Origin of the sequence: Paracnuella aquatica (genome assembly GCF_003332885.2) — a bacterium.
In the GTDB taxonomy this organism is placed as follows: domain Bacteria; phylum Bacteroidota; class Bacteroidia; order Chitinophagales; family Chitinophagaceae; genus Flavisolibacter; species Flavisolibacter aquaticus.
Genome location: NZ_QOWJ01000010.1, coordinates 115,157 through 156,889, shown reverse-complemented (window position 1 = coordinate 156,889; position 41,733 = coordinate 115,157). Strand labels below are relative to the sequence as shown.

Here is a 41,733-nt window from a genome sequence, read left to right as displayed (position 1 = left end):
GCGTAGCTTCGGTAGTGACTAAGGGCCGGAAGTATGAAGAAAAACGACCCGCTGCAGCTTAAAAAATTTTTGGATAAATCATGACAATCATGCCGAACTTGTTTCGGCATCTCCTGACCCCCTGAGTTTGCGCATTATAAAGGGGATGCCGAAACAAGTTCGGCATGACAGATCAAAGGTTCAATGCGTTGCGGCGGCGTTCGGTTTGTATTTAGAACCTTTTATTTGACCCAAAGATTTCCTTTAGCTTTTTGAAGATTCATATTAATCTTTCCCAATCACACAAATCACCGGTCAAAGAAAAACCCCCTGCTTGCGCAGAGGGCTTCTCAATATTCAGGTGACGTTTCTAAGAAACTTATTCTTCAGCAACTACGAAAGTGATGGGCTGCTTACGGTAAGCGTTTACGTTGCGTCCGTTCTGGATGGCAGGCACCCATTTAGGACCACGTTTAATCACCTTAACGGCTTCATCTTCCATGCCGTAACCGTGTTTGGTCAGGGCTTTTACGTCGCTTACGCTACCGGTTTTGTCCACGATAAACTGAACCACAACCTGGTAAGATCCCGGAGGCGCTCCGTTATCTACAGGGGTGCTTGCGTTCAGGTTACGTTCCAAGAAACGGCGCCAGGCGCTTTCACCACCGGTAAAGGAGGCATCCACTTCCACCTTTTCAAAAACTTTGTTTTCGTCTTCTACTTTGGGGGCTTCCACAACCTGCTTACCGGCATCGACAACCGGCGGTGCAGCAAAACCTTCATCCTTCACACCTTCCTGGCTGATGATGTCGATCTTGGTGTCTTCCAGCTTCTCTACTTCAGGTGGAATGTCCTCTTTCTTCACCTCTTCATCTTTTACGATTTTAGGCGGGGTAAATTTGGTCATTTCCACTTTAGGTGGTTCCTGCTTGGGTGGCGGCGGTGGCGGAGGCGGCTCCGGTTTTTTCTCTTCTTCCTGCTTTATTTCTTCCAGTACCACCTCGTTGGAAATTTCCAGTTTAGCGGTATCGTCTTTCAACGAAGCGGAGATAAAAGCATACAGGAAGAGTGCGGCAGCGATCCCCGCAGTAATCGCCAACGCCACCCAAATGCGGCGGTTGTACGTTTTTCGGAGTTCGTAAGCACCGTAAGACTTGTTCCTGTTCTCGAACAGGATGTCCAGGATGTCGGCACTTAGAATTTTATTTGCTTCCATGCTCTTTGTTTAAAATAGGTTTCTTTTTTCTTGAACTACTATTGTGCCGGGGCCGGCGCTGGAGCTCCACCACCTTCGGTAGCGGTTACCAGCTGCTGCTCTACGTCAGAAATATCAACCAGTGCAAAGCGTTTTACTTCGTTGATCGCCATTTCATCGAGCATGTCCACCGTGTTTTTGTAGTTCGCTTCCGGACTGGGCTTGATCACAATCACCAAATCTTCGATGTTGGTGCTGCGCTTTTTGTCCATGATCACTTTACGAATGCCAGTTTCAGGATCAAAGTTTGTCGACTTGAAGTTAGAGGCATCAGGTGCCAGCTGTCCTTCGTAGTAATAAACGTTGTTTTCCTTGCCCAGCATTACAGTAAGTGCTCCCGACTCTTTCGCTTTGTTTTGCTCTTCAGGCTTTTCGGTATCCTTTGGCATGAACAGGTCCATTGTTGCAGGCGTGCTCATGGTGGAGGTAAAGATGAAAAACGTGATGAGCAGAAAACCCAGGTCCACCATCGGGGTCATATCCACACGGGTCGACTGACGCTTCTGCTTTTTGACGCCAGGCCCTTTCTTGTGGCCACTATCGCCACCACCAGTATCTAATGAAGCCATACCGTTTGGTTTGTTTGTTTAAAAAATCGGGTTTACTTAACTGCGTTACGGCTCTTAAACAAATCGGTACCCATAGGCACGTCTTCCGGATTGGTTACGAGCTGGAACTTGTAAATGTCGTTCTTTTTAAAGGCTGCCAGTACGTTCTTGAAATCGGGATACTTAGCGTTGTTATCGCCTTTGATCAGGTAGTTGAGTTTACGGCCTGAAAGAGCGGTAATCGCGTCGCGGATCCAGATGGTCAGTTCGTTGTTGGCGCTATCACGCACCGGGATGCCCGGTTGCTTGATATCTTTTTGCCTGTCGGCCGGGGTACCCAGCAGTTGCTTGAGCCCGGTAAACGGAACGCCTACGGAATAGGTTTTTACAAAATTCTGCATCTCCGCATCGGTCAGGCCCAGGTTACGGGTCGTGTTGAGGTTGCGGATTACAGAGAGCTTCGACTGCGGATCGTTTTCCACCAGCATGGTAAAGAACACCCGGCCGGTGCCATCCATTTCCACCAGGATGGCGTCATTCGCCGGCAACTCCTTTGTCGACACCGAGTTGGGCGTGGTAATTTCCACGGGCTCCGGTGGCTTCATCTTTGTTGCCATAATGAAAAAGGTCAGAATCAGGAACGCGATGTCCACGAAGGGCGTCATGTCCGTTTCTGCACTTTTCTTTGCAATTTTTACTGCAGGCATGTTTAGAAAAATTTAGAATGAGATGCACAGGTTTCTACTATTCCACAAACTTTTTGCAGCTTATTTGTACAGCGATGCAAAAGATTGGGTCAGGGTGAAACCAGACTCATCGATACCGTAGGTGATGGCGTCAATTTTAGTAGTAAACACGTTGTACATTACCAGGGCAATAGCCGAGGTACCGATACCCAGGGCAGTGTTATACAGGGCTTCAGAGATACCTACCGCCAGGTTGGAGGCTGCACCAGCACCACCTTCTTCACCAAGGGCAGCAAACGAACGGATCATACCCATTACCGTACCCAGCAGGGCTACCAGGGTACCCAGCGATACGATTGTAGACAGGAACACCAGGTTCTTTTGCAGCATAGGCAGCTCAAGGGCAGTTGCTTCTTCTACTTCTTTCTGGATCGACAGTACTTTTTGATCAGTGTCCAGCTCGGTGTTGCCAATCATTTCTTTGTAACGACGCAGGCCAGCTTTCATTACGTTGGCTACAGAGCCGCGTTGCTTATCGCACTCAGCCAGGGCAGCATCTACGTTGCGGTTGGCCAGGTGGTACTGCACTTTGCGGATGAAGTCAGCAATGTTGCCTTTACCCAGCGCTTTTTGAATGGTCAGGAAACGCTCAATAGAAAACGCAATTACGATCAGCAATAAACCAATCAGCAGGGGTACGATGATACCACCTTCATAAATGGCGTGGAACGCATCTTTCGGTCCGAGGTGGTGGGGCCAGAAACCACCGGCTGCATCAGGCTGCTTGAATCCATCGGGGTTGCCCATCAGAAATCTCCAAATGCTGTAACCAGCTACGATACAAAGTACGGGAGCTATCCATGAAATGGCATTGCTGCTTTTCTTCGGTTGCACAGAAGTGGACTTCACATTTGCGGTTGTTGTGGTTGCAGTCGGTCTAGACTCTGCTGCCATGGTCATTAATTTTTAGTGATGTGAAAAAGGGTTTTTGTTTGCTTTTGTTTTTTCAAGTGCACAATTCTAAGGAAAAAAAGTGTGAAATGTGATGAAAGGTTTAAAATTTTCAACTGTAGTTGCTCAGTTCATAATTATTCTAAATGCAATGATTGGCGCGGCCGTTTAAATGCAGGCAAGCTACATGTTTAAATATTGTTATTCGTAGCGCAAAGCTTCGATGGGATTTAGTTTACCGGCTTTCCAAGCAGGATACAAACCGGCGCCAAGGCCTACCAGTGTGCAGATGATGATGCCATACCCGATCCAGTCCCAGGGCACCACAAAACCCGTGGAGAGCACTGCTGAAAACAAATTGCCCACACCCACGCCCAATACAATGCCAAAGAAGGCACCGAGTATAGAAATAATAATGGCTTCAAATAAAAACTGCATCCGCACCATTTTGCTCTTGCCACCAATAGCCTTTACCAGCCCCACTTCCTTGGTGCGTTCGGTAACAGAAACCAGCATAATATTCATCAACCCGATCGCTGCGCCAACAAGTGTGATGAGGCCAATAACTGTAGCTGATATGGTTAAAAAACCAAGGCTGTTCATCATTTTTTCTGCAACGGCATCGGCACGGTCCATAGCAAAATTGCTGGCCTCGGTCGTGTTCAATTTGCGCACAGCGCGGAACAATCCTTCGGCTTCGCCCATGGCATCTTCTACCGTCGAATGATCAGTAGCCATTACGCCAATCACGTACGAACTGGTGATGCTGAAATTGCGTTGAATATTCCGGTACGGTGCAACCACCACATTATCGCGGCTAAAGCCAAATGAAGACCCGCGGCTCGACAATACACCAATGACCCTGTATGGAATGCTATTGATCCGTACAACGGCATTTACGCCCCTTTCCGGGCGGTTTTGAAACAGTTTTTTGGCAACGTCGTAGCCCAGCAGGCAAAAGTTGCCACCCGACCGTATATCCTGCCGGCTGAAATTGCGGCCGCCAATGAGGTTAAAACCATTCAGGGCAAGGTAGTTATCGTCGGCACCAAACACAAAGACGTTGGGCGATGTTTTCCTTGAATTAAAATTGATGATGGCATTGCGTGTGGCCAGCACCGACAAGCCTACCGTTGCAGGAAATTTATACCGGCTGGCAAATGCAGCGGCCTCCTCGTCGGTGATGGGTTTGCCCAGGTTTGATTTCTTTTCTTTACGGGCGCCTTTTTTGCTCAGCGTCGACTCGGAGCCACCGCCGCCAAAGCGGATGTTGCGTTCCTTAAAGCGTATGCTGAAGCCGGTAGCACCCATGGTGGAGAAGCTTTCCGTCAGCTTTTGGTTCATGGCTTTAATGGCCGTGATAATGCCCACCAGCGCCATGATGCCAAACGCAATAATGGCTACGGTAATGCCGGTGCGCAGCTTGGTACTGCGCACAGTGCGCCACGAGAGGGAAAATGTATCGGAAAGGTTCATGTAGGCTAATTGGCTCTAAGTTAGTGAGAAGACGGGAAAGACCGGATAGTCGGTAAAGACGGTAAAGACTTTTTGCTGTTAATAAAAAATGTCCTGCGTGTTTTGAGGTTAAATTCTCAAACCACGCAGGACATTTATAAGCAAGTAAATTCTTTTCCGACTTTCCGGTCTTTCCCGTCTTTACTGTTCCTAAAAGTAGAGCCAATACGTCAGCACATTCGGGAACACGCCCAGGATGATGGTAACAGCGGCCACGCCAACCAGCGTGTACCGGAACCCGGGTGTAATATCAAGGGCCAGGGTTTGATTGCTTTCGCGGAAATACATGGCCTGTATCAAACGGAAATAATAGTACACCGACACTGCAGCCATCAACACAGCAAATACCACCAGCCAGATGTTCCCTTCGACAATGGTTGCCCGCAACATCATGAACTTGGAAAGGAAACCAGCCGTTAACGGAATGCCTGCCAGCGACAGCAGGAATATGACCAGTGTGGCCGCCACCAGCGGTTGCTGGCGTGCAAAGCCGTTGAAGCCATCAAAGGTTTGGTCTTTCATTTTTACCAGCACGGCAAAAATGCCGATAGTGGCCAGTGAATAAGCCGCAGCATACAGCAACAAACCTTCTTTCGCATCGGAGTTGAGTGCATAAATGGCCATCATCATAAAGCCGGCTTGCGCAATGGACGAATACGCCAGCATGCGCTTAACGCTTTGCTGAAACACCGCAGTGATATTGCCAATAAACAGGGTAGCCGCGGTAATGATGCCCACCAACACTTTCCATTCGGTTTTAATGGCGCCAAAGCTTTCGGCAAACAACCGCATGAATGCAATGAACGCAGCCGCTTTTACCACCGTAGCCATGTACGAAGTGAACACGCTGGGCGAGCCATCATACACATCGGGCGTCCAGAAATGGAAGGGCGCCGCCGATACTTTGAACGACATGGCAAACAACAAGAGCATGAGGCCTGCAATGAGCAACACGGGAATATTGGCCAGGTCATACACATAACCCTGCAGGTTAAATGTGCCGGTAGCACCATACAGCAAGGCAATGCCCATCAGCATCAGGCCCGTTGAAAAAGAGCCCATCAAAAAGTACTTCAGCGACGCTTCGTTGCTTTTCAAGTTACGCTTGTCGGCGCCGGCCAAAATGTACAGCGGAATGGACATGATTTCGATGCCCAAAAAAAGGAGCAAGAGCGATTGAAACGCTGCCGAAATAGCAACACCAGCCAGTATAAAAAAGATCAGTGCGAAATAATCGGGATAGTTGCGGCCCACCTTTTCCATATCGCGTGACGACAACAGGAAAAACACCAGCGTGGACACCTGCGCAATGAGGATAAAAAGGAGTGCAAAGGAATCAAAAGCCAGCATGCCGGCCGTATTTACCTGCACAATGTGCACGCCACGCAGCTCCAAAAACGTAACCACAATATTTACCAACGACAGTAAAATTGCAAGACTGCGAATGCTGTTGTTGGTGCGCAGCCAGATGCCTGCAAACATCATCGCAACACCGCTCAGCGCCGAAAAAATTAAAGCGTTCATAATTATTTTACTATCAGGTGAGCAACATTTGCTTTATTCAAAATCACGTCTACAAAACCACCGGTCAAGTTGAGCAGCGGTTGCGGGTAAATACCAAACACCAGTATCAGGAGCACTACCACACCCAACGCCAGCTTTTCGTTGAAACGGATGTCGGTGGCATTTGCCGTCAGGTTATTTACCGGTCCAAAAAACACTTTTTGGATCATGTTTAGCGTGTAAACCGCAGCCAGTATGATGCTGAGCATGGCCAGCACGGCAAACAGCTCGTTGTACTTGGTAATGGTAGATGTAAAAATGCCGTTGAACATCATGAACTCGCCAACAAACGCATTGGTGAGCGGCAACGAAATATTGGCAAACGCAACGATCACCAACAGTATGGCCAGTGCCGGCGCTTTTTGTGCCAGGCCGCCCAGCTCAGACAGTTTGCGGGTACCCATCTGGCGTTCGATCAGTTCCACCACAATCCACAACCCGATGATGTTGACACCGTGGTTAAACATCTGCATCATCACGCCCTGCCAACCGCTTTCTGTTTCGGCAAAAAGCGTTGCAGCCATCAGGCCGATGTGTGCAATAGAAGAATAGGCAATCAGGCGCTTCAGGTCGTTTTGCTGAATGGCAATAAGCGAAGCGTAAATAATGCCGATGATGGACATGCTCATCACCACATCGCCCCAGCTATAAGCCGCTGCAGGCACTACCGGGATGACCCAACGGATGACCCCAAACACACCCATTTTTACCATGATGCCACTCAGCACCATTGTAGCCGCCGTTGGCGATTGCTCGTAGGTATCGGGCTGCCATGTGTGGAATGGGAAAATGGGCATTTTAACTGCAAAGGCAATAAACAGCAGCCAAAACACAACGCTTTGCTGCGACACCGGAAGCTCAATGGCATAAAACGACTGCAGCGCAAAAGAGCGGTCGGGTGTTTGAAAATAGAGGTACAACAACCCGATCAGCATCAGCACCGAAGCGGCGAAGGTGTAGATGAAGAATTTGAAAGTAACGGCAATGCGGCGTTCGCCACCCCACTGCGAGCACAGGAAATACATGGGGATCAGCGCCAGCTCCCAAAAGAAGTAAAACAGCAGCGCATCGGTGGCAGTGAACACGCCAATCATACCGGCCTGGGTCAGCAGCATCAGGGCAAAAAAGTTGCCTGGGCGCTTGTAGGTGCTGTTCCATGTGGCCAGCAGAATAATTGGATAAGCTACGGCTGCCAGCAAGGTTAAAATGCCGGAAAGACCATCAAGCTGTAGCGAGAAAGAAGAACCCAGCGATCCCATCCAGGCACCCTGGAAAGCACGGCCCGCATCGGTGCCGGCCACGCTGTTGCCCCAAATGGCCAGCGCCAGCGTAACAAAGGAAACCAGCAGGGCCCAGCCTTTTGCGGTGCGGTCATCCTTCAGCGCAAAGCTTACCAGACCTCCGATCAGCGGAACCAAAAACAGTAGTAAAACGATCATTTCTTATAAATACGATTAGCGTTAGTATGTTTCGTGAAACGTGAAACGTCAATCGTGAAAAAATTCACGCTTCACGTTTCACGTTTGACGTATCTATTTTCTCAAAAAGAACTGCAGTACAAAGAACACTACCATGCTCACCACCATCAGCAGCACGTACGAACCAATCTGTCCGCTTTGCAGCCAGCGCATCTGTCGGCCGCCGTAGTTGACCAGTTTACCTACACCATTTACCAGCGCATCAATACCGCTGCGCTCAATAAAAGTGTTGGCAAAAGCACCCAGCGCATTCAGCGGCTTTACAATGGCGCTGTTGTACAGTTCATCCACGTACCATTTGTTTTCAAACAGGCGGCCGATGGCTGAAGGCTGTTCTTCTTTATAAGTGCGGTAGCGGAAAAATGCAATAAGGATAGCTGCAACGGCAATACCGGTGGTAAGTGCAATCAGGATCCACTCGGTGCTGTGTTCCACATGCAGGCCGTCGGCGGGCTTGATTACCGGCGACAGGAACGCGGTAAGTTTTTCACCACCCTGTACAAACAGTTCGGGCACGCCTACAAAGCCGCCCACAACCGACAGGATTGCCAGAACGATCAAGGGAAGCGTCATTGCAATGGGGCTTTCGTGCAGGTGATGGCGCTGTTCTTCGGTGCCGCGGAAACTGCCATTGAAGGTGATGAACAAGAGGCGGAACATATAAAATGCAGTAAGCCCCGCAGTGATCAGCCCAATGGCATACAAGAACTTATCGTACACAAAGGCATTGAGCAAAATGGCGTCTTTGGAGAAAAAACCCGACAAGGGCGGAATACCGGCAATGGCCAAACAGCCAATAAAAAAAGTAAGGTAAGTTACCGGCAACGCTTTGCGCAGCCCGCCCATATAGCGGATGTCCTGCTGTCCGCTCACTGCGTGGATCACGGAGCCGGAACCAAGGAACAGGAGGGCTTTGAAAAAGGCATGCGTCATTACATGGAATACAGCGGCCACGTAAGCACCGGTGCCCAGCGCCAGGAACATGTAACCCAACTGGCTTACAGTAGAATAGGCCAGTACTTTTTTAATGTCGTTTTGCCGCAGGGCAATGGTTGCTGCCAGTAAAGCAGTGGCCGCACCAATAATAGCAATGATGGTATTGGTGGTTGCTGCCATAGAAAACAGCGCATTGCTGCGAGCAATCATATAAATACCGGCGGTAACCATCGTAGCGGCATGGATGAGGGCTGATACAGGTGTGGGACCCGCCATCGCATCGGGCAGCCAAGTGTACAGCGGGATCTGTGCGCTTTTGCCGGTAGCACCTAAAAACAGGAGCAGCGTGATGCCGGTGATATCGGTGGCGGTAAGCTTGGCCAGGTTGGCAGCGGTAAATACTTCGTTGTACGATACGGTGCCCAGTTTGGCAATGATCCAGAACACGGCCAGCAGAAAGCCAAGGTCGCCGATGCGGTTCATGACAAAAGCTTTCTTTGCGGCCTTTGTATAATCTACATTTTCAAACCAGTATCCAATGAGCAGGTACGAGCACAAACCCACACCTTCCCAACCAATGAACATGATTACGAAGTTGGCGCCCATTACCAGCAGCAGCATCGAAAACACAAAGAGGTTGAGGTAGGCAAAATAGCGGGCAAAATGATCCTGCCGCTCCTCGTGCATGTATGCCGTGGAATACACGTGAATGAGAAAACCCACACCGGTGATGATGAGCAGGAACAGCGTAGTGAGTTGGTCTACCTGGAAAGCAAACGGAATTTGCAGGCTGCCTGCCGAAATAAAGGTGAAGTATTGCAGCGGGGTGGCGGAATAAGTGCCTTGCAAAAAGATGGTGAGGGAAATAACAAAAGAAGCCAGCACGGTGCCGCTGCCAATAAAGCCGGCGACGCCCTTGGGCAAGCTTTTACGAAACAGGCCATTGATCAGAAATCCGATAAAAGGCAGCAGTGGAATCAGTGCAATTAAGTTCTTCATATAGATGCGCTACAAGTTGCAAGCTGCAAGCTGCAAGTTCTTGAGGCTTGCGGCTCGTTGCTTGCGGCTATTAATGTTTCAGTCTGTTCAAAAAGTTGATATCAACGGACCGCGTATTGCGGTACAGCATCACAATAATGGCCAGGCCCACACTTACTTCGGCTGCCGCCACCACCATAATGAAGAATACAAACAATTGCCCTTCGATGCCCGCAGTGCTGTTGGCTGCGCCGGCGGCCAGGTGGTGCATTTTGGAAAAAGCCACCAGCAGCAGGTTTACGGCATTCAGCATCAGCTCGATGCACATAAAAACAATGATCACGTTGCGGCGGGTAAGCACGCCAATGATGCCGATGGTAAACAGCGCCAGTGAAAGAAAGATATAGTAATTGATAGGCATTGCCTTGCTATTTTAAATGTGTTGATAAGCGATCGGAACGAGGAACGGAGCGTCGCAACAGGCGCATCACCGGAGCGATGCGGCCAGCTTACACCGAAGCCGCTTCTGGCTCGGGTTGTTGCTGTGCAATAGGTACCGCTTGCTTTTTGCTCTTTTCGCTTTTACCGATGATCACCGCGCCAACCATGGCACTCAAAAACAAGATCGATGCAATTTCGAAAGGCACTACGTAATCGGTAAACAGCGCCCGGCCCAGGTTTTCAATAAGGCCAATGTTTCCTTCGTTGAGTTGCGCCATGCGCTGATCGGCAGTGCGCAGGCCTGCTACCAGCACCAGCAACAGCGAGCCGCCAGCTACGGCACCGGCCAGTTTCAGCCATTTGTTCTTGGCAGGCTCCGATTCTTTACGCAGGTCCATCAACATCAGCACGTACAGGAACAACACCATGATGGCGCCGGCATACACAATAATGTTTACCACCGCCAAAAACTGCGCATTGAGCAACAGGTAGTGGCCTGAGATTGAGAAAAAGGTTACGATCAGCCACAGCACGCTGTACACCGGGTGCTTGCTGGTAATAACCAGCAGCGCACTGCCTATGGCTACCACCGAAAGAATGTAGAAGAGTATTTCTGTAATGCTCATGATGTATGTAAGTCAAAATTCAAAAGTAAAAAGTCAAAAAAGGGCTCAGCCTATTGTGGGTCTTTTCCCGTTTTGAATTTTGCCTTTTTACTTTTTATTTATTTCGCTTGCGGAATGCTGCCTTTTGCCTTTGCAAATCCTTCCGGATCGGTTACCGGGTTGGGGATCAGCAGGTCTTCTTTTTTATAGATAAAACCCTGGCGGCCGAAGTTCGCTGGGGCAAATGTTTGCGACAGGTACACGGCATCTTTGGGACAGGCTTCCTCGCACAAGCCGCAGAAAATGCAGCGCAGCATGTTCACTTCATATTTCGCCGCATATTTTTCCTCGCGGTACAGGTGCTCCTCGCCGGTCTGGCGTTCGGCAGCCTCCATGGTAATGGCTTCGGCGGGGCAGGCCACAGCGCACAGGCCACAGGCAGTGCAGCGTTCGCGGCCTTCTTCATCGCGGTTTAAAATATGCAGCCCACGAAACACCGACGAGAACGGACGCACCTGCTCGGGGTAGTTGATGGTGGGGTTTTTCTTGAACATGTGGCTGAACGTGATGCCCATGCCTTTGATGATGGCGGGGAGATACAGTTTCTCCATCGCCGTCATTGGCTTGCGTTCTACCTGTGTTTTTCTATTCGTTAATGATGTCATATCTATACAGCTTTTAAGGGTTGCCTGTTAGCTGTTGGTTTTATTTAGGTTTCGGCAAAATTATCCGCAATACGGTATCGCCCCAAGTTATTCGGGCAGATACTCCTCTTTCTATTTCTGCAGCAACAGTACTACCACGGCAGTGATCAGCATATTTACCAGGGCCAGCGGCATCAGCTTTTTCCAGCCCAGGTTCATCAGCTGGTCGTAGCGGAAACGCGGAACGGTCCAGCGGATCCACATGAACAGGAAGATGAAAAAGAACGCTTTCAACATCAGCGTGGCAAAGCCTACAAGGCCTACCCACCAGGCATCGCCCCAAGCTGCTTCGTTTACAAACGGTATATCGTAGCCGCCAAAAAACAGCGTGGCCATCAGTACCGACGAAATAAACATGTTGATGTATTCGGCAAAAAGGTAAAAGCCCAGTTTCATGGAAGAGTACTCCTGGTGGTAACCAAAGTTCAGTTCGTTCTCTGCTTCGGGCAGGTCGAATGGGGTGCGGTTACACTCGGCCAGGGCGCAAATGAAAAAGATAAGAAAGCCCAGTGGCTGGTAAATGATGTTCCAACCGTTTTCGATCTGGTGGCTCACAATGCCGCTCATGCGCAAAGTGCCGGTTACCATCAACACGGCAATAAGTGCCAGGCCCATGGCCAGCTCGTAGGAGATCATTTGCGAAGCGCCGCGGATGGCGGCGATGAGGGAAAACTTGTTGTTGGATGCCCAGCCACCAATCATGATGCCGTACACACCCAGGCTCACTACGCCAAAAATGTACAGCACGCCGATATTTACATCGGCTATTTGCAGCGGCACCTGCCGGCCGGCTATATCGATGGTGCTACCCCACGGAATAACCGCGGAGGTCATCATGGCCACAATCATGGCCAGCATGGGGCCCAGTACAAACAGGAATTTGTTAGACACCAGGGGAATTACTTCTTCCTTCATGAACAGCTTTACGCCATCGGCCAGGGGTTGCAAAATACCAAAGGGACCCGCACGGCTGGGGCCGCGGCGGTCTTGCAAAAAGGCCGCGATCTTACGCTCTGCGTATGTGCTGTACATGGCCACCACCAATGCCGTGGTTACAATTGCGGCAATGAGGATGAATTTTTCCAGAATGAACCACCCGTCGATTTGTAATAAATACATAGCTATTAGCTGTTAGCCGCCAGTCTTTGCTTTTGGCATTTTATGTTCAACTTTTGCGATCCTGCCCCCTATCGGCAGCGTCTTTTTTCTTTTGTAACAAGGGCTTTAGTAATTCAACAGCCAGCCCTGCCGCTCCTGCCGCCACACCAGTTATCAGTGCCAGGCTGTACTCCATTTGCATGATCCAGTAGGAAAAGGCAAATGCCAGAAATCCTACGAAAACAGCAGTTATGATCAGTGCCGGCAGCCTGGTCATGTTACGGCGTATTAGGGTTGGTACTGTCGGTGCCTGCCAGGTTTTTACCGGCGCCCTTTTTTACATCCGTTGTGTTGTTGCCTGTGGCCTGCGGGTTGCCGTTGAATGTGGCCCCGGTTGCGGGTCCGGGCAGCAGGTTCAGGTCCACTTTATTTACATCACTTACCGTATGAATGTCGAGCAGCAGCTTGGGCTTGCGGCCGTCCAGTACTTTGGTAAAAAACTCGTTTGGTTTTACCGCGTTGGTGTAATGCCCGGCGTTGATCACCGAGTGACGGTCTACTTGTGTAGGCCCTTCAATCACCCAATCCGATACTTTTTTCTTTTCAAAACGGCACTCGTTGCAGATCCATTCTTCCACTTCGCCCCACTGGTCCTTGCGGGCCGTTACACGCAGCACATGGTCGCCACGCATCCACAATCTTGTTTTGCCTTTGCAATGCGGGCAATCGCGGTGCGCATCAACAGGTTTGGTAAACCAAACGCGGTTTTTGAACCGGAAAGTTCTATCGGTAAGGGCGCCCACGGGGCAAACGTCGATCACGTTGCCGATCATGGGGCTTTCCAGCGATTTTTGAATGTACGTAGCGATCTGCGCATGGTCGCCGCGGTCGAGCACACCGTGTTCGCGTTGCCCGGCCACCTGGTCGGCGGTGTACACGCAGCGGTAGCAAAGAATGCAACGCGTCATGTGCAGCTGGATGTAAGGGCCGATATCAATGCGCTCAAATGTGCGGCGCTTGAACTCGTAGCGGGTGCCGGCATCACCGTGGCCATAGCTCAGGTCCTGCAGGTCGCATTCGCCGGCCTGGTCGCAAACGGGGCAATCGAGCGGGTGGTTGAGCAGCAGAAACTCCACCACACCCTTGCGGGCTTCGAGCACCGCGGGGTTGGTGATGTTTTCCACCACCATGCCGTCCATTACCGCCGTGCGGCAGGATGCCACCAGCTTAGGCATGGGTCGGGGGTCGGCAGTGGAGCCGGCCGCAACCCGCACCAGGCAGGTACGGCATTTACCGCCGCTGCCCTGCAGCTTGCTGTAGAAGCACATAGCGGGGGGCACCACATCGCCGCCTATTTTACGGGCAGCCATCAATATGGTTGTTCCCGGTTCTACATCTACCGAGATATTGTCGATCGTTACTTTAAAGAGTTTCTTTTCTTCAGCCATAAAAGAAAGTTTCACGCAAAGCGGCAAAGAACCGCAAAGGCGCAAAGTTTTATAAGTTGTTTACAACGCGATGGATGCCATCTTTTACAAGCGCCACATTAAAATTGACCAGTAACCCCAGCTTGATACCGGTAAGTTTAAGGTAAGTGAGCACTTGTTTATAATGCACATCTGCTAAAGCTTCTACTGATTTTAGTTCGATCAGTAGCTTATTTTCAATGATCACGTCGGCCCTAAATCCAGCATCCAGTTTCACCGCCTCATGAATCAACGGAATTCTTTTTTGCCGCTCATACGGAATGCCAAGCTTGCTCCATTCGTAACAAAACAGTTCTTCATACACACTTTCAAACAACCCCGGCCCATATTGCTTGTGCAACCGAAAACAAAGATCAACATCCAGCTTAGATAATTCATTTTCTCTTATCATGATGCCTTAAGTTCCTTTGCTTTCGCCGCGCCTTTGCGTGAAAACCTTACCCTACTGCCACTTCCAACGGATCGGCATAATGAGCCAGACCGAAGTTGCGTTTCTGTGCTTCTTCGGGGTTGTTCACGTGCCATTCAAATTCATCGCGGAAATGACGGATAGCAGCCGCAACGGGCCAGGCTGCCGCATCGCCCAGCGGGCAAATGGTGTTGCCTTCAATTTTGCGCTGAATATCCCACAGCAGGTCGATATCGCTGAGGGCACCTTTGCCGTATTCCAGTTTGGTCAGCACTTTTTCCATCCAGCCGGTGCCTTCGCGGCACGGACTGCACTGACCGCAGCTTTCGTGGCGGTAGAACCGAGCCAGCGAAAGGGTGTGGCGCACCACGCACTGGTCTTCGTCCAGCACAATAAAACCACCCGAACCCATCATAGAGCCCGTAGCAAAGCCGCCATCAGCCAGGCTTTCGTAAGTCATCAGGCGCTGTTCGCCCTTGGCTGTTTTCAACAGCAGGTTGGCCGGCAAAATGGGCACCGACGAACCACCGGGGATACAGGCTTTCAGGCGTTTGCCATTGGCGATGCCGCCGCAATATTCGTCGCTGAAAATAAATTCTTCAACCGACTGCGTCATGTCTATTTCGTACACACCCGGCTTGTTGATATTGCCGCAGGCCGAGATCAGCTTGGTGCCGGTTGATTTACCCACACCAATTTTTGCATACTCCTCGCCACCCATATTGATGATGGGCACTACAGCCGCCAGCGTTTCCACGTTGTTTACCACTGTTGGGCAATCCCACAAACCTTTGATGGCCGGGAACGGCGGTTTGATGCGTGGGTTACCCCTTTTGCCTTCCAGCGATTCGATTAGGGCAGTTTCTTCGCCGCATATATAAGCACCGGCGCCGCGCTGCACATAAATCTGGCAGTCGAAGCCCGAGCCCAAAATATTTTTACCTAAAAAGCCTGCGTTGTTGGCTTCGGCAATGGCTTGTTCCAAAATATCAACGATCCAGGCATACTCGCCGCGGATGTAGATATAGGTGCGGTTGGAGCCCAGCGCAAAAGAGGAAATGATCAGGCCCTCGATGAGCAGGTGCGGCAGAAACTCCATCAGGTAGCGGTCTTTAAAAGTGCCCGGCTCCGATTCGTCGGCGTTGCACACCAGGTAGCGCGGCACGCCTTCGGGTTTGGCCAGAAAGCTCCATTTCATACCGGTAGGAAAACCGGCACCGCCACGGCCACGCAAACCGCTTTTTTTAACCTCTTCCACCACATCGGCAGGCGCCATTTTAAACGCCTTTTCAACGGCAGCATAGCCTCCGTTTTTGCGCCAGGTATCGTAGTACCGGATACCTTCGATGTGGGCTTTATCCAATAAAACTTTTCTTGCCATGATGTATAGCTGTTTGCTGTTTGCGCTTGCCTGCTAGGGAAACTAACAGTAATGCATAACAGCATTTTTATTTAAAAACTTTCGCCGCTGGCAAAAACAATTTCCAACGGCTACTTGCTTTATTATTGTTGATCGTAACAGAACAACCAGTAGAAGCCTTAAGGCATCGTGCTAATTGTTTTGTGCTGCTGTGCGGCGGCACTCTTCAATGATCTCGTCTACTTTTTCGCGGGTCAGGTGTTCTTTATAATATTTACCCAACTGCATCATGGGCGCATAACCGCAGGCACCCAGGCACTCCACGGTTTTCAGGGTAAACATGCCATCAGCCGTGGTTTCGCCCACACCAATGTTCAGCTTTTCCTTGATGTAGGCAATGATGTCGTCGCTGCCCCGCACCATGCACGGCCCGGTTTGGCATACCTCAAACAGGTATTTGCCCACGGGCTTCAGGTTGTACATGCTGTAGAACGTGGCTACTTCATACACTTCCACTGGCTTTATCTGCAACAGTCCGGCCACATAATCCATCACTTCTGCGCTCAGCCAGCCGCCGTTTGCATCCTGTGCCAGGTGCAGCACCGGTATCAATGCGCTTTTCCCTTTTCCTTCCGGATAGCGGGCAATGATCTCCTGTACCTTATCTAGTTTTTCTTTAGAAAATTCCATTGTATTGTAAAGTCAAAAGTCAACATTCAAAAGTCAAAAGTTTAAAGTCAATGTGTGCTTTTGAAACCGGTACACCCTTTTGACTTTTTACTTTTCCCTTTTACTTAACCGTCCATTTCACCAGCAATCAAATTCAGCGACGACATCACCATGATGGCATCACTGATCATGCTGCCTTTGATCAATTCTTCAAACGCCTGATAGTAAATAAAGCAGGGCCGGCGCAGGTGCAACCGGTAAGGGCTGCGTCCGCCATCGGAAATCAAGTAAAAACCAAGCTCTCCGTTTCCGCCTTCCACACTGTGGTATACTTCGCCGGGCGGAATATCCACCTCACCCATCACTATTTTAAAGTGGTAAATAAGGGCTTCCATTTTGGTATACACATCGGCTTTCTCGGGCAGGTAATACTCGGGTACATCGGCATGGAAAACGGTTGCTTCCGCACCTTTGAACTCCTGTATTTTGCGATAAGCCTGCTCAATGATCCGTAGCGATTGCCACATTTCACCATTGCGCACCAAAAAGCGATCGTAGCAGTCGCCGGTAGTGCCGGTGGGAATGTCGAATTCAAAATCCTGGTACGAGCAATAAGGTGAGTGTACCCGCACATCGTAATCAACGCCGGCAGCACGCAGGTTGGGGCCGGTAAAGCCGTAGTTGAGTGCCCTTTCGCCACTGATGCCGCCCACACCAATGGTGCGGTCCATAAAAATGCGGTTGCGGGTCAGCAGGCTTTCAAATTCTTTCAGCGCTGCGGGGTATTCTTTTAAAAACTTCTCGAGTTTGGTAAATGCAACGTCGTTGAAGTCGCGTTCAAAACCGCCGATGCGGCCAATATTGGTAGTGAGGCGGGCACCGCAGATTTCTTCCCAAATTTCATAAATCAACTCGCGGTACTGCATCAGGTACAGGAAACCGGTAAAGGCGCCAGCATCCACACCCATTACACCATTGCAAATAAGGTGGTCGGCAATACGGGCCAGCTCCATAATGATCACCCGCAGGTAATCAACACGCTTGGGCGTTTGAATGCCCAACAGCTTTTCGCAGGTGGTGTGCCAGCCCATGTTGTTGATGGGCGACGAGCAATAGTTGAGCCGGTCGGTAAGCGGCGTAATTTGATACAGTGGGCGGCGTTCGGCAATTTTTTCAATGGCCCGGTGCACGTACCCGATCGTTATTTCGGTAGAAATGATTTTTTCGCCATCCAGCTCCAGAATGTTCTGAAACACACCATGCGTGGCAGGGTGCGTAGGCCCCAGGTTCAACCGGGTGGTCTTTGTTTCAATGCTTCCTTCCGGAAGGCTTGTATTTTTCTCTGAAGTAACCATTAGTATATAAAATGCATCCCGCCAAAGTGGTGGGATCAATTTTTAAATGTTAACGACTGCCGCCGGCGCTTTCGCCCAGACGCTCCACATTTTCCTCGCCTGCCTGCGGCGTAAGGCGCGGTGAGCCGTCGTCGTTGCGGTTGCCAAAATCAAACGAGCCGCCGCGGCCAAACATTTCATCGTCTTTATCGAGGCGGGTCTGGTCTTCAACCGGGTATTCTTTGCGCAGCGGGAAATAGTCCATTTCGTCTACGTTCTGGATGCGCCGCAGGTCGGGATGTCCCACAAAATTGACTCCGAAAAAGTCGTAGGCTTCCCGCTCCAGCCAGTTGGCGGTAGCAAACACCTTGGTGGCGGAGGCTACATCGGGCTGCGCAATGGGGGCAAACACTTTAAAGCGGATGCGGCAGTTGGCGACCAGGTTGTGCAGGTGGTACACCACGGCTATTTCCCGTCCTGCATAAGAAGGGTAATGTACCGCCGTAAGGTCGGTCAGGAACTGAAAAGACAGTTCCGGATCGTTGTATAAAAATTCAAGTACTTCGATGTTAAGCTCTTTAGGCACTTCAAAAGTGAGCATGCCGTATGGCTCCTCGATATTGGTTACCTGTTCTCCAAATTTCTGGATCAGCCGCTGCCTGATAAGATCGTTGCTTAATGCCATTTTTAAAAGCTTTGCGCTGCGAGCTTCGAGCTTTGAGTATTGAAACCAGTTTATTTCATCACTCGCCACTCACAGCTCGCCGCTGCTTATTGTATTCCGTAGCTCTCCAACAAGTTTTTATAATGGTCGCTGTTTCTGCGCCGCAGGCTTTCTTTGCCCACCAGGTCCTGCACTTTCATAAAGCCGTCGAGGATAGCCTCGGGCCGCGGTGGACAGCCAGGCACGTACACATCTACCGGGATCACCTGGTCCACACCCTGCAACACGCTGTAGCTGTCGAAAATACCGCCGCTCGATGCGCAGGCACCAATGGCCATTACCCAGCGGGGCTCGGCCATTTGCAGGTACACCTGCCTAATCACCGGCGCCATTTTTTTAGAAATCAACCCAATCACCATCAGCAGGTCGCACTGGCGGGGCGAAAAGCCAAGGCGCTCACTGCCAAAACGTGCCAGGTCGTAGTGCGAAGCCATGGTAGCCATGAACTCAATGCCGCAACATTTAGTAGCAAAAGGCAGGGGCCACAGCGAGTTTTTGCGGGCCAGGCCCACTACATCGCTCAGTTTGGATGCAAAAAAACCTTCACCCTCGTAGCCATCGGGCATATCCACGATGCTGATATCCCGCACCAGCGGCTTTTCGGTAATATTATATGAAACAGGACGTGCCATAGTATTTTCAGATTTTAAGGGTTAACCGCAGTAAACATTGCAAGCCGGGAGGCGGCCGCCACTGCAATTATGTATTCTTAGTCCTCCCACTCCAGTGCGCCTTTTTTCAGGATGTAGTAAAACCCACACAGGAAAAAGGACACGAACATAAACACTGCCCAAAAGCCGTTCCAACCAAGCTCCCGGAAGTTAACAGCGTAGGGATAAAAAAAGATCACTTCCACATCGAACAACACAAACAGGATGGCCACCAGGAAATATTTTACGGCCGTTGGCTGCCGGGCCTCGCCATGCGAAGCAATACCGCTGGTAAAGTTAGCCAGTTTGTCGGCCGTTTTGCGCTTGGGGCCCAACAGGTGGGTAACAATGGTTAAAAACCCAATGAGGCCCAGGGCAAACACCAGTTGCAGGGCAACGGGCAAATAGCTTTCAGCATTATTGGCCGAGGTAACCGCCTGGGTAATATTTGTCTGAAGCAGATGTATCATGGTAGTGTAAAATGGCAAGCAAAAATACAGGGGTTTGGATAAAAGTCGGCAGTTAAACTTTAATGATTCTAAACCGGAGCAATATTGATTCTCAACAAAAAAATAAGTCCCCCCGAAACCGGGGGGACTCCTATATACACATTTGAAGAATCAGCTAAGTATTATCCTTTGTTGCCCGAGCTCTTAGCGGCGGCCGCCGGCTTCGAAAGGATTTCGATATTACGCTTGAAGGTGGTGTTCTCAGGATCAAACTCCAGGCCTTTACGCAGGTACTCAACGCCTTTATCCTTGTCTTTCTTCACGTTTACGTAATACTGCGCCAGGTTGCCCACTGCTTCCAGGCCGTAGCTTTTGAAGCGTACTTTGTCGGTTTCCGATACACGCAGCAGCTGCTCGTATTGCGGAATGGCAATGCCCTGCTCCATGGTGCTATCAATGCGGCCCAGCGAACGGGCACTCCACAGGTAGCCATAAACGCTATCGGGGAAGGCAGTGCTGTATGCTTTGAAAATCGAATCGGCACGCTCAAACGAACCGGCCTGGTAGTAAGGCACACCAATCTGGAACAACTCGGCGGGGTTGGCCTTGTCGCCACGCAGTTGGTACGACAGCAGGCGCAGGTCACCTTCAAACAGCTTGTTGCCCGATTTGCGGAAACGCTCAATGCCTTCGTTCAGCAGGTTTACCTGCTTGCTCAGCACGCTGTCCATAGTAGCTGCTTTGTAATAGCTTGCCCTAACAATGTCCGGATTGTCTTTACCGCAGGCATCGGCTTGGAGGATGTAGTCATTACCAACCACTTCTTCTTCTTTTGCCTTGGCAAAAAACTGTCCTACATACTGGCAGGCAGCAGTAGAGTCGCCTTTACCTACATAGCTATAACCCAACAGGCGGTATACGCGGGGATTTACCTTGTCTCCAGCAACCGACACTATGTTTTTACCTACAGAAATAGCTTCATCAAACTTATTCTGTACAAACGCGGTTTGCGCTTTGATGTAGTCGTTCTCTACGGTTTTATCTGCTACGGCCAGGTATTTATTGGCAAAATCTTCAGCCTTTGCAAAATCCTTTGGATACAGCAGGTAATAGTAGTACAGCTCCAAGAAAGCAGGGCCAAACTTAGGATCGGCAGCTACTGCGTTGTTCAGGTGCTCCAGTACAATATCCCAGTTTTGCTGTGTTTTATACAACATTGCCATGCGGTAGCTGGGCATTGCAAACGACGGATTGAGGGTGCGGGCCTTTGCGTAGTTTACTACGGCCTGTCCGCCGTTGTGTGCCTTGCGGTAAGCGTTACCCAACACCAGGAAAGTTTCGGCATTGTTGGCATTGATGCCACCAGCTTCGTTCAGTTTAGCAATAGCGTATTCCAGATCGCCTTTCTTATCCTTATCGGAATAGGCATCGGCGTTGGCGCGGCCAACAGCGGTTAAAATATTAGCGTCGTTGGCCTTTTTGCCCTTGCTCAGGGAAATGGCTGTTTCAAAACGCTGGCGGGCTTCATTGGCCTTACCTTCCAGCAACTCCACGTGGCCCATGCCTACCAATGCCCAAGGAGCATTGCCATTGGCAGCCAGTGCTTTTTCGTAAATCGCCTTCGCCCCGGCCACGTCGTCCTGGTCCAGCAAGCTCTGGCCGGCCCAATAAACGGCTTCCATGTTGTTTGGATTTGCAGCCAGCAGTTTGTCAAAAACCTCTTTTGCACTTTGGTATCGTTCGGCATACAGGTGGTTCACACCATCCTGAACGCTTTGCGCAAAGGCAGAGACGGACAAAAAGGCTGCGAAAAACAAAACAATCGCTGATTTCTTCATGTTTCTTTTTCTTTTAGAGATGACAAAAAATGTACTGTGGTTTATTGCTCTATTGTTAATGTTGCCCATTTTATTCTTCCCGTAGGGATGTAGGCCGCACGTTTAACCTTAATTGTGCCGGCACCAGGTAGGCCCTGCGAAATACCAACTGGCCACGCTGCCCTGCCATAAATGCTGCAAAACCGTTGCCCAGCCCGCGGTGCCGCTCTTTCAGCGTGTACACCAATGGCCGGATCATCGGGTACCGTCCAAGATAAATATTTGCCTGCACCGGCTGGATATATGCACCTGCTACATCGCGGCTTTCGATGGATGCGATCTTTACTTTTTGCATAAAAGAAAGCTGCAACGAATCCTGGCTGTTGCCCACCCAGCTAACACCTACAAAGCCAATGGCCTTGGGTGTGCGGGCTACGTAATCTACCACCTCTTCGCTGGTGCGGGCCGCTACCACGCTGGGGCTCAGTTGCTCGCCGCGCAGCACCGAATCCATGATATACCGAACGGTGCTGGTGGCTTTTAAACCATCAAACACCGGCGTCAGCTTTTTGTTGCTGCCATTGAGCAGTTCGCGCAGCTCCTGCATGGTAAATAGGGAATCGGCCGAACTGGGGTGCACCAACACAGCAATGGCATCGTACGCTAGCGATTGTTGCCGGGCAGCGATCTTGAACGAGTCGGCAATAAAAGCCTCTTCGGCAGGGGTAAAGCCGCGGGTGGCAATCACCATCCGGATGCTGTCCACGCCAAAATCCTTGAGGCATTCGGCCTCAGGCTTATAGTGTACATTAATCTTAGTCTTGGGATATGAAGCCTCGTAAACGGCCACCTGAGCATCAATCACCGGCTTAAACGATTCGTCGGCACTGATATGAATCGTACCTTCTTCCCGTGTGTCGGGCAGTGTTTCCACATTGCCCGAGCCACAGCCAGCCAGTAAAGCGATAAAAGCGGCGCCAATAAACAGACCTGCACCCTTAAACATTCCTTGCATTATCTGAAATAGTTCTTTCTGTAGCCACGATAAATGCGCCAACTTCCATAAATAAGAAATAAAACACCAACCAGTTTATCCGTACCGCTGGGCTTGCTGCGAAATACATTGATGTCCAGTATTTCATACAACAAAAAATATAGGCCTACCAGCGTAAACAAAGCGCCCATGCCATAATCCAGTAGGGAACGCATTTGGGCAATTTGCCTGCGTTTCCGGCTTTCGTAATCTTCAATCATAATTGATGGGTTAAGAGCGCCAAGGCAATTTAGGTGTTTTTTTATTCTTCTGCGCCTATAAAAGTAACCGGTTGGGTAAAAATTACTGCTACCGCATGGCCTTTGTGCAGCGCGGGTTTCCAGCGGGGCGCTTTTTGCAATGCCCTGAAAACCAGCTCATCCAGCGCATCTCCACCGGATTGCACCACCGACAGGCGTGTGATGGAGCCGTCTTTTTCAATTACAAATTGAACTTTTACCGTACGCTGCTCGCCGGGCTGCAGGCCATCGGGCTGGGCCAGTTTGCGCGACAGGTAACGGCTGAACGCCGCAGCACCACCCGGGAACTCGGCCATCTGGTCCACCGCATTGTTTTGAAAAATCTCGGGTGCAGCCGGCGGCTCCGGCGCAGCGGGCACATCACTCAAGGTCCCTTCGGAGTGTTGCTGCGCTCCGGCCACAGGCGGCCCGTCTTTTTGCTCGGTACCAATGGTGGCATTTTCAAGTGCCGACACCGGCGGAAAATCCACCGCTTTCAGCGCCACATCGGGCACAATGGATATATCGGTGGTATAATGCTCCACCGCTGTTTGCTGCGCCGGTGCAGTTGGCGGTTTGGGTGCCGGTGGTGGATCAACGGGAGGCTCTAAATCAACAATTGAAACAATTACCGGTCCGCTATCGTCTGAAATGTAGACAACGCTTTTATCGTCGCCAATAACAAACCATAATAAAACGCCGGTAGCCAGCAAAGCCGTTAGCCCTGTGGCCGCCAACATCCGCTGGTGGTAGGTTTTGCGCAGTTGGTAAGCGCCATAGTTTTTGTTTCGGTTATCAAATAAAATGTCGAGCATGTCGGCCTGGAGGATCTCATTGCTGGTCATGGTTGTGTGTTTGTTGATGAGATGCTGCAGGTAGGAAAATGCATAAAAGTCGGAAGTCCGAAGATGGGTATTGGGAGTATGGAGTATTTTCTAAAAGTTCGGGAAAACAGCTCCTCTGAATCACATTAATGAACCTTGTTCTTCTATTTCCATCTTCCGACATCGGACTTCGGACTTCCATCTTCCTCTCTTTTCCCACTTCCCTTAGCTTTGCGCCATGAAAATTTTAATGGTGTGCCTGGGCAATATCTGCAGGAGCCCGCTGGCAGAAGGCATCCTGAAACACAAGGCCGAAGCGGCAGGGTTGGCCTTGCAGGTAGACAGTGCCGGCACCAACGGGTATCATGTGGGCGAAGCACCGCACCGCCTGTCGCAGAAAGTGGCCAAGCTCAATGGCATTGATATTTGCCAGCAACGGGCCCGCCGCTTTGTAGCCGAGGATTTTGACCGCTACGATAAAATTTACGTCATGGCAGATGATGTACTGGCCGACATGCGCCGCATTGCCGGTAAAAAGTACAACGCCGCAAAAGCCAACCTGTTGCTCAATGAAATTTTTCCAGGCGAAAACCGCTCCATCACCGACCCCTGGTACGGCACCGAACCCGGCTACCACGAAGTGTACCAGGAGATTGATGCTGCCTGTACTGCGATAGTTGAAAAGACGCTGGCTGAAAAATGATAGTTGGCAGTTGGTAGTTGATAGTAATTATTGGTGTATGCTGTGTTATCTATCAACAATTGTTTGAGCCCAATAATCAATCATAAATGACCATCCACCGCATTCACCATTGCCCATTCACGATTTACATTTCACATTTCACGACGCTATAACCCCAAAACATATAATGGCTAAACCATCCATACCACAGGGCACCCGCGATTTCGGACCCGAAGTGGTGCGCCGCAGGCAATATATTTTCAATACCATTAAATCCGTTTTCGAATTGTATGGCTTTCAGCCGCTGGAAACACCGGCGATGGAAAACCTCGAAACCCTTATGGGCAAATACGGAGAAGAAGGCGACAAGCTGATTTTTAAAATATTGAACAACGGACTGGAGCGCCCCGAAAAATGGGAAGCGGCACAGGCGGCATTTGCAAAAGTGCTTGAAGGAAAAAGCACCAAAGACCTCACCGAACGGGCCCTGCGCTACGACCTGACCATTCCGTTTGCACGCTTTGTAGCCATCAACCACGGGCAGTTGTCTTTTCCATTTAAACGCTATCAAATACAACCTGTGTGGCGTGCCGATAAGCCGCAACGTGGCCGCTACCGCGAATTTTACCAATGCGATGCCGACGTGGTGGGCAGCAACTCGCTGCTCAACGAAGTGGAACTGGTGGCGATGTACCACCAAGTGTTTCAACGGTTAGGCCTACCCGATTTTGAATTGCGCATCAACTCGCGTAAAATACTGGCGGCATTGGCCGAGGTATGCGGCGGCGCCGATAAGATGGTGGACATCACCATTGCCATTGATAAACTGGACAAGATCGGGCTGGAAAAAGTAAAGGCCGAACTGGGCCAACGTGGATTAAATGAATCGCAGATTAGCATCATTGAACAATACCTCGCCATCGACGGCAGTAATGAAGAAAAACTAAGCCGCATTACAGCACTGCTTGGCGAAAATGAACTGGGTAAAAAAGGAGTGGAAGAAATTCGCTACGTGCTGCAGTATGCGCAACTCACGGCGGAAAACTCACAGCTATTGATCGACTTTACACTAGCACGTGGCCTCAACTACTACACCGGTATTATTTTCGAAGCCAAAGCACCCGCACGGGTTAAGATTGGTTCGATTGGCGGTGGTGGTCGCTATGACGATCTTACGGGTTTGTTTGGCGTGCCCAACATGCCTGGTGTGGGCATTTCGTTTGGTGTGGACCGCATTTACGATGTGCTGGAAGAACTGCAGCTTTTCCCCGCCACTGTAGCGCAAGGCACCCGGGTGTTGTTCTTTAATTTGGGCAATGAGGAAAGCAAAAAAGCATACAGCCTGGTGCAACAACTTAGGGCAAAAGGTGTGGCTGCGGAACTTTTTCACGAAACAGCGAAAATGGACAAACAGTTTAAATACGCGGAGAAAAAAGGCATTCCGTTTATTGCCATCATTGGCTCCAACGAATTGAGCCAGGGCACCTGCAATGTAAAAGACCTGCGCAACGGCCAACAGCAGCAGGTACAGCAGGACGAGCTGGCAAAGCTGGATTTTAATTAGCGTATATTTAGGTAAAACAAAAAGGCATGAGTGCAGTACCGGCAACAAAATACATCACGGTGGAAGCATACCTGCTGCAGGAAGAAACGGCTTCCGAAAAGCATGAATATTTTGGCGGTGAAGTGTTTGCCATGTCGGGCGGCAGCATCAACCACAATACTATTTCGGTAAATATGATTGGCGAGATAAATGCTTTTTTGAAAGGCAAAAATTGCCAGGTGTTTAACAGCGATCAAAAAATTCATATTGAAAGCAACGGGTTATTTACATACCCCGATATCAGCATTGTTTGCGACGGAATAAAGCGATTCGAAAACCGAAATGATGTCATCACCAATCCAAGTGTCATCATCGAGGTATTATCACCTAGTACCTCAGGCTACGACCGTGGCCAAAAGTTCAAATTATACCGCGATATTCCTTCTCTCAAAGAGTACATCCTCATTTCCTCAACAGAAATGTTGGTGGAGCAATACAGTAAGCAATCAGAACACATCTGGAGCTTTCGCGAAACAAAGGACAGCAGTGCTTCATTACAAATTGAAACAATCGGTTTCAGTTGCCCACTGGATGAAGTTTTTCGCAACGTGGCATTTGAATAAACACAGGTGCACAAACAAAAACAGGCCCCTAGCGGGCCTGTTTTTGTTTCATAAAATCCAGGTACCTGTTTCGGTTATACATCGCCGCTGACACACCATCTTTGGTGCCCTCCAGCAGCACATCACCCACTTCTACTTTAATGCGGGCCACCTGCCCGGCGCTGTTGCGGTAAAAATACATAACACTGCCTTCATAAGCTGTAAGCGTAAACGTATCCTTTCCAAGCTTTTGCAGCACACTGTTGCCCTGCGAAGAGCTTACAGAAAGCACAGCGTCGGCCAGCGTTATTTCGGCGGATGTAACAAAGCTGCCTTCGGGAAAACTGTATTTACCTACATACTGGGCTAATGTGGTGTCTTTTGTTTGCGCAGCTACCGTGAAAAAAGCGCATAGCATCAGCGACAGGATAAGAATCCGATTCTTCATGTTGTTGGTTTTAATGGTTTGTTCCGCCCTGCACGGGCAGCTTGTGTTAAGCATAAAACGCAGGCAGCAAAAAAAAGTTACAACATGAAAATAATTAATACACCCGCACATAATTCAGCGCCGAATCAAAATCGGGCACTGCGTGCAGCGGCACATTGCGGTAGCCAAACCTGAGCTGCTGGCTATATACTTCGCGCCAAAGTTTTAGAGGCGGTAAAATGCCTTTGTAAAAAATGCCGCCATTGAGGTGTGGTTTCGGCATGTGGCCGGCCGTATCAATCCATGGCGACAGCGCTTTGTTGGTGCTGAAATAAAGCTCCTGGCCGCCACTGTAAAAAAAGGTCAGTGTTTTAAAACCAGCCGAATCGGTAGTCCATTCGCTTTTTTTATAGCCTTTCGGCACCTGCAACGCCACCGGCCGGTTAACCGATGCATCAAACTGCGCTTTTTTAAAATCGGAAAAAAGGCCGCAACCGGCTGCAGGCAACAGCAGCAGTAAAAACACGGAAATTTTAATGGGTGTAATGTTCATAAATGATGGCGGCGCCCTGCCCCACTCCTACGCACATGGTGGCCAGGCCGTATTTGGAAGCACTACGCTTCAATTCGTGTACCAGCGTGGTGCTGATGCGTACACCGCTGCACCCCAGCGGATGCCCCAGCGCTATGGAGCCGCCATTTACATTCACCCGCCCTTCGCCTAACTGCAGGTCGTGGATGCAAGCCAGCGCCTGCGCAGCAAATGCTTCATTAAGTTCTACACGGTCCATATGCGTAATGGATAGCGATGCCCGCTGCAACGCTTTTTGCGTAGCCGGCACCGGGCCAATGCCCATAATGGCCGGATCCACACCGGCAACGGCCATGGACACAATGGTAGCCAAAGGCTTGAGTCCGTATTTTTTTACCGCAGCTTCCGAAGCCAGCAGCATGGCCGCTGCCCCGTCGTTGATGCCCGAAGAATTGCCTGCTGTAACGGTGCCATCTTTTGCAAAAGCAGGTTTTAAGGAAGCTAGTTTATCGATGGTGGTGCGGCGTGGATGTTCGTCGGTATCTAATATAGTAGTGTGGCCACGTTCCCCCGCAACAGACACTGGCACTATTTCATCTTTCCACAAGCCAGCCTCCAGCGCTTCAAAATAACGCTCCTGCGATTGTGCGGCAAACCGGTCCTGCTCTTCGCGGCTGATGTTCCATTGGCGCGCCACATTTTCGGCGGTTTCGCCCATGCTATATGGGTGGTACATTTCGGCAAGCTTTGGGTTAACAAAACGCCAACCCAAAGTAGTATCAAATATTTCTGAACCGCGCTGAAAAGGCGCAGTGGCTTTTGGCATTACAAAAGGCGCCCGGCTCATGCTCTCTACACCGCAGGCAATGATCATTTCGGCATCGCCGCACTTGATCTGGCGGGCACCATGCATGATGGCATCCAGCCCCGATGCACACAGGCGGTTCACCGTTGTGCCCGCTACAGAGGTGGGCAAACCAGTCAGCAATGCCGCCATGCGGGCCACATTGCGGTTATCCTCGCCGGCGCCATTGGCCGCCCCGGCAATCACATCTTCAATGGTCGCCAGATCAACCTGCGGCTGCCGTTGCAGCAATGCTTTGATGACATGCGCCAGCAGATCGTCGGGGCGCACCGAACTAAGGGCGCCGCCGTATTTACCAATGGGAGTACGAACGGCATCAACTACGTAAACGGTTCCGGAATTCAAGTTATGGGGGTAATTTAAATTGGGTTTTGAAACAATCGTTTGTGCCTTGTATCGGGTTGCTTGCACATTTTTTATAAGCAAACAACGACGGAGTCAAATCTATTTTATTTCTGGCAATGCCAAATGTGCTGCTACCATTACAAGGCTGACAGCAAGATCGTTTAGCTACTGCTTTGTCAAAACTGCCCTAAAATTGGGGCCTCTCGCCGACTGATAAAGGTTTCACCGAATGCCTGCCCTACCTTTGCACGATGATTTCGAGTGCCGCCTCTGCCAACGGGGCAAAAAATATCCGCCACATTAGCCTGACCGAACTGGAAAATTTCCTGATTTTACTGGGTGAAAAAAAGTTCCGCGCCAAGCAAATCTGGGAATGGATCTGGCAAAAAGGTGCCCGGTCTTTTGCCGATATGACCAACCTGAGCAAAGACCTGCGGCAGCAATTGGGCGAACATTTTTCGTTACCCGCCATGCAACTGCACACCACGCAGCACAGCAACGACGGCACCATTAAAACTGGTTTTGTAACCCACGAAGGCCACCTGTGCGAAGGTGTGCTCATTCCTACCGATACCCGCTACACAGCCTGCGTTTCGTCGCAAATTGGCTGCTCGCTGAGCTGTAAATTTTGCGCCACCGGCTATATCGAACGCAAACGCAACCTGGATTACGACGAGATATACGATGAAGTGGTGCTGCTGAACACCCAGGCCGAAAAAACCTACGGCAAAAAACTGTCGAACATAGTATTCATGGGCATGGGCGAACCCTTGCTCAATTATAAAAACGTGATGAAAGCCATCGAACGCATTACCGCCGAAGATGGCCTGGCCATGAGCCCGCGCCGCATTACGGTGTCTACTGCAGGGGTTGCAAAAATGATCCGCCAGTTGGGCGACGACGGCGTACGTTTTAAGCTGGCCCTTTCGCTCCATGCCGCCAACGATGCCAAGCGCAACGAGATCATGCCCATCAACGAAACAAATAACCTGAAGGCACTGATCGAGGCGCTCAACCATTTTCACCGCAAAACAAAGAACGAAATAACGCTGGAGTACATCCTGTTCAACAATTTTAACGACAGTCTGAAAGATGCCGACGACCTGATCAAAGTGTTTCGCCAGGTGCCTGCCGATCTGGTAAATATCATTGAATACAATCCCATCGACCTGGCCCGCTTTGAAAAGCCATCGGAGGAAAAAACGGCAGCGTTTATGGCCTACCTCGAAAAGCACAAAGTAAATGCCCGCCTGCGCCGCAGCCGTGGCAAAGACATTGATGCCGCCTGCGGACAGCTGGCCAACAAATCGAAAGAACTGGCTGGATAATTTTTTGTTTTACCATACTTGAAAAGACGACCCAAACGGTCGTCTTTTTTGTTTGCCTGCGCCGTTCCCAGCCGCTTTCCGGGTTCTAACGTTTATTAACCTGCTCCCTTTAAACGTCCGGTGCCGTATTGCGTCTATGTATCTATAAACGCAAAAACATATCGTATGAAAAGAATAGTTACCGGGGCATTGGCCCTTCTGCTGATGACAAGTGCAGTGCAAGCGCAAAAAACTGAAGACAAACGCGGCCGCCAAAAGCAAGGCACCGAGCAGCTCAACCTCACCGCCGACCAGCAGGCAAGATTGAAAACCATCCGCGAAGCACACCGCAAGCAATGGCAGGAACTGCAAAAGCAGGACAATATAACCGTGAAGGAATGGAAAGCACGCCGCCAGGAGCTGACGCAAAAGCAGCGCACCGAAATGGCGTCGGTTCTAACGGCCGAACAGCAGCAAAAGCTGGCCAAAATGCAGGGCGAACGCCGCAACGGCATGCAGGGCAAAGGTTTTGGACAAAAAAGGCAGCCGATGGCCAACCTGAACCTGACCAACGAACAGCAATCGAAAATGAAAGCTGTGAATGAAAGCTTCAGGGAAAAACGCCAGGCACTGCGCACCAACAGCGCCATTGTCGAAAACCAAAAGCAGGAGCAATTAAAAGCGCTGGCCCAACAACACCGCCAGGAAGTAAAAGCCATTCTTACCAAAGAACAACAGCAAAGAATGGAAACCCTGCGCAACGAACGGCGTCATAAAAACGGCAAGTAAACCCGATCTACCTCCAATATCCCGCATCCGGAAATAAAAAAGACTGTGCCCTGCACGGTCTTTTTTATTTTTGCAGATTATACTCAGTGCTGCCACCGCCCAAAAGCCGGCAGAACAAACGATACAACATGAAGAAAGCATCAGGCTTTGAAAAATTTGCAAAGGGACAAAAAAGCGGTGCCCGCCGGGAGCAGTTTCGGCAGGAAAAACGCCAGGTTAAAAAAGAAATCACAGCACAGGCCGAACGTAAACGGCTGGAGCTAAAGGAAAAATCGGAAGGTATTGAGCGATCCAAAATAACCGTGCAGCGCAAGGCGCCGGAGCAAATGCCGCTCAATAAATATATTGCCCACAGCGGGCTTTGTTCGCGCCGCGATGCGGTGGAACTGATCAAAGAAGGCAAGGTAAAAGTGAACGGCGAACTGGTGCTGGAGCCCGGCCTCAAGATCAAGGAAAACGACGAAGTAAAAGTGGCCGGCAAAAAGGTGGAGCCAGCACTGGAACTGGTGTATATTCTGTTGAACAAACCCAAGGATTACATCACTACCACCGATGATCCGCAAAAACGCAAAACCGTGCTCGACCTGATCAAACAGGCCACAAAAGAGCGGGTGTATCCAGTTGGCCGCCTCGATCGCAACACCTCTGGCGTGCTGCTGCTCACCAACGACGGCGAGCTGTCGCAGAAGCTGACGCACCCCAGCAACGAGATCAAAAAAGTATATGCCGTTACGCTGGATAAGCCGCTGACCAAGGCCGACTTTGAAGCCATATTGAAAGGCGTGGAACTGGAAGACGGCATGGCACATGTAGACAAACTGGCCTACACCGATGTATCGGATAAAACCCAGATAGGTGTGGAAATTCATAGCGGCCGCAACCGCATTGTGCGCCGCATTTTTGAGCACCTGGGCTACGATGTAAGGGGGCTTGACCGTGTAATGTTTGCCGGTCTAACCAAAAAGAATGTAAACCGCGGCAAGTATCGTTTCCTCAACGAAAAAGAAGTGCGGGAACTGAAGTTTTTTGGCAAAGGAAAAAAATAAGACGATTGACGAATTACGATTTTGGATTTACGATTGTATGTAAACGCGGATGTTGTTTTCCATCGTCAATCCGAAATCGTCAATCGTAAATACAGAATGATTCACCACAAATGAAGCCCAACGACTACATCATATTCGAAGACGAACACCTCGTGGCCATCAATAAGCCCGCAGGCATGCTTACCATTCCGGACCGCAAAGGCAGTAGTTCGTTGAAAGACTGGCTGGCGGCCCGATACGAAAATATTTTAACCGTGCACCGCCTCGACCGCGACACCAGCGGCACCATCGTTTTTGCAAAAACAGAAGCGGCACACCGGCAGTTGTCGCAACTGTTTGAGGGACGCGATGTGGCTAAATATTATGTGGGCCTGGTGCTGGGCCAGCCATCGCAGCCTTCGGGCACTATCAGCACCGGACTGATGGAACACCCGGTGAAAAAAGGCATGATGGTAACGCATGCAAAAGGCAAACTTTCGGTAACTGATTATGAAGTGCTGGAAACCTTCCGGCAATTTAGCTGGATGCAGTTTCGCATACACACCGGCCGCATGCACCAGATCAGAGTGCACATGAAACACTTGGGCACGCCGCTGGTGGGCGACGAGTTGTATGGTGATGGCAAACCGGTGCTGCTGTCGTCTATCAAACACCGCTATAACTTATCAAAAGTGGAACTGGAAGAACGGCCAATTTTGGCCCGGCTGGCACTGCATTCATGGAAGTTGTCGTTTACACTTTTTGGTAAAGCATACAGCCTGGAAGCAGAACCACCGAAAGATATACGAGCCACGTTGCAGCAATTGCGCAAGGCGAAATAAGTGCTTTTTCTTTGGGGTAAGTAATTTGCCGATAAAACATTCAAGCTTCTCCAAAGGAGCTTTTTTTATGCGTTACAAATGGCGGAGAAACCAGTTAGCTGACGGGCGACAAACCCATAACTTTATTGACACCAACCTCCGCGATGCATGAGGGTAAATCGTTTTTTCAAAAACATATTCTATACCACCTCTTTTGTGTTCCTTACGCTGTTTGTGCGGGCACAGCAGTCAGTTGCCCAACACCACCCAATAGAAGGCACAGTTTTGATCAATGCTTTCAAACAAAACAAAAATGCAAACAACTGCGCCGCCATTGCTTTGATCAAAGCATCGATTGGAACATTTGGATTAGACGGTGTTGTAACCACCCAACACCAAACTGATTCTACGTTAACCTGTACCCTTCGAAACAGGGAAAGCGTTATCATCCATTCCCGCGAACTGCAATACAGCATTACAAAAAGCAGCTTTGTCCAACAAGCAAATGACAGTGCATCTATTCAAATCAAGTTGCTGGCAGATACGCTTTTTGCAGTAATGTGCAAACAACTGCAACAAAAAGACAGCACTACTTTTGAAGCGGCGGTATGGCGATTGAACTATGGCTATAAAACTTCAGAGATTGCCCCTTTGCTGGGGCTGCAATTCAAACCGGTTGCGGCGCCCAGTGCTAAAAAATTATCCGGTTACCGGCACATAGTTATCTATAATTATTACCACGCCGCTTATAGCACCAACGGCTTATATGATTTTGCCGAAAACAGCACCGGACAAGCAGCCATTAAAGACTTTAGGTGGAACCATATCCAGGCCGACCACATATACGATCCTTTTTTCTGCGATATAAAAGAAGGCTTGCTTGTTGTGGATCAATAGCATGTATTTCCCATAACAATAAAGGCGGTCTTACGACCGCCTTTATTAATCAACTAATACCAACTCGATATCGTATTGTGTCTTTGAACTTTGGCTTTGTCGTGCCGAACTTGTTTCGGTAACTCCTCCACATTCAGAAACGCCGCAGATTAGAGGAGATGCCGAAACAAGTTCGGCATGACGTTACTGCTCGGCAGAGCGCTACTTTGATAGCAGGTGGATAAAAAAATTTTTACAAAATAAAACCAACCGCAACCGTGTTGTTGCTGTATTCATCAATCAAGATAAATGCACCGTTGCGTGGGTTATCAGCGTAGCGGTCGGCAAAAATGGGCTTGGCGGTTTTGATGTTTACCTCGCCAATATCATTGAGCTTGAATTCCCGCACATCGCCTTTTTCCTCGATGGTGTTCATGTCGATGACGTGTGCAAACGAATTGAGCTTTGCTTTAATGCGGTTTACACCATGCTGCAGCAAAAAGGTTTTGCCTGCAGTAAGCGGCTGTTCGTCCATCCAGGTAAGCTTGGCCGAAAACTGGCTTAGTTGCTGGTGCGGCACGCCAACGGGCACCAAAGTGTTGCCACGGCTAATGTCCACATCATCTTCCAGTTCAATGCTCAAACTTTCGCCGGCATGTGCCCCTTCCACTTTTTTATCGCCGGCATAAATGGCTTTGATGGCCGATTCTTTGAGCGAAGGCAGTACGGAAACACGTTGCCCCACCGCCAGCGAACCACTCACCAACTTGCCTGTATAACCGCGGAAGTCGTGGTACTCATCGCTGTGCGGACGAATAACTGCCTGCACATGAAACCTTGCGGGCAGTGCATCATCGCGTTTGTGCACCGGGATGCTTTCGAGGTATTGCAGCAGCGGCTGCCCGCTGTACCAAGACATGTTTTCCGATGGTGTTACTACATTATCTCCATACTTTGCAGCCAGCGGAATAAAGGTGAGCTCACCTTTAAAACCGATCTTTTCTGCCAGGCCTTCTACGTTTGCTTTTATGCTTTCAAAAGTGGCCTGGTCATAATTCACCAGGTCCATTTTATTTACTGCTACAACTACGTGATCAATCTCCAGCAGGGAAGAAATAAACAGGTGCCGGCGGGTTTGTTCGCTTACACCATTTCGGGCATCAACCAACACAATTGAAGCTTCGGCATTGGATGCGCCAGTAATCATGTTGCGGGTGTACTCCACATGGCCCGGTGTATCGGCAATAATGTATTTGCGGGTGTCGGTAGCAAAATAAATATGCGCCACATCAATGGTAATGCCTTGTTCCCTTTCGGCAATCAGGCCATCGGTGAGGAGCGACAGATCCACAAAGTCGAGGCCCTTGCGCTGGCTCGATGCTTCCACCGCTTCCAGCTTGTCTTTGGTGATGGATTTGGTATCGTACAACAGGCGGCCGATGAGGGTGCTTTTGCCATCATCCACACTGCCTGCTGTTGCTAAACGTAAAACGTCCATATAATGATTTCTGATGTCTGATTTAATGATTGCTGCGGTTTGGTGAACAGCATTACCGAACGATGCAGTGTGCGACGCAACCGGAGCTCAATAGCAGCACATGGGCCCGCTACATACTACTACCAACTGTCAACTGCTAACTATTAACTAGAAATATCCTACTTGCTTTCTTTTTTCCATGGCTGCTTCGGAGCGTTTATCGTCGATGCGGGCCCCCCGTTCGGAGATGGTTGCCTCGCGGATCTCTTCGATGATCTTATCGAGTGTAACGGCTTCGGAAAGGACAGCGGCGGTGCAGGTCATATCGCCTACGGTGCGGAAGCGAACGGTGGCCTTGAATGGCACTTCATCTTCCGATGTATTGAGGTAGGGCGACGTGGGCCAGTACAGGCCATCGCGTTCAATAATTTCGCGTTGGTGCGAAAAATAAATGGAAGGAATGTCCATGCCTTCTTCGCGGATATAATTCCAAACATCGAGTTCCGTCCAGTTGGAAATAGGAAACACCCGAACGTTTTCGCCTACATTAATCTTGCCATTGAGCATATCAAACAATTCGGGGCGTTGCTTTTTCGAATCCCACTGGCCAAAATCGTCGCGAACAGAAAAGATGCGTTCCTTGGCGCGGGCCTTTTCTTCATCGCGGCGGGCGCCGCCAATGCAGGCATCAAACTTCAGTTCTTCAATGGCGTCGAGCAGGGTTACGGTTTGCAGCATGTTGCGGCTGGCATATTTACCGGTTTCTTCTTTCACTTTTCCCTGGTCGATGGAATCCTGCACATAGCGCACAATCAGTTGCATGCCGCTTTCTTTTGCCAGCCAGTCGCGAAACTCGATGGTTTCGGGAAAGTTGTGGCCGGTATCGATGTGCAGCATCGGGAACGGAACCTTGGCAGGATAAAAAGCCTTGCGGGCCAGTTGCACCAGTGTAATGGAATCTTTGCCGCCGGAGAACAAGAGGGCCGGACGCTCAAACTGCGCCGCCACCTCGCGAATGATGTAGATGGCTTCGTGCTCCAGTTCGCGGGGAAATTTATTTAAGTTCAATGCACTCATTTCGGAAGTATATTTTATAAAGATTCCATCTCTTGAAGAGATGGAATCTTATGCTAACTATTTAACCAGATGCAGCCCGCACTCTTTGTGCGATGCCTCCCACCACCAGCGGCCGGCACGCGGGTCTTCGCCGGGTTCGATGGCGCGGGTGCAGGGTGCACAGCCAATGGAGATAAAACCTTTGTCGTGCAGCGGGTTGTACGGCACGTTGTTTTGTTTGATGTACCCGATCATTTCATCGTAGCTCCAGTGCAGCAACGGGTTGATCTTGTACATGTTTTTTTCCGGCAGCCACTCCACCATAGGCACCGATTTGCGGTGGTCGTTCTGCTCGGCACGCAGGCCGGTAATCCATACATCGGCATCGGCAAGGGCCCGGTTCAGCGGCTCTACTTTGCGTATGCCGCAGCAGGTCTGGCGGTTTTCAACCGAATCGTAAAACAGGTTGATGCCCCGCTCCTGCACCATGTTTTGCACGGCATCGGCTTGCGGAAAAAACACCTGGTACTTCATTTTGTAGCGGGCCTCGGTTTTTTCCATGGTTTCGTACACCTCGTTAAAAAGGCGACCGGTATCGATGGAAAAAATGGTGATGCCAATCTTATTTCGGGCAATGATGTCCGTTAGTACCTGGTCTTCCTGGCCCAGCGACGAAGAAAACTTAACGCGGCCGGGAAAAAGCTGCGCTGTTTTTTGCAACGCCACTTCTATCGGCTCGGTTGCGTAGAGGTTTTGTAAATGTTCCAGGGATTGCATGAGCGGGTTTGCAGTTTTGCTGCAATGGTATTTTTAATAATTATTGATTACTTATTATTCATTACTAATAGCATCTTTTACAAGTCTGAATAATCAATAATAAGTAATCAATAATCTATGCTAATTAAGACTCCACGTTTGGCTGAGGGGTATAGCGCAGGTAAGGCTTCACCACTTTTACGCCTTTAGGGAATTTTTTGATGGCATCTTCAGTACTTACTGCGGGCACTACAATCACGTCTTCGCCGTGGTTCCAATTGGCAGGTGTAGCCACGCTATAGTTGGCGGTCAGTTGCAGTGAGTCTACCACACGCAGCACTTCGTTGAAGTTGCGGCCGGTAGAGGCAGGGTAAGTGATGCTCAGTTTCAGTTTTTTGTCGGGCCCGATCACGAACAAGGAACGCACCGTTGCTTTTTCAGAAGCGTTGGGGTGGATCATGTCGTACAAGCCGGCTACAACTTTATTCTCATCGGCAATGATGGGGAAGTTGACCAGGCAGCCCTGTGTTTCTTCAATGTCCTTTTTCCAACCGTGGTGCGATTCCAGTGGATCAACACTTACGGCCAGCACTTTTACATTACGCTTCGCAAACTCTTCGCCCAGCTTGGCTGTAAAGCCCAGCTCGGTGGTGCATACCGGGGTGTAATCGGCAGGGTGCGAAAAAAGGATGCCCCAGCTATCGCCCAGAAATTCGTAGAAATCGATGGGGCCGTTGGTGGTTTCTGCCTGAAAGTTGGGAACAATATCGCCTAAACGTAATGACATACTGATTGGTTTTTTGGTGAACAATGGGTGTAAAAGTAATGCGGAATAACTACCCTACCAAACGAGTAGACTTTTTTCACATTTTTGGTGGCACCAATCCTGCCACCGGGTTGCGGTCCTTTGCCACCAGGTCGGCCAGCGTTCGGTTTTCCATGATGGCCAAAGTAGCATCCCGCACTTCCACCAGGATGTCGTGGAGGCCGCAAAATTTTTCGTTGCAGTTTTCGCAGCGCTGGTAAAAATAAAGGCTCACGCAGGGCAGCATGGCAATGGGCCCGTCAATGAGCCGAAACACTTTGGCAATGCGGGTTTCGGAAGGGTGCGCTTTTAAAAAATAACCGCCGCCCTTGCCTTTCTTAGAGTCAAGAATGCCCGTGTTTTTGAGGTGCAGCAGGATGTTTTCCAGAAACTTCAGCGGAATTTTCCGTTCCTCCGAAATCTCTGAAATCAGCACCGGCCCTTCGTTATATCTTTCTACCAGGTGGGTAAGCGCCTGAAACGCGTAATAGGCTTTTTTCGTTAGCATCTGATATGGATTTGCCCGTTCAAAGGTAGGCCACACCTGCAGTTGTACCGCTGAGGTTTATCAAATGTGCCACGTTATGCAGCCGGCAGCAGCTCGATGGTGTACGTGATCGGGCTGTTCTTTTGCAACATGGCGGCCACGCCACAATATTTTTCCAGCGACAGGTCGATGGCCTTGGCCACTTTATCCCGGTTTTCCTCGCCGGTTTGCACCCGGTACACCAGGTTGATGGCTTTAAAAACCCGTGGATGTTCGTCGGTTTGCTCGGTAACGGCGTCAATTGCAACAGATCCAAAAGGCACCCGCATTTTTTCCAACAGGCTTACCAGGTCGATGCCGGAGCAGCCGGCCAAGCCGGTAAGCAACAGCGCCTTGGGGCTAAACCCGTCGCCGTCAATTTCAATTTGTTCGCCTTTGTATGTGCTGGTAAATGCGTTGCCGCTTTTCCAGGTGGTGGTTGTTTGCATATAATGAGCTTGAATTGTATACGGCGCAATTTACGAAGGATTGGGCGGCTATGGCTGCGCTGCCGCGTTGCCCGTATCGTCGCCAGAGGCCTGGTGCCAACCGTGCTTTTCGTTTTGCAAAATATTGTCCATGGTCCACACCAGCTTTTCCTTAAAAGGATGCTGCCGCACCGGGCAGGCCCTCTTTTCGCAGAGCGGGCACTGAAAATAAAGGCAGCCATCGGAGTGCACAAAAAGCTCGAGGGTTTCGCCAAACTCTTTGCGCACCACGGCAGCCAGTTGGTCTACTTCTTCATGTGCCTGGTGTACGTTGAAATACCAGGGCACTGTCAGGTGGCAATCGAGGTGCAGCACATTGCCGTATTTAATCACCCGCAGGTTGTGCAGGTCCACCCATGCATCGCGGCGGGCCGCATTGAGCACGGTTGTCATTTTGGTGAGCAGTTCCATGTCGGCTTCGTCCATAATGCCCGCCACCGATTTGCGTACAATGCGATAACCGGTAACGGCAATGTAGGCGCCAAAACCAAACGCAACCGCCGCATCGATCCATTGCCAGCCGGTAAATGAAATAAGCACCAGCCCAAGGATAATACCGATGGTAGACCAGGTATCGGTTTGCAGGTGGCGGCCACTGGCCATCAGCGCCAGCGAACCGGTTTTGCGGCCTTGACGCAAGGCAATGCTGCCCAGCAACCAGTTGACCACCGCGGTGGCGCCCACCAGGTAGATGCCGGTGTCAACCGCCTGCAGCGGCTGTGGGTAAAAGAAGTTTTTTGCGGCCGTGTACAAAATAATGGCGCCGGCCGACAGCACCAATGTGCCTTCGATGGCGGCGGATAAAAATTCCGCTTTGCCATGCCCGTACGGATGGTTGGCATCTCGGGGCTGCGCCGATACATGCAGGCTATACAGCCCGATAAAACCCGCCACCACATTTACAATACTTTCCAGTGCATCGGTTAGCACCGCCACCGAATGTGTTAGCGACCAGGCCACAAACTTTACCACCAACAGTACCGCACCTGCAATGGCAATACCGCGCTGCAGGCGTATATTTTGGATGCTGTCGGTTGTGGGTTGGGACATGGGAGTTGAGATTAGGAGTTGGTAGTTGATAGTTGGTAGTTATGGTTTTGTAGTATTGTAATTTATAGGAAATGAATCAAGGCAGTATTGAGTTTTGCTGGTTGTTGAAAAATGTTGGGACATGTAAAAATGTTTTTCGATGAAAGATTTTGCTGCCAATATTTACGCCACTTTTCGATGCATCACTATTGGTGCAAATACATTAGCCTGCACGTTCAACACTATCAACTATCAACTACCAACCGTCAACTGTCAACTCCCAACTGCCAACCCTCAACTCCTAAATGCTGCTGCGTATCGTTTACCAACAAAATCCCAGTTCACTACCTGCCACCAGTTTTCAATGTAATCGGCACGGCGGTTTTGGTAGCGCATGTAATAAGCATGCTCCCACACATCGAGGCCCAATAATGGAAAGCCCTTGAGGTCGGAAACAGGCATCAGCGGATTGTCCTGGTTGGGCGTAGCGCCAATGCGCAGCTTTTTATCTCCGTCGAGCACCAGCCATGCCCAGCCCGAACCAAATAAATTTTTACCGGCATCGGCCAGACCATTTTTCAATGCTTCAAATGAACCAAACGATGCATCAATGGCAGTGGCCAAACTACCAATAGGCTGGCCGCCACCGCGTGGGCTCATGATTTTCCAAAATAGTTCGTGGTTGTAATGCCCGCCGGCATTGTTGCGCATGGCAGTGGAGTATTGATTAATGTTTCGCAACACATCTTCCAGCGGCTTCGAAGTATCCACACCTTCGGCCTTTGCAGCATCCTGCAGGTTGGCTGCATAGCTAGCTGCGTGTTTGGTATAATGCAGCTCCATGGTGGCCGCATCAATAGCGCTGTTCAGTGCGCCGTACGTGTACGGCAGCGGCTCCTGTTTGAAGCCTGTGCCGCTTGGGCCTTTTACCCGGCGCACCACTGCGCAAGAGCTAACCAACGCAGGCATACTTAGCGCGGCGCAAGCACCGATGCCCGCCTTTCCGGTTTGCAGCAAAAATTGTCTTCGATTGGCTAAACGATGCATGCAACAAAAATTACGGGTGTACCAATTTGCGTGCAAAACTGCGGCGCAGCCGCATACAATTCTAAAAACCGGGTATTGGAATTATGCGGGCTTTGCAGTTTTGCCTGCCCGCCTTGCTTTAAAGCGGCTCCATGCCCGCTGGTAAAATTCGCGGTTGAACAGCTGCGAGTCGTTCACTGCTTTTACCGTTAAAAACAGCCCGATGGGCACCAGCACATACGACGAAAGCCACATGCCGTTGAACGGATGCAGCGAGCCCGCCCGGGACAATTTTTCGCCGGAGGTGCCCAGGAAATAAAACACCATGAAAAAGATGATGGAAAATACCATGGGACTGCCCAGGCCGCCTTTGCGAATAATGGAACCCAGTGGCGCACCAATTAAAAACAGCACGAGGCAGGCCAGCGAAAGCGAAATTTTGCGGTGCCATTCAATCTGGTATTTGCGCAGGTCGCGTTGACGGTCGTTGTATTGCGTTACCACCAGCTCGCCGTTGCTTTTAAGCGCCTGCACAATGCCCTGGCTGCGTTGCCGCACCATTTGTTGCATCGAGTCGGGCAGTATTTCGCTAAACGATTTTACTGCGGGCACTTTTCCTGCGATCGCCCAATTGCTATCGAGGTGTGCACGAAACTCGGCCGACGACAACACATCGCGGCGCACCTGCGGCGCAAAGTTGTTGGCGTCTTTGCGGATCGAATCAATGGCCACGCCCAACTGGCGCATGCTCAGCATCCGCTGGTTGTTTTTGTTGACACTGTCGGAGGTGCGCTGAAACTGGAACGAACTGAGGTCGAACTGCTTGGTATATTGGTCAAATCCAAGCCGCACAAATTCGGTGTTGGCCTGCGTGGTGTTGCCCCGCTCCTGGTAGCGCCAGCCGTTTTTTAAAATAAATTCCAGGTACCGTTTGTTGTCCGAAATCCGCATCACGCCGTCTTCGGCAATGATAAAGTTGTCCTGCAAACTGGCACCGGCCTGTTCGTAAATAATGATGTCGCGG

General features: G+C 50.2%; 45 protein-coding genes (1 of these 45 running past the window's edge). 8 read left to right on the top strand and 37 right to left on the bottom strand.

Going from position 1 to position 41,733, the window contains the following annotated elements:
- Positions 1-358: 358 nt before the first annotated feature.
- The 25 genes from DRJ53_RS14760 to DRJ53_RS14645 all read right to left on the bottom strand — a co-directional run bounded on the left by DRJ53_RS14760 (position 359) and on the right by DRJ53_RS14645 (position 23,753).
- Positions 359-1,195: an energy transducer TonB gene (locus tag DRJ53_RS14760; protein WP_114236414.1), complete on the bottom strand. Its 837-nt coding sequence runs from the start codon at positions 1,193-1,195 to the stop codon at positions 359-361.
- 38 nt (positions 1,196-1,233) lie between these two features.
- Entirely contained in the window at positions 1,234-1,803 is a 570-nt protein-coding gene (locus DRJ53_RS14755) for an ExbD/TolR family protein (protein WP_114236413.1), read from the bottom strand.
- A gap of 32 nt (positions 1,804-1,835) precedes the next feature.
- Entirely contained in the window at positions 1,836-2,489 is a 654-nt protein-coding gene (locus DRJ53_RS14750; protein ID WP_114236412.1) for an ExbD/TolR family protein, read from the bottom strand.
- Between the two features lie 60 nt (positions 2,490-2,549).
- Positions 2,550-3,377 (bottom strand): MotA/TolQ/ExbB proton channel family protein, encoded by an 828-nt coding sequence (locus DRJ53_RS14745; protein ID WP_240040680.1) that lies wholly within the window; start codon positions 3,375-3,377, stop codon positions 2,550-2,552.
- A gap of 243 nt (positions 3,378-3,620) precedes the next feature.
- Positions 3,621-4,895, bottom strand: coding sequence for an ABC transporter permease (locus DRJ53_RS14740; protein WP_114236411.1), 1,275 nt, complete (start codon positions 4,893-4,895; stop codon positions 3,621-3,623).
- A 189-nt stretch (positions 4,896-5,084) separates the two neighbouring features.
- Positions 5,085-6,458, bottom strand: a complete 1,374-nt coding sequence (locus DRJ53_RS14735) for an NADH-quinone oxidoreductase subunit N (protein WP_114236410.1) — start codon at positions 6,456-6,458, stop codon at positions 5,085-5,087.
- 2 nt (positions 6,459-6,460) lie between these two features.
- Positions 6,461-7,936 carry a complex I subunit 4 family protein gene (locus tag DRJ53_RS14730; protein ID WP_114236409.1) on the bottom strand — a complete coding sequence of 492 codons (1,476 nt, stop codon included), beginning with the start codon at positions 7,934-7,936 and terminating at the stop codon, positions 6,461-6,463.
- A gap of 93 nt (positions 7,937-8,029) precedes the next feature.
- The gene (nuoL, locus tag DRJ53_RS14725; RefSeq protein ID WP_114236408.1) at positions 8,030-9,910 is read right to left on the bottom strand and encodes an NADH-quinone oxidoreductase subunit L; all 1,881 of its coding nucleotides are present in this window, start codon (positions 9,908-9,910) and stop codon (positions 8,030-8,032) included.
- Positions 9,911-9,980: 70 nt separating this feature from the next.
- Positions 9,981-10,310 carry an NADH-quinone oxidoreductase subunit NuoK gene (gene nuoK, locus DRJ53_RS14720; protein ID WP_114236407.1) on the bottom strand — a complete coding sequence of 110 codons (330 nt, stop codon included), beginning with the start codon at positions 10,308-10,310 and terminating at the stop codon, positions 9,981-9,983.
- A gap of 88 nt (positions 10,311-10,398) precedes the next feature.
- A complete protein-coding gene (locus tag DRJ53_RS14715) occupies positions 10,399-10,956 on the bottom strand; it encodes an NADH-quinone oxidoreductase subunit J family protein (RefSeq protein WP_114236406.1) in 558 nt (185 codons plus the stop codon).
- Positions 10,957-11,054: 98 nt separating this feature from the next.
- Complete coding sequence (locus DRJ53_RS14710; RefSeq protein WP_114236405.1) at positions 11,055-11,600, bottom strand: NuoI/complex I 23 kDa subunit family protein; 546 nt, start codon at positions 11,598-11,600, stop codon at positions 11,055-11,057.
- A 111-nt stretch (positions 11,601-11,711) separates the two neighbouring features.
- The gene (gene nuoH, locus DRJ53_RS14705) at positions 11,712-12,758 is read right to left on the bottom strand and encodes an NADH-quinone oxidoreductase subunit NuoH (RefSeq protein ID WP_114236404.1); all 1,047 of its coding nucleotides are present in this window, start codon (positions 12,756-12,758) and stop codon (positions 11,712-11,714) included.
- 46 nt (positions 12,759-12,804) lie between these two features.
- On the bottom strand, positions 12,805-13,014 hold the full coding sequence (locus tag DRJ53_RS21150) for a hypothetical protein (protein WP_123893589.1): 210 nt from the start codon (positions 13,012-13,014) through the stop codon (positions 12,805-12,807).
- Between the two features lies 1 nt (position 13,015).
- Entirely contained in the window at positions 13,016-14,185 is a 1,170-nt protein-coding gene (locus DRJ53_RS14700; RefSeq protein WP_114236403.1) for an NADH-quinone oxidoreductase subunit G, read from the bottom strand.
- Positions 14,186-14,234: 49 nt separating this feature from the next.
- Positions 14,235-14,615, bottom strand: coding sequence for a GxxExxY protein (locus tag DRJ53_RS14695; protein ID WP_241558563.1), 381 nt, complete (start codon positions 14,613-14,615; stop codon positions 14,235-14,237).
- Between the two features lie 46 nt (positions 14,616-14,661).
- Complete coding sequence (gene nuoF, locus DRJ53_RS14690) at positions 14,662-16,014, bottom strand: NADH-quinone oxidoreductase subunit NuoF (protein WP_114236402.1); 1,353 nt, start codon at positions 16,012-16,014, stop codon at positions 14,662-14,664.
- A 171-nt stretch (positions 16,015-16,185) separates the two neighbouring features.
- Positions 16,186-16,683: an NADH-quinone oxidoreductase subunit NuoE family protein gene (locus DRJ53_RS14685; RefSeq protein WP_114236401.1), complete on the bottom strand. Its 498-nt coding sequence runs from the start codon at positions 16,681-16,683 to the stop codon at positions 16,186-16,188.
- Between the two features lie 104 nt (positions 16,684-16,787).
- Positions 16,788-18,056, bottom strand: a complete 1,269-nt coding sequence (locus DRJ53_RS14680; protein WP_240040681.1) for an NADH-quinone oxidoreductase subunit D — start codon at positions 18,054-18,056, stop codon at positions 16,788-16,790.
- A 10-nt stretch (positions 18,057-18,066) separates the two neighbouring features.
- Positions 18,067-18,681, bottom strand: coding sequence for an NADH-quinone oxidoreductase subunit C (locus DRJ53_RS14675; RefSeq protein WP_114236399.1), 615 nt, complete (start codon positions 18,679-18,681; stop codon positions 18,067-18,069).
- Between the two features lie 86 nt (positions 18,682-18,767).
- Entirely contained in the window at positions 18,768-19,352 is a 585-nt protein-coding gene (locus tag DRJ53_RS14670; RefSeq protein ID WP_162303884.1) for an NADH-quinone oxidoreductase subunit B, read from the bottom strand.
- A 77-nt stretch (positions 19,353-19,429) separates the two neighbouring features.
- On the bottom strand, positions 19,430-19,840 hold the full coding sequence (locus DRJ53_RS14665) for an NADH-quinone oxidoreductase subunit A (RefSeq protein ID WP_114236398.1): 411 nt from the start codon (positions 19,838-19,840) through the stop codon (positions 19,430-19,432).
- A 161-nt stretch (positions 19,841-20,001) separates the two neighbouring features.
- Entirely contained in the window at positions 20,002-21,657 is a 1,656-nt protein-coding gene (locus DRJ53_RS14660) for a tetratricopeptide repeat protein (RefSeq protein WP_162303883.1), read from the bottom strand.
- A gap of 70 nt (positions 21,658-21,727) precedes the next feature.
- Positions 21,728-22,651: a PstS family phosphate ABC transporter substrate-binding protein gene (locus tag DRJ53_RS14655; protein WP_240040682.1), complete on the bottom strand. Its 924-nt coding sequence runs from the start codon at positions 22,649-22,651 to the stop codon at positions 21,728-21,730.
- Positions 22,651-22,890 carry a hypothetical protein gene (locus tag DRJ53_RS14650; protein WP_114236396.1) on the bottom strand — a complete coding sequence of 80 codons (240 nt, stop codon included), beginning with the start codon at positions 22,888-22,890 and terminating at the stop codon, positions 22,651-22,653. Before DRJ53_RS14650 ends, DRJ53_RS14655 begins: the two co-directional genes overlap by 1 nt.
- A gap of 41 nt (positions 22,891-22,931) precedes the next feature.
- Positions 22,932-23,753, bottom strand: coding sequence for an energy transducer TonB (locus DRJ53_RS14645; RefSeq protein ID WP_114236395.1), 822 nt, complete (start codon positions 23,751-23,753; stop codon positions 22,932-22,934).
- 217 nt (positions 23,754-23,970) lie between these two features.
- Between DRJ53_RS14645 and DRJ53_RS14640 the strand changes: the two genes are divergently transcribed.
- From DRJ53_RS14640 to DRJ53_RS14630, 3 genes are all read left to right on the top strand, one after another.
- Positions 23,971-24,435, top strand: a complete 465-nt coding sequence (locus DRJ53_RS14640; RefSeq protein WP_241558562.1) for a low molecular weight protein-tyrosine-phosphatase — start codon at positions 23,971-23,973, stop codon at positions 24,433-24,435.
- A 166-nt stretch (positions 24,436-24,601) separates the two neighbouring features.
- Positions 24,602-25,978 (top strand): histidine--tRNA ligase, encoded by a 1,377-nt coding sequence (gene hisS, locus DRJ53_RS14635; protein WP_114236394.1) that lies wholly within the window; start codon positions 24,602-24,604, stop codon positions 25,976-25,978.
- A gap of 26 nt (positions 25,979-26,004) precedes the next feature.
- The gene (locus tag DRJ53_RS14630; RefSeq protein ID WP_114236393.1) at positions 26,005-26,580 is read left to right on the top strand and encodes a Uma2 family endonuclease; all 576 of its coding nucleotides are present in this window, start codon (positions 26,005-26,007) and stop codon (positions 26,578-26,580) included.
- Positions 26,581-26,608: 28 nt separating this feature from the next.
- On the opposite strand, the gene DRJ53_RS14625 is transcribed toward DRJ53_RS14630, so the two are convergent.
- The 3 genes from DRJ53_RS14625 to DRJ53_RS14615 form a co-directional block, all read right to left on the bottom strand.
- Positions 26,609-27,007, bottom strand: a complete 399-nt coding sequence (locus tag DRJ53_RS14625) for a hypothetical protein (protein WP_123893587.1) — start codon at positions 27,005-27,007, stop codon at positions 26,609-26,611.
- A gap of 94 nt (positions 27,008-27,101) precedes the next feature.
- Positions 27,102-27,539, bottom strand: a complete 438-nt coding sequence (locus tag DRJ53_RS14620; protein WP_114236391.1) for a hypothetical protein — start codon at positions 27,537-27,539, stop codon at positions 27,102-27,104.
- The gene (locus DRJ53_RS14615) at positions 27,520-28,728 is read right to left on the bottom strand and encodes an acetyl-CoA C-acyltransferase (RefSeq protein ID WP_114236425.1); all 1,209 of its coding nucleotides are present in this window, start codon (positions 28,726-28,728) and stop codon (positions 27,520-27,522) included. Before DRJ53_RS14615 ends, DRJ53_RS14620 begins: the two co-directional genes overlap by 20 nt.
- A 251-nt stretch (positions 28,729-28,979) precedes the next feature.
- On the opposite strand from DRJ53_RS14615, the gene rlmN reads away from it, so the two are divergent.
- From rlmN to DRJ53_RS14590, 5 genes are all read left to right on the top strand, one after another.
- On the top strand, positions 28,980-30,056 hold the full coding sequence (gene rlmN / locus DRJ53_RS14610; RefSeq protein ID WP_114236390.1) for a dual-specificity RNA methyltransferase RlmN: 1,077 nt from the start codon (positions 28,980-28,982) through the stop codon (positions 30,054-30,056).
- 165 nt (positions 30,057-30,221) lie between these two features.
- Positions 30,222-30,824, top strand: coding sequence for a hypothetical protein (locus tag DRJ53_RS14605; protein ID WP_114236389.1), 603 nt, complete (start codon positions 30,222-30,224; stop codon positions 30,822-30,824).
- A 128-nt stretch (positions 30,825-30,952) separates the two neighbouring features.
- Positions 30,953-31,870 (top strand): pseudouridine synthase, encoded by a 918-nt coding sequence (locus DRJ53_RS14600; protein WP_114236424.1) that lies wholly within the window; start codon positions 30,953-30,955, stop codon positions 31,868-31,870.
- 110 nt (positions 31,871-31,980) lie between these two features.
- Positions 31,981-32,691, top strand: coding sequence for an RluA family pseudouridine synthase (locus DRJ53_RS14595; protein WP_114236388.1), 711 nt, complete (start codon positions 31,981-31,983; stop codon positions 32,689-32,691).
- Positions 32,692-32,838: 147 nt separating this feature from the next.
- On the top strand, positions 32,839-33,567 hold the full coding sequence (locus tag DRJ53_RS14590) for a hypothetical protein (protein WP_114236387.1): 729 nt from the start codon (positions 32,839-32,841) through the stop codon (positions 33,565-33,567).
- Positions 33,568-33,799: 232 nt separating this feature from the next.
- Here the strand turns inward: DRJ53_RS14590 and DRJ53_RS14585 are convergent, their stop codons facing one another.
- The 9 genes from DRJ53_RS14585 to DRJ53_RS14545 all read right to left on the bottom strand — a co-directional run.
- Positions 33,800-35,044: a sulfate adenylyltransferase subunit 1 gene (locus tag DRJ53_RS14585; protein WP_114236386.1), complete on the bottom strand. Its 1,245-nt coding sequence runs from the start codon at positions 35,042-35,044 to the stop codon at positions 33,800-33,802.
- A gap of 147 nt (positions 35,045-35,191) precedes the next feature.
- Complete coding sequence (cysD, locus tag DRJ53_RS14580; protein ID WP_114236385.1) at positions 35,192-36,100, bottom strand: sulfate adenylyltransferase subunit CysD; 909 nt, start codon at positions 36,098-36,100, stop codon at positions 35,192-35,194.
- 57 nt (positions 36,101-36,157) lie between these two features.
- Positions 36,158-36,856: a phosphoadenylyl-sulfate reductase gene (locus tag DRJ53_RS14575; protein WP_114236384.1), complete on the bottom strand. Its 699-nt coding sequence runs from the start codon at positions 36,854-36,856 to the stop codon at positions 36,158-36,160.
- A 124-nt stretch (positions 36,857-36,980) separates the two neighbouring features.
- Complete coding sequence (locus DRJ53_RS14570; protein WP_114236383.1) at positions 36,981-37,622, bottom strand: peroxiredoxin; 642 nt, start codon at positions 37,620-37,622, stop codon at positions 36,981-36,983.
- Between the two features lie 76 nt (positions 37,623-37,698).
- Positions 37,699-38,148 carry an RrF2 family transcriptional regulator gene (locus tag DRJ53_RS14565; RefSeq protein ID WP_114236382.1) on the bottom strand — a complete coding sequence of 150 codons (450 nt, stop codon included), beginning with the start codon at positions 38,146-38,148 and terminating at the stop codon, positions 37,699-37,701.
- 74 nt (positions 38,149-38,222) lie between these two features.
- A complete protein-coding gene (locus tag DRJ53_RS14560; protein ID WP_114236381.1) occupies positions 38,223-38,615 on the bottom strand; it encodes an OsmC family protein in 393 nt (130 codons plus the stop codon).
- A 48-nt stretch (positions 38,616-38,663) separates the two neighbouring features.
- Positions 38,664-39,704 (bottom strand): cation diffusion facilitator family transporter, encoded by a 1,041-nt coding sequence (locus tag DRJ53_RS14555; protein WP_114236380.1) that lies wholly within the window; start codon positions 39,702-39,704, stop codon positions 38,664-38,666.
- 273 nt (positions 39,705-39,977) lie between these two features.
- Complete coding sequence (locus DRJ53_RS14550) at positions 39,978-40,730, bottom strand: superoxide dismutase (RefSeq protein ID WP_114236379.1); 753 nt, start codon at positions 40,728-40,730, stop codon at positions 39,978-39,980.
- Between the two features lie 81 nt (positions 40,731-40,811).
- Positions 40,812-41,733, bottom strand: the 3' portion of a protein-coding gene (locus DRJ53_RS14545; RefSeq protein ID WP_241558561.1) for an LptF/LptG family permease. It continues 575 nt past the right edge of the window; the window shows 922 of its 1,497 coding nt (coding positions 576-1,497); its start codon lies beyond the right edge, outside the window; its stop codon occupies positions 40,812-40,814.

Bases quoted from the DNA above. Each gene is read 5' to 3' on its own strand.
- DRJ53_RS14700 (WP_114236403.1), bottom strand. From the start codon at position 14,185: ATGGCTGAAGAAAAGAAACTCTTTAAAGTAACGATCGACAATATCTCG.
- nuoL (WP_114236408.1), bottom strand. From the start codon at position 9,910: ATGAAGAACTTAATTGCACTGATTCCACTGCTGCCTTTTATCGGATTT.
- DRJ53_RS14650 (WP_114236396.1), bottom strand. From the start codon at position 22,890: ATGATTGAAGATTACGAAAGCCGGAAACGCAGGCAAATTGCCCAAATG.
- DRJ53_RS14640 (WP_241558562.1), top strand. From the start codon at position 23,971: ATGAAAATTTTAATGGTGTGCCTGGGCAATATCTGCAGGAGCCCGCTG.
- DRJ53_RS14595 (WP_114236388.1), top strand. From the start codon at position 31,981: ATGAAGCCCAACGACTACATCATATTCGAAGACGAACACCTCGTGGCC.
- DRJ53_RS14715 (WP_114236406.1), bottom strand. From the start codon at position 10,956: ATGAGCATTACAGAAATACTCTTCTACATTCTTTCGGTGGTAGCCATA.
- nuoK (WP_114236407.1), bottom strand. From the start codon at position 10,310: ATGCCTATCAATTACTATATCTTTCTTTCACTGGCGCTGTTTACCATC.
- DRJ53_RS14695 (WP_241558563.1), bottom strand. From the start codon at position 14,615: ATGATAAGAGAAAATGAATTATCTAAGCTGGATGTTGATCTTTGTTTT.
- DRJ53_RS14620 (WP_114236391.1), bottom strand. From the start codon at position 27,539: ATGAACATTACACCCATTAAAATTTCCGTGTTTTTACTGCTGCTGTTG.
- DRJ53_RS14755 (WP_114236413.1), bottom strand. From the start codon at position 1,803: ATGGCTTCATTAGATACTGGTGGTGGCGATAGTGGCCACAAGAAAGGG.
- DRJ53_RS14740 (WP_114236411.1), bottom strand. From the start codon at position 4,895: ATGAACCTTTCCGATACATTTTCCCTCTCGTGGCGCACTGTGCGCAGT.
- DRJ53_RS14735 (WP_114236410.1), bottom strand. From the start codon at position 6,458: ATGAACGCTTTAATTTTTTCGGCGCTGAGCGGTGTTGCGATGATGTTT.
- DRJ53_RS14670 (WP_162303884.1), bottom strand. From the start codon at position 19,352: ATGGCACGTCCTGTTTCATATAATATTACCGAAAAGCCGCTGGTGCGG.
- DRJ53_RS14570 (WP_114236383.1), bottom strand. From the start codon at position 37,622: ATGTCATTACGTTTAGGCGATATTGTTCCCAACTTTCAGGCAGAAACC.
- DRJ53_RS14550 (WP_114236379.1), bottom strand. From the start codon at position 40,730: ATGCATCGTTTAGCCAATCGAAGACAATTTTTGCTGCAAACCGGAAAG.
- DRJ53_RS14750 (WP_114236412.1), bottom strand. From the start codon at position 2,489: ATGCCTGCAGTAAAAATTGCAAAGAAAAGTGCAGAAACGGACATGACG.
- nuoF (WP_114236402.1), bottom strand. From the start codon at position 16,014: ATGGCAAGAAAAGTTTTATTGGATAAAGCCCACATCGAAGGTATCCGG.
- rlmN (WP_114236390.1), top strand. From the start codon at position 28,980: ATGATTTCGAGTGCCGCCTCTGCCAACGGGGCAAAAAATATCCGCCAC.
- DRJ53_RS14630 (WP_114236393.1), top strand. From the start codon at position 26,005: ATGAGTGCAGTACCGGCAACAAAATACATCACGGTGGAAGCATACCTG.
- DRJ53_RS14600 (WP_114236424.1), top strand. From the start codon at position 30,953: ATGAAGAAAGCATCAGGCTTTGAAAAATTTGCAAAGGGACAAAAAAGC.
- DRJ53_RS14730 (WP_114236409.1), bottom strand. From the start codon at position 7,936: ATGATCGTTTTACTACTGTTTTTGGTTCCGCTGATCGGAGGTCTGGTA.
- DRJ53_RS14560 (WP_114236381.1), bottom strand. From the start codon at position 38,615: ATGCAAACAACCACCACCTGGAAAAGCGGCAACGCATTTACCAGCACA.
- cysD (WP_114236385.1), bottom strand. From the start codon at position 36,100: ATGAGTGCATTGAACTTAAATAAATTTCCCCGCGAACTGGAGCACGAA.
- DRJ53_RS14665 (WP_114236398.1), bottom strand. From the start codon at position 19,840: ATGATACATCTGCTTCAGACAAATATTACCCAGGCGGTTACCTCGGCC.
- DRJ53_RS14760 (WP_114236414.1), bottom strand. From the start codon at position 1,195: ATGGAAGCAAATAAAATTCTAAGTGCCGACATCCTGGACATCCTGTTC.
- DRJ53_RS14585 (WP_114236386.1), bottom strand. From the start codon at position 35,044: ATGGACGTTTTACGTTTAGCAACAGCAGGCAGTGTGGATGATGGCAAA.
- DRJ53_RS14555 (WP_114236380.1), bottom strand. From the start codon at position 39,704: ATGTCCCAACCCACAACCGACAGCATCCAAAATATACGCCTGCAGCGC.
- DRJ53_RS14710 (WP_114236405.1), bottom strand. From the start codon at position 11,600: ATGACATCATTAACGAATAGAAAAACACAGGTAGAACGCAAGCCAATG.
- DRJ53_RS14575 (WP_114236384.1), bottom strand. From the start codon at position 36,856: ATGCAATCCCTGGAACATTTACAAAACCTCTACGCAACCGAGCCGATA.
- DRJ53_RS14590 (WP_114236387.1), top strand. From the start codon at position 32,839: ATGAGGGTAAATCGTTTTTTCAAAAACATATTCTATACCACCTCTTTT.
- DRJ53_RS14565 (WP_114236382.1), bottom strand. From the start codon at position 38,148: ATGCTAACGAAAAAAGCCTATTACGCGTTTCAGGCGCTTACCCACCTG.
- DRJ53_RS21150 (WP_123893589.1), bottom strand. From the start codon at position 13,014: ATGACCAGGCTGCCGGCACTGATCATAACTGCTGTTTTCGTAGGATTT.
- DRJ53_RS14645 (WP_114236395.1), bottom strand. From the start codon at position 23,753: ATGACCAGCAATGAGATCCTCCAGGCCGACATGCTCGACATTTTATTT.
- DRJ53_RS14685 (WP_114236401.1), bottom strand. From the start codon at position 16,683: ATGGAATTTTCTAAAGAAAAACTAGATAAGGTACAGGAGATCATTGCC.
- DRJ53_RS14605 (WP_114236389.1), top strand. From the start codon at position 30,222: ATGAAAAGAATAGTTACCGGGGCATTGGCCCTTCTGCTGATGACAAGT.
- DRJ53_RS14660 (WP_162303883.1), bottom strand. From the start codon at position 21,657: ATGAAGAAATCAGCGATTGTTTTGTTTTTCGCAGCCTTTTTGTCCGTC.
- hisS (WP_114236394.1), top strand. From the start codon at position 24,602: ATGGCTAAACCATCCATACCACAGGGCACCCGCGATTTCGGACCCGAA.
- DRJ53_RS14675 (WP_114236399.1), bottom strand. From the start codon at position 18,681: ATGGCATTAAGCAACGATCTTATCAGGCAGCGGCTGATCCAGAAATTT.
- DRJ53_RS14655 (WP_240040682.1), bottom strand. From the start codon at position 22,651: ATGCAAGGAATGTTTAAGGGTGCAGGTCTGTTTATTGGCGCCGCTTTT.
- nuoH (WP_114236404.1), bottom strand. From the start codon at position 12,758: ATGTATTTATTACAAATCGACGGGTGGTTCATTCTGGAAAAATTCATC.
- DRJ53_RS14625 (WP_123893587.1), bottom strand. From the start codon at position 27,007: ATGAAGAATCGGATTCTTATCCTGTCGCTGATGCTATGCGCTTTTTTC.